At 72.0% G+C, this 56814-nt stretch carries 54 protein-coding genes (1 of these 54 cut by a window edge); 33 read left to right on the top strand and 21 right to left on the bottom strand.

The genetic code is table 11. From position 1 onward, the window contains the following. Positions 1–196 precede the first annotated feature (196 nt). Entirely contained in the window at positions 197–1387 is a 1191-nt protein-coding gene (locus OOJ98_RS33165; RefSeq protein ID WP_267058842.1) for a pyridoxal phosphate-dependent aminotransferase, read from the bottom strand. A gap of 110 nt (positions 1388–1497) precedes the next feature. Here OOJ98_RS33165 and OOJ98_RS33160 point away from each other — a divergent pair, with 110 nt between their 5' ends. The 13 genes from OOJ98_RS33160 to OOJ98_RS33100 all read left to right on the top strand — a co-directional run bounded on the left by OOJ98_RS33160 (position 1498) and on the right by OOJ98_RS33100 (position 14847). Beyond that, the gene (locus OOJ98_RS33160) at positions 1498–1788 is read left to right on the top strand and encodes a hypothetical protein (protein WP_267058841.1); all 291 of its coding nucleotides are present in this window, start codon (positions 1498–1500) and stop codon (positions 1786–1788) included. Positions 1789–2325: 537 nt separating this feature from the next. Continuing rightward, positions 2326–2850 carry a DUF2617 family protein gene (locus OOJ98_RS33155; RefSeq protein ID WP_267058840.1) on the top strand — a complete coding sequence of 175 codons (525 nt, stop codon included), beginning with the start codon at positions 2326–2328 and terminating at the stop codon, positions 2848–2850. Positions 2851–2935: 85 nt separating this feature from the next. Continuing rightward, positions 2936–4558 carry a polyamine aminopropyltransferase gene (locus OOJ98_RS33150; RefSeq protein ID WP_267058839.1) on the top strand — a complete coding sequence of 541 codons (1623 nt, stop codon included), beginning with the start codon at positions 2936–2938 and terminating at the stop codon, positions 4556–4558. Between the two features lie 131 nt (positions 4559–4689). Further along, positions 4690–5679 carry an SRPBCC domain-containing protein gene (locus OOJ98_RS33145; RefSeq protein ID WP_267058838.1) on the top strand — a complete coding sequence of 330 codons (990 nt, stop codon included), beginning with the start codon at positions 4690–4692 and terminating at the stop codon, positions 5677–5679. Between the two features lie 36 nt (positions 5680–5715). Then, complete coding sequence (locus OOJ98_RS33140) at positions 5716–6504, top strand: aldose 1-epimerase (RefSeq protein WP_267058837.1); 789 nt, start codon at positions 5716–5718, stop codon at positions 6502–6504. A gap of 23 nt (positions 6505–6527) precedes the next feature. Beyond that, positions 6528–7076 (top strand): orotate phosphoribosyltransferase, encoded by a 549-nt coding sequence (pyrE, locus tag OOJ98_RS33135; RefSeq protein ID WP_267058836.1) that lies wholly within the window; start codon positions 6528–6530, stop codon positions 7074–7076. Positions 7077–7333: 257 nt separating this feature from the next. Next, complete coding sequence (gene fbaA / locus OOJ98_RS33130; protein ID WP_267058835.1) at positions 7334–8356, top strand: class II fructose-bisphosphate aldolase; 1023 nt, start codon at positions 7334–7336, stop codon at positions 8354–8356. 192 nt (positions 8357–8548) lie between these two features. After that, a complete protein-coding gene (locus tag OOJ98_RS33125) occupies positions 8549–9997 on the top strand; it encodes a DHA2 family efflux MFS transporter permease subunit (protein WP_267059086.1) in 1449 nt (482 codons plus the stop codon). Between the two features lie 158 nt (positions 9998–10155). After that, the gene (locus OOJ98_RS33120) at positions 10156–10569 is read left to right on the top strand and encodes a DUF3151 domain-containing protein (protein WP_267058834.1); all 414 of its coding nucleotides are present in this window, start codon (positions 10156–10158) and stop codon (positions 10567–10569) included. Between the two features lie 178 nt (positions 10570–10747). Beyond that, positions 10748–11689 (top strand): DUF3152 domain-containing protein, encoded by a 942-nt coding sequence (locus OOJ98_RS33115; protein WP_267058833.1) that lies wholly within the window; start codon positions 10748–10750, stop codon positions 11687–11689. A gap of 114 nt (positions 11690–11803) precedes the next feature. Beyond that, positions 11804–12652: a tryptophan 2,3-dioxygenase family protein gene (locus OOJ98_RS33110; RefSeq protein ID WP_267059085.1), complete on the top strand. Its 849-nt coding sequence runs from the start codon at positions 11804–11806 to the stop codon at positions 12650–12652. Further along, positions 12645–13889, top strand: a complete 1245-nt coding sequence (gene kynU / locus OOJ98_RS33105) for a kynureninase (RefSeq protein WP_267058832.1) — start codon at positions 12645–12647, stop codon at positions 13887–13889. The genes OOJ98_RS33110 and kynU overlap by 8 nt, the downstream gene beginning before the upstream one ends. 88 nt (positions 13890–13977) lie before the next feature. Next, a complete protein-coding gene (locus OOJ98_RS33100; RefSeq protein ID WP_267058831.1) occupies positions 13978–14847 on the top strand; it encodes a S9 family peptidase in 870 nt (289 codons plus the stop codon). Here the strand turns inward: OOJ98_RS33100 and OOJ98_RS33095 are convergent. Together OOJ98_RS33095 and OOJ98_RS33090 are read right to left on the bottom strand one after the other, a co-directional pair. Continuing rightward, entirely contained in the window at positions 14844–16079 is a 1236-nt protein-coding gene (locus OOJ98_RS33095) for an SGNH/GDSL hydrolase family protein (protein WP_267058830.1), read from the bottom strand. The two genes, OOJ98_RS33100 and OOJ98_RS33095, sit on opposite strands and share 4 nt — an antisense overlap. Beyond that, the gene (locus tag OOJ98_RS33090) at positions 16076–16645 is read right to left on the bottom strand and encodes a TetR/AcrR family transcriptional regulator (RefSeq protein WP_267058829.1); all 570 of its coding nucleotides are present in this window, start codon (positions 16643–16645) and stop codon (positions 16076–16078) included. The genes OOJ98_RS33095 and OOJ98_RS33090 overlap by 4 nt, the downstream gene beginning before the upstream one ends. Positions 16646–16751: 106 nt before the next feature. On the opposite strand from OOJ98_RS33090, the gene OOJ98_RS33085 reads away from it, so the two are divergent. The 4 genes from OOJ98_RS33085 to OOJ98_RS33070 all read left to right on the top strand — a co-directional run bounded on the left by OOJ98_RS33085 (position 16752) and on the right by OOJ98_RS33070 (position 21437). After that, positions 16752–17249, top strand: a complete 498-nt coding sequence (locus OOJ98_RS33085) for an FBP domain-containing protein (protein ID WP_267058828.1) — start codon at positions 16752–16754, stop codon at positions 17247–17249. 183 nt (positions 17250–17432) lie between these two features. After that, positions 17433–18746: a sensor histidine kinase gene (locus tag OOJ98_RS33080; protein WP_267059084.1), complete on the top strand. Its 1314-nt coding sequence runs from the start codon at positions 17433–17435 to the stop codon at positions 18744–18746. Beyond that, complete coding sequence (locus OOJ98_RS33075; RefSeq protein WP_267058827.1) at positions 18743–19405, top strand: response regulator transcription factor; 663 nt, start codon at positions 18743–18745, stop codon at positions 19403–19405. The genes OOJ98_RS33080 and OOJ98_RS33075 overlap by 4 nt, the downstream gene beginning before the upstream one ends. A 712-nt stretch (positions 19406–20117) precedes the next feature. Further along, positions 20118–21437 carry a cytochrome P450 gene (locus OOJ98_RS33070; protein ID WP_267058826.1) on the top strand — a complete coding sequence of 440 codons (1320 nt, stop codon included), beginning with the start codon at positions 20118–20120 and terminating at the stop codon, positions 21435–21437. Positions 21438–21693: 256 nt separating this feature from the next. On the opposite strand, the gene OOJ98_RS33065 is transcribed toward OOJ98_RS33070, so the two are convergent. Beyond that, entirely contained in the window at positions 21694–22500 is an 807-nt protein-coding gene (locus tag OOJ98_RS33065) for a diacylglycerol kinase (protein WP_267058825.1), read from the bottom strand. Positions 22501–22677: 177 nt separating this feature from the next. Between OOJ98_RS33065 and OOJ98_RS33060 the strand changes: the two genes are divergently transcribed. Both OOJ98_RS33060 and OOJ98_RS33055 read left to right on the top strand, forming a co-directional pair. Then, positions 22678–23961 (top strand): adenylosuccinate synthase, encoded by a 1284-nt coding sequence (locus OOJ98_RS33060; RefSeq protein WP_267058824.1) that lies wholly within the window; start codon positions 22678–22680, stop codon positions 23959–23961. A gap of 288 nt (positions 23962–24249) precedes the next feature. After that, entirely contained in the window at positions 24250–25182 is a 933-nt protein-coding gene (locus OOJ98_RS33055; protein ID WP_267058823.1) for an NADP-dependent oxidoreductase, read from the top strand. 96 nt (positions 25183–25278) lie between these two features. Here the strand turns inward: OOJ98_RS33055 and OOJ98_RS33050 are convergent, their stop codons facing one another. The 11 genes from OOJ98_RS33050 to OOJ98_RS33000 form a co-directional block, all read right to left on the bottom strand. Further along, on the bottom strand, positions 25279–25983 hold the full coding sequence (locus OOJ98_RS33050) for a ScbR family autoregulator-binding transcription factor (protein WP_267058822.1): 705 nt from the start codon (positions 25981–25983) through the stop codon (positions 25279–25281). A 43-nt stretch (positions 25984–26026) separates the two neighbouring features. Further along, positions 26027–26398, bottom strand: a complete 372-nt coding sequence (locus OOJ98_RS33045; RefSeq protein ID WP_267058821.1) for a hypothetical protein — start codon at positions 26396–26398, stop codon at positions 26027–26029. A gap of 72 nt (positions 26399–26470) precedes the next feature. Beyond that, positions 26471–27334, bottom strand: a complete 864-nt coding sequence (locus OOJ98_RS33040; RefSeq protein ID WP_267058820.1) for an immunity 49 family protein — start codon at positions 27332–27334, stop codon at positions 26471–26473. A 125-nt stretch (positions 27335–27459) separates the two neighbouring features. Next, the gene (locus OOJ98_RS33035) at positions 27460–27831 is read right to left on the bottom strand and encodes a toxin-antitoxin system YwqK family antitoxin (RefSeq protein WP_267058819.1); all 372 of its coding nucleotides are present in this window, start codon (positions 27829–27831) and stop codon (positions 27460–27462) included. Between the two features lie 52 nt (positions 27832–27883). Further along, positions 27884–28528: a hypothetical protein gene (locus OOJ98_RS33030; protein ID WP_267058818.1), complete on the bottom strand. Its 645-nt coding sequence runs from the start codon at positions 28526–28528 to the stop codon at positions 27884–27886. Positions 28529–28543: 15 nt separating this feature from the next. Then, on the bottom strand, positions 28544–31006 hold the full coding sequence (locus tag OOJ98_RS33025; RefSeq protein WP_267058817.1) for a hypothetical protein: 2463 nt from the start codon (positions 31004–31006) through the stop codon (positions 28544–28546). Further along, positions 31003–31434 carry a DUF6507 family protein gene (locus tag OOJ98_RS33020; protein WP_267058816.1) on the bottom strand — a complete coding sequence of 144 codons (432 nt, stop codon included), beginning with the start codon at positions 31432–31434 and terminating at the stop codon, positions 31003–31005. Before OOJ98_RS33020 ends, OOJ98_RS33025 begins: the two co-directional genes overlap by 4 nt. A gap of 52 nt (positions 31435–31486) precedes the next feature. Then, positions 31487–31798, bottom strand: coding sequence for a pore-forming ESAT-6 family protein (locus OOJ98_RS33015; protein WP_267056390.1), 312 nt, complete (start codon positions 31796–31798; stop codon positions 31487–31489). Between the two features lie 18 nt (positions 31799–31816). Next, positions 31817–32152: a hypothetical protein gene (locus tag OOJ98_RS33010; protein ID WP_267056391.1), complete on the bottom strand. Its 336-nt coding sequence runs from the start codon at positions 32150–32152 to the stop codon at positions 31817–31819. A gap of 175 nt (positions 32153–32327) precedes the next feature. Continuing rightward, positions 32328–32576 carry a DUF397 domain-containing protein gene (locus OOJ98_RS33005; protein WP_267058815.1) on the bottom strand — a complete coding sequence of 83 codons (249 nt, stop codon included), beginning with the start codon at positions 32574–32576 and terminating at the stop codon, positions 32328–32330. A gap of 2 nt (positions 32577–32578) precedes the next feature. Next, the gene (locus OOJ98_RS33000; RefSeq protein ID WP_267058814.1) at positions 32579–33409 is read right to left on the bottom strand and encodes a helix-turn-helix transcriptional regulator; all 831 of its coding nucleotides are present in this window, start codon (positions 33407–33409) and stop codon (positions 32579–32581) included. Between the two features lie 156 nt (positions 33410–33565). On the opposite strand from OOJ98_RS33000, the gene OOJ98_RS32995 reads away from it, so the two are divergent. Continuing rightward, the gene (locus OOJ98_RS32995; RefSeq protein ID WP_267058813.1) at positions 33566–33991 is read left to right on the top strand and encodes a hypothetical protein; all 426 of its coding nucleotides are present in this window, start codon (positions 33566–33568) and stop codon (positions 33989–33991) included. A gap of 428 nt (positions 33992–34419) precedes the next feature. Further along, the gene (locus OOJ98_RS32990; RefSeq protein WP_267058812.1) at positions 34420–35811 is read left to right on the top strand and encodes a glycosyltransferase family 39 protein; all 1392 of its coding nucleotides are present in this window, start codon (positions 34420–34422) and stop codon (positions 35809–35811) included. Positions 35812–35829: 18 nt separating this feature from the next. On the opposite strand, the gene OOJ98_RS32985 is transcribed toward OOJ98_RS32990, so the two are convergent. Continuing rightward, positions 35830–37533, bottom strand: a complete 1704-nt coding sequence (locus OOJ98_RS32985) for a serine/threonine-protein kinase (RefSeq protein ID WP_267058811.1) — start codon at positions 37531–37533, stop codon at positions 35830–35832. A gap of 586 nt (positions 37534–38119) precedes the next feature. Here OOJ98_RS32985 and OOJ98_RS32980 point away from each other — a divergent pair. The 4 genes from OOJ98_RS32980 (at position 38120) to OOJ98_RS32965 (ending at position 43511) form a co-directional block, all read left to right on the top strand. After that, positions 38120–39481: an aspartate aminotransferase family protein gene (locus OOJ98_RS32980; protein ID WP_267058810.1), complete on the top strand. Its 1362-nt coding sequence runs from the start codon at positions 38120–38122 to the stop codon at positions 39479–39481. A 113-nt stretch (positions 39482–39594) separates the two neighbouring features. Beyond that, positions 39595–40266 (top strand): GntR family transcriptional regulator, encoded by a 672-nt coding sequence (locus OOJ98_RS32975; RefSeq protein WP_267058809.1) that lies wholly within the window; start codon positions 39595–39597, stop codon positions 40264–40266. Between the two features lie 2 nt (positions 40267–40268). Next, positions 40269–42689: a dolichyl-phosphate beta-glucosyltransferase gene (locus OOJ98_RS32970; protein ID WP_267059083.1), complete on the top strand. Its 2421-nt coding sequence runs from the start codon at positions 40269–40271 to the stop codon at positions 42687–42689. Positions 42690–42860: 171 nt separating this feature from the next. Further along, positions 42861–43511: a hypothetical protein gene (locus OOJ98_RS32965; RefSeq protein WP_267058808.1), complete on the top strand. Its 651-nt coding sequence runs from the start codon at positions 42861–42863 to the stop codon at positions 43509–43511. Between the two features lie 331 nt (positions 43512–43842). Here the strand turns inward: OOJ98_RS32965 and OOJ98_RS32960 are convergent, their stop codons facing one another. Then, positions 43843–44583, bottom strand: coding sequence for an SLATT domain-containing protein (locus tag OOJ98_RS32960; RefSeq protein WP_267058807.1), 741 nt, complete (start codon positions 44581–44583; stop codon positions 43843–43845). Between the two features lie 355 nt (positions 44584–44938). Here OOJ98_RS32960 and OOJ98_RS32955 point away from each other — a divergent pair, with 355 nt between their 5' ends. The 7 genes from OOJ98_RS32955 to OOJ98_RS32925 all read left to right on the top strand — a co-directional run bounded on the left by OOJ98_RS32955 (position 44939) and on the right by OOJ98_RS32925 (position 51447). Continuing rightward, on the top strand, positions 44939–45274 hold the full coding sequence (locus OOJ98_RS32955) for a YbaB/EbfC family nucleoid-associated protein (protein ID WP_267058806.1): 336 nt from the start codon (positions 44939–44941) through the stop codon (positions 45272–45274). A 114-nt stretch (positions 45275–45388) separates the two neighbouring features. Then, positions 45389–45988: a recombination mediator RecR gene (gene recR, locus OOJ98_RS32950; protein WP_267058805.1), complete on the top strand. Its 600-nt coding sequence runs from the start codon at positions 45389–45391 to the stop codon at positions 45986–45988. Positions 45989–46020: 32 nt separating this feature from the next. After that, the gene (locus OOJ98_RS32945; protein ID WP_267058804.1) at positions 46021–46680 is read left to right on the top strand and encodes a DUF5063 domain-containing protein; all 660 of its coding nucleotides are present in this window, start codon (positions 46021–46023) and stop codon (positions 46678–46680) included. 253 nt (positions 46681–46933) lie between these two features. Then, positions 46934–48214 carry an aspartate kinase gene (locus OOJ98_RS32940; protein WP_267058803.1) on the top strand — a complete coding sequence of 427 codons (1281 nt, stop codon included), beginning with the start codon at positions 46934–46936 and terminating at the stop codon, positions 48212–48214. Beyond that, on the top strand, positions 48211–49269 hold the full coding sequence (locus tag OOJ98_RS32935) for an aspartate-semialdehyde dehydrogenase (protein WP_267058802.1): 1059 nt from the start codon (positions 48211–48213) through the stop codon (positions 49267–49269). The genes OOJ98_RS32940 and OOJ98_RS32935 overlap by 4 nt, the downstream gene beginning before the upstream one ends. A gap of 268 nt (positions 49270–49537) precedes the next feature. Further along, on the top strand, positions 49538–50212 hold the full coding sequence (locus tag OOJ98_RS32930) for a SigE family RNA polymerase sigma factor (RefSeq protein ID WP_267058801.1): 675 nt from the start codon (positions 49538–49540) through the stop codon (positions 50210–50212). Then, entirely contained in the window at positions 50209–51447 is a 1239-nt protein-coding gene (locus OOJ98_RS32925; protein ID WP_267058800.1) for a hypothetical protein, read from the top strand. Before OOJ98_RS32930 ends, OOJ98_RS32925 begins: the two co-directional genes overlap by 4 nt. On the opposite strand, the gene OOJ98_RS32920 is transcribed toward OOJ98_RS32925, so the two are convergent. From OOJ98_RS32920 to tatA, 4 genes are all read right to left on the bottom strand, one after another. Further along, the gene (locus OOJ98_RS32920; protein ID WP_267058799.1) at positions 51444–52289 is read right to left on the bottom strand and encodes an SURF1 family protein; all 846 of its coding nucleotides are present in this window, start codon (positions 52287–52289) and stop codon (positions 51444–51446) included. The two genes, OOJ98_RS32925 and OOJ98_RS32920, sit on opposite strands and share 4 nt — an antisense overlap. Positions 52290–52987: 698 nt before the next feature. Then, positions 52988–54763 carry a prolyl oligopeptidase family serine peptidase gene (locus OOJ98_RS32915; RefSeq protein WP_267058798.1) on the bottom strand — a complete coding sequence of 592 codons (1776 nt, stop codon included), beginning with the start codon at positions 54761–54763 and terminating at the stop codon, positions 52988–52990. A gap of 57 nt (positions 54764–54820) precedes the next feature. Beyond that, positions 54821–55792, bottom strand: coding sequence for a threo-3-hydroxy-L-aspartate ammonia-lyase (locus tag OOJ98_RS32910; RefSeq protein ID WP_267058797.1), 972 nt, complete (start codon positions 55790–55792; stop codon positions 54821–54823). 43 nt (positions 55793–55835) lie between these two features. After that, positions 55836–56087, bottom strand: a complete 252-nt coding sequence (gene tatA, locus OOJ98_RS32905) for a Sec-independent protein translocase subunit TatA (protein ID WP_267058796.1) — start codon at positions 56085–56087, stop codon at positions 55836–55838. Positions 56088–56261: 174 nt separating this feature from the next. Between tatA and OOJ98_RS32900 the strand changes: the two genes are divergently transcribed. Further along, positions 56262–56814, top strand: the 5' portion of a protein-coding gene (locus OOJ98_RS32900; RefSeq protein ID WP_267058795.1) for an LCP family protein. The gene runs 965 nt beyond the window's last position; 553 of the gene's 1518 nt are visible here — the first part of the coding sequence; it begins with the start codon at positions 56262–56264; the stop codon falls past the right edge of the window.

The raw sequence follows: 56814 nt of genomic DNA, 5'->3' as shown, positions 1-56814 counted from the left end.
CGCCCGGCCGTCGGCCCGGCCGGCACGGGCGGTGGCGGTGATCTCGGCGGACAGGGGGCACCTCCGGGCGCGCGTGATCGGACAGACCGACCATCCGCGCGGATCCCGGTGCCCGCGACCGCTGCGCCCCCGACCGGGTGGAAGTCCGCCCACCCGGCGGTGCGCACACGGCCGCCGGCGCGCCGCGGGGCCCGCGCTAGCCGGCCAGTGCCTTGAGGCGGCCGACCGCCTCTTCGAGTACCGCCGTCTGCTTGCAGAAGGCGAAACGGACAAATGGGGCGCCTTCCGTACGGTGATCGTAGAAGACGGCGTTGGGGATTGCCACGACGCCACAGCGCTCGGGCAGCGCCCGGCAGAACGTGAGCCCGTCGCTCTCGCCCAGCGGACGCACATCGGTGGTCACGAAGTACGTGCCGGCCGGCCGGAACACCCCGAACCCGGCCGCCGCCAGCCCCTCGCTCAGCAGGTCCCGCTTGGCCAGGTGCTCCGCGCGGAACGCCTCGAAGTAGGCGTCGGGCAGCCGCAGCGCCTCGGCCACCGCGTACTGGAACGGTCCGGACGCCACGTACGTGAGGAACTGCTTGGCCGAGCGGACCGCGGCCACCAGCTCGGGCGCGCCCGTCACCCAGCCGACCTTCCACCCCGTGAACGAGAACGTCTTGCCGGCGGAGCCGATCGTGACGGTCCGCTCGCGCATGCCGGGGCAGGAGGCGAGCGGGATGTGCTCGGCGCCGTCGAAGACCAGGTGCTCGTACACCTCGTCGGTGATGACCAGGAGGTCGCGCTCGCAGGCCAGCTCCGCGACGGCGGCCAGCTCGGCGCGGGTCAGCACCGTGCCGGTCGGGTTGTGCGGGGTGTTGAGCAGGATCAGCCGGGTGCGCGGGGTGACGGCCGCGCGCAGCTCGTCGAGGTCGAGCACGAACCGGTCCCCGTCGGGGCGCAGGGTGACCGGCACCCGGGTGCCGCCCGCCATCGCGATGCACGCGGCGTACGAGTCGTAGTACGGCTCAAGCGCGATGACCTCGTCGCCCGGTTCGACCAGGGCGAGCAGGGACGCGGCGATCGCCTCGGTGGCGCCCGCGGTGACCAGGACCTCGCGGTCCGGGTCGTAGGACAGGCCGTAGAAGCGCCGCTGGTGCTCGGCGACGGCGGTGCGCAGTTCGGGGACGCCGGGGCCCGGCGGGTACTGGTTGCCGCGGCCCTCGCGCAGGGCGCGGACCGCGGCTTCCCGTACCGCCTCGGGGCCGTCGGCGTCGGGGAAGCCCTGGCCGAGGTTGATCGCCCCGGTCCGCTGGGCGAGGGCCGACATCTCGGCGAAGATCGTCGTCCCGAACTCGGCGAGGCGGCGGTTGAGCAGAGGGCGCGCGCTGGAGGTCATGACGGCCATCCTGCGGGCAACCTCTGGAGTTGCTCAAGTGTGCTTTGGCGCCGGACGGCGAAGGGCATCCCCTCTCCACGCGGGCCACGGGGGAACGCGTCACGGAAGGACGGTGGGGGATGGGCATCGTGATCGCAGTGGTCGTCATCGTGTTGGTGGTGGTCGCCCTGGCCCGTTCCGCGGCGCGCGGACGGCGCCGCGGGGGCAGGGGATCGCGCAGGGGCTCGGCGGCCTCGGCCGCGGGCGGCGGCAGCTGGTGGGCGGCGGGCGGCTCGGACGGCGGCAGCTCGTGCGGCGGCGGCGGTGGCCACCACGGGGGCGGCGGCCACAGCGGCCACTCCTGCGGCGGAGGCCACTCCTCGTGCGGCGGCGGCTCGTCCTGCGGGGGCGGCGGCTGCGGATCGAGCTGACCGACCCGTGCGAGCCCCGGGGCCTCCGGCCCCCGGGGTCTCCGCTCCCGGGCTTCCCGGTTCCGGGGTCTCCCGGCCCGCCGGGGCTCGCGTCCCGTGGGCCCGGCTCATTCGGGGGGCGGCCATTGGGGTGTTGCGTCCGGGGGCCGGTGGGGCGGCGGTCGGGTGGGGCGCGGTGGTCGCGGCTGACACGGGGCAGCCGATTCCGCCGCCCTCCCCGCCCGTTGTGCGCCCGTTGTGCGCCCGGTCGGTCCCGACCGGCCGGGCGCCTTCTTTCACGCCGGTAGTTGAACGTTTGAACCGAGTGGCCCCCGAGGGGATGGAAACCCCATCAAGTTGGGTAAAAAAGCTGTGAGCGCCGCGCACTTCATGATTCCCTCGCAGAGAACCCACGCAGCCTTCGGACCCCGGGCGATCAGAGAGCGGTCCCCCGGTCCTTCGTTGCGGCCCGCGTCGACATCCGGTCATCCACCGGCATCGGTCACCCACCGACATCGGTCACCCACCCGCCACATGTGTGTTTTGCGGAGCCCACCCATGCTCACGTCCCTCAAGACCGCCTATACCGACACGCGTGCCGCCGACCTCGCCTGGGCGCTGGGCCGCGAGCCGCTGCCCGCCCTCGCCGTGCTCGACCTCGAACTCTCCGGCGCCAAGCTCCAATTGAGGCTCCTCGGCGCCTCGCACCAAGTCCTCCTCGACGAGGAGCGCGGCACCTGCTCGGAGACCGTCGCCTGCATGCCGGGGAGCAGCACACCGCTGCCGCTCGGCGTGGCGAAACGGCTCGGCGAGTGGGACTACGAGTTCGCCGCACGCGTCGAGACGCTCTCGCAGGGCTCGTTCGCGGGCCGGGCCCAGGAGCTCCTCGCCCTCGTCGCCGACCACCCCAACGGACTGGCGGGAACGTTTCCCGGATCGCCGCACGCCTTCACCGCGATGCTCGCGCAGCGCGGCGAGGGCCAGGTGTGGTGGCGTACCTGGCACGCCTACCCGCAGGAAGGGCAGTTGGTGGTCACCCGCACCCGCGTCGGGGTACGGGTACCCACCCCCGCCGGGCTGTGAGGCGCGCGGATTCCCCACCGGTTGGCTTCAGTTGCACCCGTGTGGGTGACAGGATGCGAACGGAGCGTCACGTAGCGTTCGCATCATGATCGAACCGCTTCCCGCTCCCGTGAGTAGTCCGCGGTCGGGCCGGTTCCTCGTCCTGGCCGTCGTGTTCATCTGTGCCGCCTGCGGCCTCGTGTACGAGCTCGAACTGGTCGCCCTGGCCTCGTACTTGATCGGCGACTCGGTCACCCAGGCCTCGGTGGTCCTGTCGGTGATGGTCTTCGCGATGGGGGTCGGCTCGCTGCTCGCCAAGCGGCTGCGCTGCCGGGCCGCGGTCGGCTTCGGTCTCATCGAGGCCGCGCTCGCCCTGGTCGGCGGCTGCTCGGCGGTGGTCCTGTACGCGACGTTCGCCTGGTTCGGCGGCTCCCGGTACGCGCTCGTGGCCTTCTCGCTCGCCATCGGCATGCTGATCGGCGCCGAGATCCCGCTCCTGATGACCCTCATCCAGCGCGTCTCGCGGCGCGCCGCGGGCGACGCGAGCGGCACCGTGGCCGACCTGTTCGCCGCCGACTACGTGGGCGCCCTCGTCGGCGGCCTCGCCTTCCCGTTCCTGCTCCTTCCCCAACTCGGCCAGCTGACCAGCGCGTTGCTCACCGGTTGCGTCAACGCCGTGGCGGGCGGCTCGCTGGTGCTGCTGCTCTTCGGCCGCGAGCTGTCGCCGCGCGCCCGCTGGCTGCTGCTCGGCGCCAACGCCCTCGCCCTCGCCGTGCTCGCCCTGACCACCGCCATGGTCGGCGACTTCGAACAGGCCGCGCGCCGCGCCGTCTACGGCAGCCAGGTGCGCGTCGCCGTCCAGAGCCACGTGCAGGAGATCGTCCTCACCGGCAGGGCGGGCGGCCCCCTCGACCTCTTCCTCGACGGGCGGCTGCGCGTCGACGGCCGCGACGAGGCCCGCTACCACGCGGCCCTGGTCGGCCCCGCGCTCGACGGCGGCCCGCACGGCCGGGTCCTCGTCCTGGGCGGCGGCGACGGCCTCGCCGCCCGCGAGGTGCTGCGCCACCCCGGCGTGCGCTCGGTGACCCTCGTCGACGTCGACCCCGAGCTGATACGGCTGGCCCGCAGCGACCCCGGGCTCGCCGCCCTGAACGGCCACGCCTACCGCGACCCCCGGCTGCGCCCGGTGGCCGGCGACCCCTTCGCCTGGCTGCGCGGCGAGGGCCGCACCTCGGACCCGTACGACGTCGTCGTCTGCGATCTGCCCGACCCCGGCATGACCGCGAGCACCAAGCTGTACTCGCAGGAGTTCTACGGCCTGGCCTCCCGCGTCCTGGCACCCGGCGGGCGGCTCGTGGTGCACGCGGGGCCGGTGACGGGCAGCCCCCGCACGTTCTGGACGGTCGCCTCGACGGTCCGCGCGGCCGGGCTCACGACGTTCGCCTACCGCGCGGCCGGCCGTACCGCCGCGCTCACCGAGGGCCCCGGCCGCGCCCTCGGCCCGGCCCCCTCGCCCGGGGACTGGGGGTTCGTCCTGGCGGCGCGGCCCGACCAGGGCGTGCCGATGGCGACGCGGGCGGCGCGTCCCCGTGTGCTCGCCGGGGCTCGGGCGCCCGTCGCCGCCCGCTCCGGGGTCCGGCTGCCGATCGGAGCCCAGGCCCTCGCCCCGCCGCCCGGCGCGGCCGGGTACGCGCCGTCGACGCTGGTGCATCCGCGGTACGGGGAGTGAGAGCGGCGGGGCGGCACGGGGTGGCGGCCGCGCCGGGGCCGGGGATGCGGCGGGGGCGTGCGTGGCCGGGTGAGGCATCGGCGTCGCGTTGACGCAGACGGAACGGCCGGTGCTGAGTAGGCTCGGTGACTATGGAGCATGAGGTGTTCGTTCCGGTGGAGGCCCAGGCACTCCGGCAGACGCTGCGCGATTCCGCCCTGGTCGCGCGCTGTCTGCCGGGGCTCCAGCAGGATGCGGGCGAGCCGCCCATCGCGGGCCGGCTGAAGGTCCGCCTCGGCGGGAGCACCATCACCTACCGCGGGGCCCTGCGCATCACCGAGCAGGACGACGGAACGTTCGCCGTGGAGGGCGAGGGCGTGGAGGTCCGCGGCGCGGGCGCGGCCCAGCTCACCCTGGCCGTACGGCTGGCCGACGCCCCGGGCGGCACCACGCTCGCGTTCACGGGCGGCGCGCTCGTGGAGGGCCGGGCGGCGGACGTGCCGCGGGACACCGCGAGGGCGTCGGCGCTGCGGCTGCTCGACCGGTTCGCCGCGGCGCTCGCCCATCCCGCTCGGCCGGAGGGTGCGGGGCAGGCCAGGCCCACCGCGGAGGACCTGGCGGAGGCCACCGGCTCCGAGCCGTCGCCGCAGCCGGCCGACCTGGCCGACACGGACCTCAACACTGACCTCGGCGAGGACCTGGACTCCGCCGGCCCCGACACGCGGGGACGCGACGCGACCGGCCCGGACGGGCCGGCCGTGGACGGCGCCGACCTGGACGCCGCCGGACCGGACGCGACCGATCTGGACGCGACCGATCTGGGCGCGACCGACCTGGACGCGGAGAGCTTCGCCTCGGTCTTCGACGCCGAGGTGCCGCCGCCCTCCCTCGACCCGCTCGCCGACGACGAGTTCGCCATCGAGGTGGGCCCGATGCCCGCCGAGGCCGCGCACGCCCGCCGCACGATGATCGGCCGCAGCGCCGAGGAGGTCGACCACGCGCCGCCGCGCGGCCGCTATGCCCCGGTGCCCGCGCCCTCGGGCAGCAACGCGGGAGCCACCCTGCGCTGGGTCGCCCCGGCCGCGGCCCTCGCGCTGGCCTCCGCGGTCGTGGTCGGCCGGGCGCTGAGGCGCCGCCGTTGAGCCCACATCCGCGGCCCACCCGTTAGGGTCGACGGCGTGAGCAGTGACGAGATCAAATTGGGCGTCGGCGCCGTGGAATTGACCGTCGACGCGGGCAACGGCTGCCGGATCAGCAGCCTGCGGATCGACGGCACCGAGGTGCTGCGCCAGGGCGAGAAGTACGGCTGCTTCCCGATGGTGCCGTGGTGCGGCCGGGTCGAGAACGGGCAGTTCCGCGACGGCGGGGTGAAGTACCAACTGCCGCTCAACGCGGCGCCGCACGCCATTCACGGCACCGCCCGCGACCACGCGTGGAAGACGGCGCGGGTCTCGGCCACCGAGGCCGTGTTCACCCAGGAACTCACCGACCCCTGGCCGTTCAGCGGCAAGGTCACCCAGATCTTCGAGCTGACCCCGGACGCGCTGACGATCCGGATGGGCGTCGAGACGTACGACAACTCCTTCCCGGCGCAGGTGGGCTGGCACCCCTGGTTCGTGCGGGAGATCGACGGCAGCAGCGTCGAGCTGGCCTTCGACGCCGCGTGGCAGGAGGAGCGCGGCGACGACCATCTGCCCACCGGGCGGCGGATCGACCCGCTGCCGGGCCCCTGGGACGACTGCTTCGGGATGCCCGACGGAGTCGACGTCACCCTCACCTGGCCTCAGCGGCTCGAACTGAAGGTGACCAGCCCCACCGAGTGGGTCGTCATCTACGACGAGCAGGAGGCGGCCGTCTGTGTGGAGCCGCAGTCGGGCCCGCCCAACGGGCTCAACACGCTGCCCCGCCAGGTCACCCCGATCGACCCGCTGGAGCTGACGACGACCTGGGCCTGGCGCCGGCTCTGAGGACGGCCCTTAAGCTCTTGGGTATGACTGACGTACGCGCTGACCTGCTCCAGCAGATCAAGGACAAGGCCGTGGTGCACGGCAAGGTGACCCTCTCCTCGGGGATCGAGGCCGACTACTACGTCGACCTGCGCCGGGTCACCCTTGACGGCGTCGCCGCGCCGCTGGTGGGCCAGGTGATGCTCGACGTGGCCGCGGAGTTCGACTTCGACGCGGTGGGCGGCCTGACCATGGGCGCCGACCCGGTGGCCGGCGCGATGCTGCACGCCGCCGCCGCCCGCGGCCGCTCCCTGGACGCCTTCGTCGTCCGCAAGGCGGCCAAGGCGCACGGGATGCAGCGTCAGGTCGAGGGCCCGGACATCAAGGGCCGCCGGGTCCTGGTGGTCGAGGACACCTCGACCACCGGCGGCTCGCCCCTGACCGCCGTCGAAGCGGTCCGCGCGGCGGGTGCCGAGGTGGTGGCCGTGGCGACGATCGTGGACCGCGCGACGGGCGCCGCGGAGAAGATCACCGAGGGTGCGGGCGTGCCGTACGTCTTCGCGTTCTCCTCGACGGAACTCGGCCTGGAGTAGGGCGCGGCCCCGGCCCGCCCAACGGGCGGCTCGATGGGCGCAAAAGTCGTGACGTAGGTCCCGGGGCCCGGACAGGGCGAGCCTGACCTGCGTGTTCTCCGAGGGGCGGACCGTTTCACGTGAAACGGTCCGCCCCTCGGACGTCCACGGGGTGGAGCCGCTGCCAGAGTCTGGAAAGATGGTCCGCGACGATGACGTCGCCCCCAGGTCAGGGCCAGCACATATCGCACACCCCGCACATCACAAGGAGCGGACAGATGCCCATCGCAACCCCCGAGGTCTACAACGAGATGCTCGACCGGGCGAAGGCAGGCAAGTTCGCCTACCCGGCCATCAATGTGACCTCGACCCAGACCCTGCACGCTGCGCTGCGCGGCTTCGCGGAGGCCGAGAGCGACGGCATCATCCAGGTCTCCACCGGTGGTGCGGAGTTCCTGGGTGGCCAGTACAACAAGGACATGGTGACCGGCGCGGTCGCCCTGGCCGAGTTCGCGCACGTCGTCGCCGCCAAGTACGACGTCACGATCGCGCTGCACACGGACCACTGCCCCAAGGACAAGCTGGACGGCTACGTCCGCCCGCTGATCGAGGTCTCCGCCGCGCGCGTGGCCAAGGGTCTGAACCCGCTGTTCCAGTCGCACATGTGGGACGGCTCCGCCGAGACCCTCGCCGACAACCTGGCCATCGGCCAGGAGCTGCTCGCGAAGGCCGCCGCCGCGAAGATCATCCTTGAGGTCGAGATCACCCCGACCGGCGGCGAGGAGGACGGCGTCAGCCACGAGATCAACGACGAGCTGTACACGACCGTCGACGACGCGCTGCGCACCGCCGAGGCGCTCGGTCTGGGCGAGAAGGGCCGCTACCTGCTGGCCGCTTCCTTCGGCAACGTCCACGGCGTCTACAAGCCGGGCAACGTCGTGCTCCGCCCCGAGCTCCTCAAGGACCTCCAGGCGGGCGTCGGCGAGAAGTACGGCAAGCCCTCGCCGTTCGACTTCGTCTTCCACGGCGGTTCGGGCTCCTCGGCCGAGGAGATCGCGACGGCCCTGGAGAACGGCGTCGTGAAGATGAACCTCGACACCGACACGCAGTACGCCTTCACCCGGCCGGTCGCGGACCACATGTTCCGCAACTACGACGGTGTCCTGAAGGTCGACGGCGAGGTCGGCAAGAAGTCCACCTACGACCCCCGCACGTGGGGCAAGCTCGCCGAGGCCGGCATGGCCAAGCGGGTCACCGAGGCGTGCGGGAACCTTCGGTCGACGGGTACGAAGCTGAAGTAGCGCGGCACGCAGCCGCTCACGGGCCCGGTGTCCCCCCTCGGCGGGGGTACGCCGGGCCCTGCCGTTTCCGCACCGGGCACGAGGTGTCGCGCGCTTGCCCGCGCCCCCCAGCGGTACGGGCGCCGGGCGGAGCCCCGGGTTTCGGGGTGGGCTCGGACGGGGGACAGTCGTGCTGTGGCGGACAACGTACGCATGCGCACCGGTCCCGGCCGCTGGGTGCTGCTCACCACGGTCCTCGGCTCCGGCATGGCCCTGCTCGACTCCACCGTCGTCAACGTCGCCCTGCCCCACATCGGCACCGACCTCGACACGGACATGGCCGTCCTGCAGTGGACCGTCAACGCCTACATGCTGACGCTGGCCGGCCTGATCCTGCTGGGCGGCGCGCTCGGCGACCGGTACGGCCGGCGGAAGGTGTTCGTGACCGGGGTGGTCTGGTTCGCCGCCGGCTCGCTCCTGTGCGGCCTCGCCCCCGACGCCGGCGTGCTCATCGCGGCCCGCGCCCTCCAGGGCATCGGCGGCGCGCTGCTCACCCCCGGCTCCCTCGCGATCATCCAGGCGGGCTTCCACCCGGACGACCGGGCCCGCGCGGTCGGCGTCTGGTCCGGGCTCGGCGGGGTCGGGGCCGCCGTCGGCCCGTTCCTCGGCGGCTGGCTGGTGGACGGCCCCGGCTGGCGCTGGGTGTTCCTGATCAACGTGCCGCTCGCCGCGCTGTGTGTGACGGTCGCCCTGCGCCACGTGCCGGAGTCGAAGGACCCGCGCACCCACACCGCGCCGTTCGACGTGATGGGTGCGGCGCTCGGCGCGCTGACCCTCGCGCTGGTGACGTACGCGCTGATCGAGGCGCCGGGCCAGGGCTCCTCGGGGCTGGTGGTCGGGGCCGGGGTCGCGGGCCTCGGGACGGGCGCGGCGTTCGTACGGCGGGAGCGGCGGCTGCCCGACCCCATGCTGCCGCCCGACGTCTTCCACTCGCGGATCTTCACCGCGGTCAACGTGGTGACGGTGTGCGTGTACGCGGCGTTCGGCGGGTTCTTCTTCCTCGCCGCGCTCCAGCTCCAGGTCGTCGCCGGGTACTCGGCGCTCGGCGCGGGCGCCGCCCTGCTTCCGACGACGGTCCTGATGCTGCTGCTCTCGGCCCGCTCGGGCGAGCTCGGCCAGCGCATCGGGCCGCGCATCCCGCTCACCGTGGGGCCGCTGCTGTGCGCGGCCGGGATGCTGCTGATGCTGCGGGTCGGTGAGCACGCGGCGTACGTACGCGATGTCCTGCCCGCGCTGGTCGTGCTCGGCCTCGGCATGGTGACCCTCGTGGCGCCGCTCACCGCGACGGTGCTGGCCTCCGTCGACGAGGGGCGGGCGGGGCTGGCCAGCGGCATCAACAACGCCGCCGCGCGGGCGGCCGGGCTGATCGCGGTGGCGGCGCTGCCGCTCGCGGCGGGGATGGGACCGGAGGCGTACCGCTCCGCGGCGGAGTTCGGAGCCACGTTCCGGCGGGCCATGCCGATGTGTGCGGGGGCACTGGTGCTGGCCTCGGCGGTGGCGTTCCTGACCGTGCGGCGGCCGGGGGCGGGGGTGGCCCCGGAGTGCCGCATGCAGGCCGGCGTCACGGGCCCCGCCATCGAACCCAACCACCCCGACGCGTGAGCGGTGCGCCCGTGACGGCCGAGGCCGTCCAGGGCGCCCGGCACCGAGCGGCCGGGGGCGCGGGGAGCCGCGCGAGAAGCGGGGCCGGCCGCGGGCGGCCCCGCGTGGGGGAGAGCACTCCGACAGCCCCGCAGGGACCCGGTGGCAGACTGGGCCGCATGTCCATTCACGAGAACCTCCTCGGCGGCCCCGCCCCCACCCTCCTCCCCGACGACCCGGAGCCGCGCGAGCTGCTCGCCGGCGGTACCGCGCCCGCCGACGTCGCCGCGAAGTACCCCACCTCCTCCCTCGCCTGGGCGCAGCTCGCCGACGACGCGTTCGACGCCGGACGCACCGTCGAGTCGTACGCCTACGCCCGTACCGGCTACCACCGCGGCCTCGACTCGCTGCGCCGCGCCGGGTGGAAGGGCCACGGCCCGGTCCCGTTCGAGCACGAGCCCAACCGCGGCTTCCTGCGCGCCCTGCACGCGCTGGCCCGCGCCGCGCAGGCGATCGGTGAGGACGCCGAGTACGAGCGCTGCACGACCTTCCTGCGGGACTCCTCGCCGCTCGCCGCCGACACCCTGGGCTGATCCACTCGCGGCCGAAAGGGAACGTCCGGGCCGTCCGTGGCATCTGTATGTCTGACACGGACGGTCCCGGCACCCGCGAGCACGACGATCGCGGGCGCCCGGCCGCATCGACAGGCTGGCGCAGAGGCCCCACTCCTCTCCCCCCAACTCCAGCCGGGGATCAGGGGAGAGCTCTGTCTTGGGCAAGCGAGGCGCCCGCGGCAACGCGAACGCGAGTGGAGCAGGCGCGACCGGCCGAAGCGGCCCGCAGGGCCGGGCCGCACCGCAGGGCCGGGCACCGCAGGGCCGGGCCGCGCGACAGCGGCGGCGCGGGCCGCAGAGACGCACCGGACGCTCGCGCCTGCTGCTCCTCGCCGGCTCCCTGATCGCCGTCACCCTGCTCGGCGGAGTCGCCCTCGCCCAGTGGCCCGGCGGCGACTCGTCCGCCACGGAGCCGGGCAACATCGCGGCGAGCCCCATGGAGGAGCAGCCCCCGCTGCCCGTGGACACCGCACCGGTCAAGCCCTCGGCGTCGCCGAAGCCGAGCCCCTCGGACAGCCCGAAGGCCGGTGACGTACCGCGCTCCGGGCCCGGCACCTTCACCACCGCCCAGGCGTCCGGCAAGGTCGTCGGCACCGGCGGCCCACTGCGCCGCTACCAGGTGCAGGTCGAGGACGGGTCGGGCGTCTCCGCCAAGCAGGCCGCCGTCGACATCCAGGCCATCCTGTCCGACCCGCGCAGCTGGGCCGCGCACGGCAAGGGCCGCTTCCAGCTGGTCGCGAGCGGCGCCGACGTCGTCATCAAGATCGCCACTCCCAGGACCACCGACAAGCTGTGCGCCTCCGTCGGCGACACCGGGGGCGAGCTGAACTGCGAGGTCGCCGGCGGTGTCGTCGTGAACCTGAAGCGCTGGGTGACCGGATCGCCGCAGTACGACGGGCCGCCCGCCGAGTACCGCCACCTCATCATCAACCACGAGATCGGCCATTTGATCGGCTACCACCAGCACATGGCGTGCCCGGGTGCGGGCAAACCGGCCCCGGTGATGATGCAGCAGATCAAGGGCCTCAACGGCTGCACGTCCAACGCCTGGCCCTACACCGCCGCCGGTACCTTCATCACGGGCCCCTCGGTGCCCTGACGGGACGGCCGAAACCGTGCTTATGATGCCGGTGGGGACCGGGGCTCCGATGCCGACCAAGGAAGGGGCGGACCGCTACCCGGACACATCGAGGAGACAGCGATGTCATCAAAGATGTCCGAACCGGTGACGCCGCCCGAACCGGGCGACCAGCCGGAGACCCCGAATCTGGACTTCGCGGGCACGACACCGTACGAGGACTACGTCCAGGCGGACGTCCTCACCCACCTCCAGCACCTGCGCTCGGACGACCCGGGCGAGATGGTCTTCCTGGTCACCACCCAGGTCATGGAGTTGTGGTTCACGGTCATCGTGCACGAGTGGGAGACCGCGTCGCGGGCGCTGCGCGCGGACCGGGTGCCGGTCGCCGTCGACGCCCTGAAGCGTTCGGTACGGGAGCTGGAGGCGCTCAACGCCTCGTGGACGCCGCTGGCGCAGCTGACCCCGGCCCAGTTCAACTCCTACCGGTCGGCGCTCGGCGAGGGCTCCGGGTTCCAGTCGGCGATGTACCGCCGGATGGAGTTCCTGCTCGGCGACAAGTCCGCCTCCATGCTGGTGCCGCACCGCGGCGCGCCGCGCGTCCACGCCGAGCTGGAGAAGGCGCTCGGCGAGCCCAGCCTGTACGACGAGGTCCTCGCGCTGCTCTCGCGCCGCGGGTACGCGATCCCCGCCGCGGTCCTCCAGCGCGACCTGACCGTCAAGTACGAGCCGTCCGCCGAGGTCGAAGCGGTGTGGACCGAGCTGTACACCGGCGACCAGAACGGTGAACTGGTGCGCCTGGGCGAGGCGTTGACCGACGTCGGCGAACTGGTGTGGCGCTGGCGCAACGACCATCTCGTCGCGACCCGCCGCGCCATGGGCGCCAAGACGGGCACGGGCGGCTCGGCCGGCGTCGCATGGCTGGAGAAGCGCGCCACGAAGAGCGTCTTCCCCGAGCTGTGGACGGCGCGCAGCCATGTCTGACGCCCTCGCCGACACGGTCGCGGCGCCCGGCGCCGCAGACGCACTGACCCACAAGGCCGCCGCGCTCGACGCGGCGGACCGACTCGCCCGCCACCGCGAGCTGTTCGCCCTCGACGACGGCGTGGTCTACCTCGACGGCAACTCGCTGGGGGCGCTGCCCCGGCACGTTCCGGCCCGGATGCAGGACGTCATCACCCGCGAGTGGGGGAAGCTGCGCATCCGCTCGTGGGAGGAGAGCGGCTGGTGGAGCGCGCCGGAGCGCATCGGTGACCGCATCGCGCCGCTCATCGGCGCGGAGCCCGGCACCGTCGTGGTCGGCGACTCGACGAGCGTCAACGTCTTCAAGGCGCTGGTCGGCGCGGTACGCCTGGCCGCCCAGGACCGCGAGGGCGGCGACCGGGACGAGATCCTCGTCGACGCCTCGACGTTCCCCACGGACGGCTACGTCGCCGAGTCCGCGGCGCGCATGACGGGCCACCGCGTCCGCGCCCTCGCCCCCGCCGAGATCCCGGCCGCCCTCGGCCCCCGCACGGCCGCGGTCCTGGTCAACCACGTGGACTACCGCACCGGCCGCCTCAACGACCTGCCCGGCACGACCGCGGCGATCCACGCGGCCGGCGCCCTCGCGGTGTGGGACCTGTGCCACAGCGCGGGCGCGCTGCCGGTCGGCCTCGGCACGCACGGCGTCGACCTCGCGGTGGGCTGCACCTACAAGTACCTGAACGGCGGGCCCGGTTCACCGGCGTACCTGTACGTACGCGGCGACCACCAGGCCCGCTTCGACACCCCGCTGCCCGGCTGGAACTCGCACGAGGACCCGTTCGGGATGCGGGCGGCGTACGCGCCGGGCGAGGGCGCGGTCCGCGGCCGGGTCGGCACCCCGGACATCCTGTCCATGCTGGCCCTGGAGTCCGCGCTCGACGTGTGGGACGGCGTCTCCATCGAGGCGGTCAGGGCCAAGTCCCTCGCCCTGACGGACTTCTTCCTGGAGTGCGTCGAGGCGTACGTCCCGGCCGGGCGGGTCACCTCGGTGACCCCGGCGGACGCCGCCGAGCGCGGCAGCCAGGTGTCGCTCAGCTGCGAGAAGGCGGGCGAGGTGATGCGCGCCCTCACCGAGCGCGGCGTGGTGGGCGACTTCCGCCGCCCCGACGTCCTGCGCTTCGGCTTCACCCCGCTGTACGTGGGCTTCGCCGACGCTCGGCGGGCCGCGGCGGAACTCGCGGCGCTGCTGAGCTGACCGGCCGGCGAAGATGCCCCCGGACGCCCTGGTAGCGTCCGGGGGCATCCGGGTGATCAACCGGCTTGGCCTGGTGAAAGGTTGGGGAATGACGGATCCCGCAGAGCGCGACGCGGCCGAGGAGGCCTCCGCCTTCTCCCATCCGGCCGTCGCCCCCGACGCCACCGCCGCCTACGGCGACCACCCCGACCAGGTGGTCGACTTCTACGCCCCGAGGGGCGCCCGCGCCGGCGCCCCGCTGGTCGTCCTGCTGCACGGCGGTGCCTGGCGCGCCCCGTACGACCGCGCGCACTTCACACCGCTCGCGGACTTCCTGGCCCGGCGCGGGTTCGCCGTCGCCAACGTGGAGTACCGGCGCGGGAGCCTGCTGCCGCAACAGGGCGGCGAGCGCCCGGTCGCCGGGCGCTGGCCCGACACCTTCGACGACGTGGCGGCCGCCCTGGACGCGATTCCGCTGCTCGTACGGGACGCCGTGCCGCAGGCCGACCCGCGCCGCACCGTCCTCGCCGGACACTCGGCGGGCGGTCAGCTCGCGCTGTGGGCCGCGGCCCGGCACGTCCTGCCGGCCGGCTCGCCGTGGCGCACCCGCGGCCCGGCCGCCCTGCGCGGCGTCGTGGCTCTCGCGCCGATCGCCCACCTCACGACGGCGATCGACCTTGCGGTGTGCTCCGGGGCGGTCGCCCAACTCCTCGGCGGGAACGATGAGGTGGCGGCCCGGCTGCCGCATGTCGACCCGTCCGCTCTGCTGCCGTCGGGGATCGCCACCACCGTCGTGCAGGGCCGCGAGGACATCGTCGTCCCGCCGGCCGTCGCGGAGGCGTACGTGGACGCGGCGGCGAAGGCCGGCGAGATGGTGGGGATCACCCTGCTGGACGACGTCGGCCACTTCCCGCTGATCGACCCCGCCGCCGACGCGTGCGCGGTGGTGGCCGAGGAGATCGAGCAGCTGGCGTACTAGTCGCCCCGGCGGCCAAACGCCCCATCTCTGAAGGCGAGTTGGGCGAACCGCTCGCCCATGCGGCGATGGGTCGCGGCGTCCGGGTGGAGGGCGTCGGGCAGCGGCAGCTCCTCGGCGTCCCGCTCGCCGTAGAGCGAACGGCCGTCCAGATAGTGGATGTTGGGGTCGTCCACCGAACGGGCCGCCACGATCGCGGCCAGCTCGGCACGGATGACCGACAGGGTGAGCTTGCCGGCCGCCCGTTCCGCCGGGTCGCCAGCGGCCCGGAACCGCAGCCGCCCGGCGGCGAGTTCCGCGAGGTCGGGGGCGCTGGGGCCGGGGGTGTCCTCGTGGATGGGGCACAGGATGGGCGAGATCACCAGGAGCGGGGCGGCCGGATTCCCGTCCCGGATGGTGTCGAGGAAGCCGTGCACCGCCGGGGCGAAGGCGCGCAGCCGCATGAGATCCGCGTTGACCACGTTGAGCCCGATCTTGACGCTGATCAGGTCCGCGGCCGTGTCCCGCATGGTCCGCGCGATGAACGGGTCGAGCAGCGCGCCGCCGCCGAAACCCAGGTTGACCAGGTCGGCGCCGCCGAGGGAGGCCGCGAGGGCGGGCCAGATGGTGGCGGGGCTCGCGGCGTCGGTGCCGTGGCTGAGCGAACTGCCGTGGTGCAGCCACACCGTGCGGCCCCGGTCGGGGACCGGCTCGACGGGGGCGTCGGTGCGCAGTGCGACGAGTTCGGCGCCCTCGTTGTAGGGCAGCCAGATCTCCACGTCCTTGGCGTCGGGGGAGAGCCCGTCGAAGCGCAGGGTGCCGGGCTCGCCCGGACGGTACTCGGTGGTGCCGGTGGCCATGTCGATGGTGAGCGTATGTCCGCCGGCCACACTGCCCCGGCCGGCCGGGCGGCCGTCGACGAGCAGGTCGTACGCCCCGTCCGGGCGGGCCGGAACGCCGGTGTACACCCGCTTGGTGGGGAGCACGTCCAGCTCGACCGAGGTGGCCCGGGTGCGGAAGGCGATCCGTACGCCGGACGGCTGGGCCTCCGCCATGAGGAGCTGACCGTCGGCGCGGGCGCGCGCCCACGCGGGCAGCCGGTGCGGCACCACGCCGCGCTCCGTGTGCTCCAACTCGATGGCGCCGCGCAGGAGTTGACCGGAGATCGGGGTGGATATCGGGTCGGTGACCGAGCCCGGGGCCGGGACCGGGGAGCCGGCCGGGGTGGCCACCCTCGGGTCGCGGGGGCCGCTCATGACGCGGGCCAGTTGCGCAGCAGGGCGTCGAGCGCGTCCAGGGTGCGTTCCCAGGTCGCCTGGGTGTCCGGGGCGCTGTGGCTGAACCCACCACCCATCTCCAGGCTGATGTAGCCGTGGAAGACACTGCCGAGCAGGCGCACCGCGTGGGTCTCGTCGGGCTCGGTGAGGTCGTAGCCGCGCAGGATCGCGCGGGTCATCCGCGCGTGCCGGCCGCCCGCGCTCGCCGCCGCCGCCTCCGGATCGAGCCGCAGCTGCCCGGCGGCGTAGCGGCCGGGGTGCTCGCGGGCGTAGTCGCGGTAGGTGTTGCCGAGCGCGGCGAGCGCGTCCTTGCCGGACCGGCCGGCCACGGCGTCGGCGGCCAGGACCGCGAGCTCCTCCAGGGCGAGCAGGGCGAGCCGGGTCCTGAGGTCCTGGGAGTTCTTGACGTGCGAGTACAGGCTCGCGACCTTCACGTCGAACCGTCTCGCGAGCGCCGAGACGGTCACCTGCTCGAAGCCGACCTCGTCGGCCAGCTCGGCGCCCGCCTGGACCAGGCGTTCGGTGGTGAGCCCCACGCGTGCCATGCCCGACCTCCCTCTCGTGTCTCCCGCGCCACTGCCGCACGGCGTCCCTTTGCCTGAAACAATTATGCATTTGCCTAAAGCTTTTAGGCAAATTACTGTGGTGTGCATGAAGCCGCTGACCGAAAAAGACATCCGCGCCGCCTTCGTGAACTGCTCGAAGGGCGAGGCCAAGCGCCTGGCCGTGCCGCACGACCTGGCCGAGCGGCCTTGGGACGACCTGGACTACCTGGGCTGGCGCGACCCGCAGGCACCCGACCGCGGCTACCTCGTCGTCGAGCTCGACGGCCGCCCGCAGGGCCTCGCGCTGCGCTGCTCCAGCGCGGTCTCCGGCCGGCAGCGGCGCAGCATGTGCTCGATGTGCCTGACCACCCACTCCGGCGGAGTCTCCCTGATGGTCGCGCCGAAGGCGGGCAAGCCCGGCAAGCAGGGGAACTCGGTGGGCGCCTACATCTGCGCCGACCTCGACTGCTCGCTGTACGTACGCGGCACGAAGGTCCCGGGCCCCGGGTCGCGGCTGCACGAGACGCTCACGGTGGAGGAGAAGATCGAGCGGACGGTGCAGAACGTGGCGGCGTTCGTCGCCAAGGTGACGGCGAGCGCGTGAGGGGGCCGGGGGCCCGGCGTAGTCCCTGAGGCGGATCCCGCAGGATCCCCATCGCGCCGGACGACCCGGCCCGGCCCGCCGCCTACCGTTGTGGGTGTGAACGAGACGACCAGGCCCCGGCAGGGGAGCGGCAGCACAGCAGCGGGCGGCGCCGCCGAGCGCACCCCGGAATTCCGGTTGGCGATGGACGCGTACGGAGGGCTGCGCAGGGACCTGTTCCACGACGCGTTCGCCTACCGGCCGCTCCGGCCCCGGTGGACGCGGGGCGGCAGCGGCCGCAGGGGCGGGATGCGCGAGGCGACGGCCTGGCTGCCCCACGTGGCGGTCGGCTTCCTCGCCTTCGTCACGCTGCTGCTCGGCTACTCGCGCGGCCTGAGCGGGATCGAGGGGAGCCGCGCGTTCCTGCTGAGCGGGCTGCTTCTGGCGGTGCCGGTGGTCATGACGCTCGTCCGCCCCATCGGCGCGTTCTGGCTCTCGTGCGCGGTGATCGTCATCACCGGGGTGCTCGGGGACCACGGCAGCATGAGCCCGTGGACGCCCGGCACCGCGTTCATGCACCTGAGCGTCCTCGTCGTGGTGGCGCTGCGCACCCGGCCCCGGGTCGCGGCCTGGATGTGGGCGGTCACTCTCGCCGTCAGCGTGGTCATGAGCACTTTGCGCGGTCGCACCGACTCGCTGGGCAGCGTGCAGATGGCGATCTTCTACGGCACCGTCCTCCTCGTCATCTCCGTCGTGCACATCCGCAAGGACGCCGAACGGCAGGTCAGCGCGGAGAAGTCGGTCACCGCGGTGGAGCGGGACAGGCGGACCGTTCTGGAGGAGCGCACCAACATCGCCCGCGAGCTGCACGATGTGGTGGCGCACCACATGTCGGTCGTCGCCATCCAGGCGGAGGCCGCGCCCTACCGGGTCGAGAACCCGCCGCCCGAGCTGGCCCAGGCCTTCGCCACGATCCGCGAGAACGCGGTGGCCGCGCTCACCGAACTGCGCCGGGTGCTCGGTGTCGTACGTGCCGAGGACTACGAGGCTCCGGACGCCCCGCAGCCCACCCTCGCCGACCTCGACGGCCTGCTCGGCAACGTCCGCGAGGCCGGGCTGCCCGTGGAGAAGGTCGTCACCGGCGCGGTACGCGAACTCCCGCAGGGCGTCGAGCTGTCGGCGTACCGGATCATCCAGGAGGCGCTCAGCAACACCCTGCGGCACGCGCCGGGCTCGGGGGCGCGGGTGGAGATCGGGTACGTCCTGGGCGGGCTCGGCCTGCGGATCGTCAACGGACGCGCGACCGCCGAGCCGGGCCCCTCGCAGGGTTCCGGACACGGGCTCACGGGCATGGCGGAGCGGGTGGCGATGCTCGGCGGGGTGATGACGGCGGAGCGGACGGCCGAGGGCGGTTACGAGGTGACGGTCTTCCTGCCGGTGGCCGCGGCCGAACCGGACCAGCCGGGCGTGGACCTGGCCAAGGGCGCGGCGGCGGACCGAGCGGGGGAGCGGGCATGACGATCAAGGTCCTCATCGTGGACGACCAGATGATGGTGCGCGAGGGGTTCTCGGTCCTGCTCGGCGCGCAGCCGGACATCGAGGTCGTCGGCGAGGCGGTCGACGGCCGCGAGGCGGTGGCCCAGGTGCGGGCGCTCCGCCCCGACGTGGTCCTGATGGACATCCGCATGCCGCACATGAACGGCATCGAGGCGACGCGGGAGATCGTGGCGGCGGACGAAGCGTCGAAGGTGCTGGTCCTGACCACCTTCGACCTCGACGAGTACGTGTACCAGGCGCTGCGGGCGGGCGCGTCCGGCTTCCTCCTGAAGGACGCCTCGGCGCGTCAACTCGCCGACGGGGTACGGGTGGTGGCGTCCGGCGAGGCGCTGCTCGCGCCCTCGGTGACGCGGCGCCTGATCAACGAGTTCGCCCGGGTCCTGCCGGTGCAGCGGACGTCGTCGCCGATGGGGGAGGTCGAGGAGCTGACCGACCGCGAGACGGAGGTGCTCGTCCTGATCGCCCAGGGCCTGTCGAACCAGGAGATCGCGGGGCGGCTGGTGGTGGCGGAGTCGACGATCAAGACGCATGTGAGCCGGGTGCTGGTGAAACTGGGCCTCCGTGACCGCACGCAGGCGGCGGTCTACGCCTACGAAACCCGCCTGGTAACCCCCTCCTGACCCCCTGGGGCTCCGCCCCAGACCCCGTATCGCGCCGGGAGGGCCCTCGTCCTCAATCGCCGGACGGGCTGGGGATGTGCATGCTGCCCGGCCTGGAGTAGCTAGGGGCGCGGGGCTGTGACTCGTGCGCGGCTCCGCCGCGGTGGGCGCGAGTTGCGGCTCGGTGCCGGGTGCCCTACAGGGGCGCGGGGAACTGCGCGACCAGCCACGCACGGTCCGCACCCTGGAAGCCGGGCACCCTGGGGCTCCGCCCCAGACCCCGTATCGCGCCATGAGGGCGCTCGTCCTCAATCGCCGGACGGGCTGAGGTGGCCCGAATGGGCCGGGGTCGAGCAGTCGGACGGGCTGAGGTGGCCTGCACTGGGCATGCCGCGAAGTTCAGCCCACCTGGGGGCGCGGGGAACTGCGCGAGACGCGGGCACGGTCCGCAGCCGAAGGCGGGGTTCCTGGGGCTCCGCCCCAGACCCCGTTCGCGCCTGAAGGGCGCTCGTCCTCAATCGCCGGACGGGCTGAGGTGGCCCGCGTGGGCCGGGGTCGAGCAGCCGGACGGGCTGGGGTGGCCCGCATGGCCGGGGTCGAGCAACCCGACGGGCCGGGGTGGCCCGAATGGGCCGGGGTCGGGCGGGGTGGGGGTGTCGATGCTGGGCTCCCTGCCAAGGTTCGCCCAGCCAAGGGCACCGCGTACGCACGGGCGCCCTGCCAAGCTCACCCCATGACCAACACCGCCACCCTCTTCCGCCCCCGCGCCGCGGACTTCGTCGCGAACCCCTACCCCGCGTACGCGGAGCTGAGAGCCGCAGGCCGGGTGCTGCACTACCCGCCCACCGGGCAGTGGCTGGTCCCCCACCACGCCGACGTGTCCGCGCTGCTCCGCGACCGCCGGCTCGGGCGGAGTTATCAACACCGGTTCACCCACGAGGAGTTCGGCCGGACCGCCCCGCCCGCCGCGCACGAGCCCTTCCACACGCTCAACGACCACGGCATGCTCGACCTGGAGCCCCCGGACCACACCCGCATCCGCCGGCTCGTCTCGCAGGCGTTCACCCCGCGCACCGTGGAGCGGCTCGCTCCGACCGTGCGGCGGCTCGCCGCCCGGCTCGTGGACGACTTCGTCGCGGCGGGCGGCGGCGATCTCGTCGCGGAGGTGGCCGAACCCCTCCCCGTCGCCGTCATCGCCGAAATGCTCGGCATCCCCCAAGCCGACCGCCCCCTCCTGCGCCCGTGGTCCGCCGCGATCTGCGGCATGTACGAGCTCAACCCCGACGAGGAGACCGCCACCCGCGCCGTACGCGCCTCCGTCGAATTCAGCGACTACCTGCGGGAGTTGATCGCCGCGCGGCGCGCACGCCCCGGCGACGACCTGATCTCCGCGCTCATCGCGGCGTACGACGACGCCGGCGAGGACAGCAGGGACAGCGAGGACAGCCGGGACAGTGGTGGCGGTGGGGGCGGCACGCGCGGTCCCGGCCTCGGCGCAGACGCCGGCTCTCGCCCCCGTACCCGCCTCACCGAGCAGGAGATGATCTCTACCTGCGTCCTGCTCCTCAACGCCGGCCACGAGGCGACCGTCAACACCACCGCGAACGGCTGGTGGGCGCTGCTGCGCAACCCCGGGCAGCTTGCCCGTCTGCGCGCCGCGCCCGAGGCCCTCCTGCCCACCGCCGTGGAGGAGTTGATGCGGTACGACACCCCGCTCCAGCTCTTCGAGCGCTGGGTGCTCGAAGACATCGAGTTCGCGGGGCAGGTGCTCCCGCGCGGCAGCGAGGTCGCGCTCCTCTTCGGGTCCGCCAACCACGACCCCGCCCGGTTCGCCGACCCCGCCGCGCTCGACCTCTCTCGCGCCGACAACCCCCACATCTCCTTCGGTGCCGGTATCCACTACTGCCTGGGCGCACCCTTGGCCCGCCTCGAACTCCATTGCTCCTTCGGGGAGTTGCTCGCCAAAGCGCCCCGGATGCGGTTGGCCGCCGAGCCCGAGCGGGGGTCCGGCTTCGTCATCCGGGGACTCAAGGAGCTTCGCGTGGAGTGTTGAGGCACGAGCCGGCACGCACGCCTCCAGCCGGTCCGGCGTTGGAGGACGAGCGCCCTCAAGGCGCGAACGGGGTCTGGGGCGGAGCCCCAGCAACCCCGGTCTTCGTCTGCGGACCGTGCCCGCGTCTCGCGCAGTTCCCCGCGCCCCTAAAGACGTAGGCCACCCGGCACCCCGGGGCAGGGCACCCCGCGCCCCCAGAGACGTAGGGCGCCCGGCACCCCGGGACAGGGCCCCCGGCCCGAAGAGGGCCCCGGGATCACGCCGGGAGGATCAGTCGCCACGCGGCCGGCCGCGCGGTCCACGTGCGCGTACGGACCGGCCCGGCCACCACCGCGTCCGCCCCGTACCGATATCCCCCCACCGGCCCGGAAATGGTCACCGCACGGGCCGACGCCCGCGCCCGCTCACCCGTCCGCCCATGCACCACCACCTGCGCGAGCCCGTCCGCTGACGCCACCGACACCCCCGCCACCGGCTGGTCCAGGTCGCTCAGGAGCACCCCGTCCGCCTCCACCCGCAGCCGGTGCGCGACGGCCGCCGCCACCGGGGCCGGCGCCCCCACCAGGGTGCGGACCAGGGAGCGTGCCGTGCCCCACACCGTCGGCGCCGCGGGCCGCGCGCGGACGGGGCCCAGGGCGGGCACGCGCAGCGCCCCGAGCACGACCTGGTCGCAGTCGTCGACCAGGAGGTCGAGGCGGCGCCCCACGCCGTCCAGGACGCCCCGCGCCGCCGCCACCGCACCCATCGGCACCCCGAGCGAACGGGCCAGCCGCAGCGAGTCCGCCGCGCCGACCGGAATCAGCCCCAGCTCGCCCCGGTCGAGGTCACGCTCGCGGTGCAGCAGTGTCACGGTGCGTAGCAGAGCCTGGTCGTCGCCGACCACCACGGTGCGCCGGCCGCCCCGGCGGGCCAGTGCCTTCGCGAACTCTTCCGGCCCCTGTGGCCAGCAGATTTTCGCCTGTGCTCCCGCACACAGCACATCTTTCGCGATCCGTACGGACTCGCCGTCAATACGGCGGGCGACCGGGTCGATGAGCACGACGAGCTGGTGCGCAGCCGACACCTCGGTCCTTCCTCGGGTAGCATCTTTGTGCAAGAGCCCCTTGCGCTATTGCGCCAGGGGCTTCGTCTATTCCGGGGCAACCGGTTCAACGGATCAGGCCCATGGTGTACGCACCCATGTAGGGAACGCGTATGCCCCTGACCTTGGACATGCCCCGCCCGGAAGGGGTGTACGCCTGTGCCCGCACTTGTGCTGCTCGGTGCTCAGTGGGGTGACGAGGGCAAGGGAAAGGCCACCGACCTCCTCGGTGGTTCCGTTGACTATGTGGTGCGTTACCAGGGCGGCAACAATGCCGGCCACACCGTCGTCGTAGGCGACCAGAAGTACGCGCTGCATCTTCTCCCTTCCGGGATCCTCTCACCGGGGTGCACCCCGGTGATCGGTAACGGAGTCGTCGTCGACCCGGCGGTCCTGCTCTCCGAGCTGAGCGGACTGAACGAGCGAGGCGTCGACACGTCCAAGCTCCTGATCAGCGGCAACGCTCACCTGATCACGCCGTACAACGTCACGCTCGACAAGGTCTCCGAGCGCTTCCTCGGCAAGCGGAAGATCGGCACCACCGGCCGCGGCATCGGCCCGACCTACGCCGACAAGATCAACCGCGTCGGCATCCGCGTCCAGGACCTCTACGACGAGTCGATCCTGGAGCAGAAGGTCGAGGCGGCCCTGGAGGGCAAGAACCAGCTGCTCGCCAAGGTCTACAACCGCCGCGCGATCGAGGTCGGCAAGATCGTCGAGGAGATGCTCCAGTACGCGGAGCAGCTCAAGCCGTTCGTCGCCGACACCACGCTGATCCTCAACAAGGCGCTCGACGAGGACAAGGTCGTGCTCTTCGAGGGCGGCCAGGGCACCCTGCTCGACGTCGACCACGGCACGTACCCCTTCGTCACCTCCTCGAACCCGACCGCGGGCGGCGCCTGCACGGGTGCGGGCGTGGGCCCGACGAAGATCAGCCGTGTCATCGGCATCCTCAAGGCGTACACGACCCGCGTCGGCGCCGGCCCGTTCCCGACCGAGCTGTTCGACGAGGACGGCGAGGCGCTGCGCCGCATCGGCGGCGAGCGCGGTGTCACCACCGGCCGTGACCGTCGCTGCGGCTGGTTCGACGCGCCGATCGCCCGCTACGCGACCCGCGTGAACGGCCTGACCGACTTCTTCCTCACCAAGCTGGACGTGCTGACCGGCTGGGAGGAGATCCCGGTGTGTGTCGCGTACGAGATCGACGGCAAGCGCGTCGAGGAACTCCCGTACTCGCAGACCGACTTCCACCACGCGAAGCCGATCTACGAGAAGCTGCCGGGATGGTCCGAGGACATCACCAAGGCCAAGACCTTCGACGAGCTGCCGAAGAACGCGAAGGCCTACGTGAAGGCCCTTGAGGAGATGTCGGGCGCCCCGATCTCCGCGATCGGCGTCGGCCCCGGCCGCACCGAGACGATCGAGATCAACTCCTTCATCTAGCGGGACCCGCACGCGGGACCCGCACGCGGGACAGCGGGGTCCCCGGCACCGAAACGGCTGCCGGGGGCCCCGCTCCGTCGTGTCCGGGGCAGCGGCGTCCCGTCGGGGCAGGGGAGTCCCGTTCGAGCGGCGGAGTTCCACCGGGGCAGGGGAGTCCCGTCCGGGCAGCGGAGTCCCCTCTTCCCAATTGATTCCTTCGCGAAGGTATTTTATGGTCTCAGTCGTCGGGGGAGTTCGACGAGGGACCCGTTCGGGTGCCCAACTGCCCTGCCCGTGAGGAGTTTCCCCATGCGTGCCATCGTCCAGCAGTCCTTCGGCGGCCCGGAAGTCCTGAAGGTGACGGAGGTCGAGCGGCCCGAGCCGCTGCCCACCGAGATCCTGGTGCGGGTCGAGGCGATCGGGGTCAACCCGGTCGAGGCGATGATCCGCAGCGGCGCGTTCCCGCTGCACGGAGAGCCCCCGTTCACCCTCGGCTGGGACGTGTCGGGGGTGGTCGAGCACGTGGTGCCGGGCACCTCGCGCTTCCGGGAGGGCGACGAGGTCTTCGGCATGCCGATGTTCCCGCGCGCGGCCGGCGCCTACGCCGAGTTCGTCGCGGCGCCCTCGCGCCACTTCGCCCGCAAGCCCGCCGGGCTGAGCCACGCGGAGGCCGCCGCGATCCCGCTGGCCGGGCTCACGGCGTGGCAGAGCCTGGTGGAGATCGCCGACGTGGGGCCTGGGCAGCGGGTGCTGATCCACGCGGGCGGCGGTGGGGTCGGCCATCTCGCCGTCCAGATCGCCAAGGCGCGGGGCGCGTACGTCATCACCACCGCGAGCGCGGCCAAGCACACCTTCCTGAAGGAGCTCGGCGCGGACGAGGTGGTCGACTACCGGGTGGCCGACTTCGCTGCGGAGATCTCCGGCGTCGACACCGTGCTGGAACTGATCGGCGGCGACTACGCGGACCGCTCCCTGCGCACCCTGCGCCCCGGCGGCCTCCTGGTCACGGCGGTCGCCCGCGCCGACGACGCGCTCGCCGCGCGCACCCGCGAGGCGGGCCACCGGTTCGCCGGGGTGTCGGTGGAACCCGATTACGTGGGCCTGGAGGCGCTGGCGGCCCTGGTCGACCAGAGCCTGCTCCGCCCGCACGTGGACCGCGTCCTTCCCCTCGAAGAGGCGTACGCGGCCCACGAGTTGATCGAGGGCGGCCATGTGACGGGCAAGATCGTGCTGGAGCCGTAGGGCCGAGGGGCTTCACGCGGGGCCCGGGGGCGGGCCGGCGCGACACCCCTGCCGGGCCGCGCCCGGGAATGCCCACCAACTGGCGCCAGGGCAGCCCTACTTCGCCCCCGGCCCCCGCGCGCCCCCGGCATCCGCCACGCCTGCCGCTTCCGCCAGGTCAGCCGCATCCGCCCCAGCTTCCGCATCGGCCGCGCCGGGAAGCACGACCGACAGGATCTCCCGTACGCGCTCGGCGATGTCGGCTCGGTCGTTCATCACCCAGGACATGTGCTGCGCGCCGAAGAACGCGGAGACGAGCACGCGCCCGACCGCCTCGGGATCGTGGCCGCCCGGCAGGGCGCCCTCCGCGTGGGCGGCCCGCAGCAGGCCGGTGACCGTCTCCGTGTAGCCGACGAACGGGGCCGGCAGGTCCGTCTCGATGAGGGACTGCTCGATCTGGAGCCTGGCGCCGGCCCGGATGACCTCGTCGTCACGGAACAACACACCGGTACGGACGAGGAGTTCGGCGAGCGTGGCCAGCGGGGGCAGCGCCTGGTCCGTCACCTGCTGCGCGGAGGCCCGCAGGCGTACGTAGAACTCCTCGGTCACGGCGGCGGCGAGGGCGCCCTTGTTGGCGAAGTGGAAGTAGACCGCGCCCTTGGTCGCACCCATCAGCTCGGCCACGTCGAGGATGGTGGTCGCCGGATACCCCTTGTCCGCGAAGGCCCGCGCCGCCGCGTCCAGGATGAGTCCCCGGGTCCGGACGGCGCGCTCCTGCTTGAGATCGGCGACGGCGGGCTTCGGGCGGGGTCGTATGGTCATAGTTTCACCATACCTTCCTGAAGGTATGTTCCCGGGCGGGCCCTCAGGCAGGGACGAAGGCGTCCTCGTGGGCCCCGTCCAGGATGAACCCGTTGTCGAAACGGACCCGCACGCTCACGCGGGGCCCCCGCTCCTGGAAGGCGGTCCAGGCGGGCTCCAGGGCGCGGACCTTCTCTTCGAGCTGCTTCCTGCTCTCCGGGGGCATCCCGTCCCCGAAGGAGTCGAGCAGCGACTTGAGCCGCTCGTACTCGCGTACGTCGTCGTCCTCGTCCTGCTCACCGACGACCTGCTCGACGGTCCCGCCGGTGCCCGCCGCCAGGGCCAGGAACCCGATGACGACCCCCGACACCTCGGCCGAATCCGTCAGCCGGGTGTCCGCCGCCAGCACCACCCGCTGGCCCGCCTTCAGAGTCATCTGCTCCCCATCTCCGCTGTCCGCCTGCTTCGGCGACGTACGAGGTCCCGCCGTCGCCGCCAGGAGATCACATCAGGTGGGGAACTCGCCGAGCCAGCTGCGGTCGAGGAGGTTTTCGGGGAGGTATTCGGATTGCACTTCGATGGGTTGTCCGGCGTCGTGGGCGAGGCAGGCGAGGGCGAGGGGGGCGAGGGCGACGGCTCCGTCGAGGTCTTCGCGGCGTTCTTCGTCTTCGGTCCAGTATTCGTGGTGGAGCTGGACGGCCTGGATCAGGGCTTCGTTGAACTTCTCCTGGTCCTGGGTGATGAAGCGGTAGAAGAGGTTGAGTGGGGGATAGAGGATTTTGAGCATGAGCTCGCGGTCGACGAAGCGGAGGTTCTGGGGGTCGGTGCCGTCGAAGGCGGCGACCAGTTTTTCGCCGAGGTCGGGGCGTTGGAGCCAGTAGGCCTGGAGGGCTTGGACCCAGGCGTAGATGTACTCCTCGAAATCCGCTCCTGACGCCCACAGTTGTTCGACGGACACCTTGCAGAGCTGCGTCATGCGCTCCTGCTCACGGCAGATGACCGCGAGCCAGAACGCCTGCAGCCATGTGCCGGCGTCCGTGAAGTGTTTGGGTTCCCCGAGCGCGGGGATGGTCCGGGGCTTGTGCGCGATCATGCACTCGACGGTGGAGCCCTCGGGCGCGGCGGCCGAGGCGAACAGTGCTGCCCCGGTCTGCATGGCGGCCACCCACGCCTCCCACGTCTCGCTCGTGCGCGCGGTCGGGTCGTGCAGGCAGTGGATGTACGCGGTGCTGAGCGTCTTGCTGAACGTGAGACCGAACATATTAGGGGACCGCTCGATGCGCTCGATCTCCCTCAGCGTCCGGGCGTCGAGCCCACGGAGCAACTCCGCCGAGTCGTCACACGGCTTGTACGGGGTCCTGGAAATCTTCATCGGCATGCGCTCCATCATCCGTCCCTTCGCGACCGGGCGCGTCCCAGGACTGGCCGTCCCTCGCCGTGGTCCCCGCCTATGGAGTTCCGAGCCGGCCGCACCGCTATTCCCCCTCGGGCTGGGGTTCACCGGTCCTGGGGCCACCATGCGCGTGTGGGATGGCCGTTCTCATCCCACCGGAGCTCTTCGAGGAGGGACAGACCGTCCTGACCGAAGACTTTCCGCGAAGCGAGCACTCCATTGGCGTGCCATGCCTTAAATTCCCCGGCGGGCAGGCCTTCCCGCACCTGCCCCTCCGAACGCAGGGTGCCGTCCGGGTACCACTCCCGCGACCAGCCGTCCAGAACACCCTCCGAGTACTCGTCCAGGCTCACCAGTTTTCCGGCCGAATACTCGGCGACTTCCCCGCTGAACAACTCGCCTCGGGAGAGCAGGCGTTGGGAGTCATCCATGTCCACGTCGGGGCCGTCGATGTCGATCCTGCGTGTCGTACCCATCAGGGAATCCAGTTTGCGTCAGCTGGCGACCCGCGGGCCGGGACCTCCCGCGTTAGCCGATGTCCGCGTCGGTGACATCCAGCCCCCGTCCGTCGATGATGTCAGTGGCGGCTAGCCCGTAGCCCTCCGCATGCCCGTAGTACGTCGGCTCGCCGGGTTGGGCCTCGACGCCGAGTAGCTGAACGAGCTCCTCAAGAGCTGACGCGAGTCGCGGCGCGTTGGCGGCATGAATGGCCGGGTGCGGCTCACCCCGGAAATCGCACGCAGCCCATACATCGTGATGCACGGAAAGTTCGGCCCAAGGCCCGATCTCGTCCGGTGACACCATCAACTCGACAAGACGATTCTCTCTGTGCCGCGCGCCGCTCGCATCGAGCCATACGCCGAAGCCCCGTACGAAGATCCCGCCGATTTCCGCGTGCGGATAACCGGACGGCCGGCAGGCATGGATTCGATCCGGCAAGTCCGGATCGTCAAGTGAGCGTCCCACAAGGGAAATGCGGCTATGAATCCCAAGTCCGCCCCTTCCGGTCTCAAACCAGCTCCACTCAAGCCCGTGCGGCTCCAGTAGCGCATGCTTCTGCAGCACCGCAGACATGCGCCCCGCAGTCCGGAGCGCGGGTTCTAGTCCGGGCTCATCGATATCGTCCAGATCCCAGAACCAAGAGCCGGACTCCTTTGGTGCGCGCATCAGCATGTTTGTCGATCTTCCTTACCGCTTCATGGCATTCGTCGGGTAGACGGTGACAGAACCATCGTCAAACCTTAGCTCAAAATAAGCGTTAGTGCGGTCGGCGGCCCGTTGCACAGCTTCGATATCACGCTCCGTCAGCTCGCTTCGGGGGCCTTTGATGTCCAAAATTCCAGCCTTTATATCGACCCCTTCCCCACTCAATTGATGACCCGCGATCTTCTTCACGGCTGATCTGATGCCTGCCACACTGTCCACGTCTTTGAGCTGGGCGCCGTATTCTATTCGCCCATCGCCGCGAATCAGGACATCGAGATCAAGGTTTTCGTCCGGGATCTTGAGCTCGAATTCAACATTATGCTCCCCCCTGCTCTGGAGCTCTGCGGCGTGCTCCATTGCTTGGTGCACGGCAGGGAGCATGCCGCGCCGCTTCACCTGGTAAAGGAGGCCTTCGCGGTGACTGAAATTCGGAACGTCCGCGAATCGGCCGCTCGAAATGTAATCGGCAACTGCGGCTCCGTATTCCGACTTTCGCAGCTGCGTCAGCATGCGCTCCTGGTCCACCACAGATATTTTCATGTCCTTGAGCGCCTCCGCGATGGCCGGCTCCTGCTCAGGGCGCATAGGCCCACTGGGCTGCTGACCTATCCGGTCACCTTCCAGGACTACCCCGGGCTGCCGCTCAGGACGACCGGAGTCGCCTCCCGGGCCGTCATCGCCCCCGCCCCCGTCGTGGCCCGCGCCGCCGGTCCCGCCGTGCTCGCCGGGGACGTGCCCCGCGTCGTCGCCGACTCCGCCGCCGTGGCCCGGCTCGTGCCCGCCGGAGCCTCCGTCGTGCCCGCCCGTCCCGTGCCCACCGGAGTGCGCGCCGGTGTCCGCCGTGTGGCCCGCCGCGTGCCCCGCCGTGTCGCCCGCGGACGGGGTTCCGCCGCGGTTGCCGCCGGTCGCGCCCCGGTCGAGGTCGTTCGCCGCGCCGTGGCCCAGGTCATGGGCCGTGCCCCCCGGCGTGTGGCCCGCCGTGCCGCCCGGGGTGCGGGGGCCCGGGGTCGTCGGGTGGTCGCCGACGTGGCCCGCGCGGTCGCCCGCGCCGACGAGCACCGGCTCCTTCACCCCGCCCGGCACCGTCGCGTCCACGTGCGGCAGCGAGCTCTTCAGGCGGGCGATGTCGTCCGCGCTGAGTTCGACCTTCGCGGGCGCCACCGTGCCGTCCGGCTTGTAGACCTTGCCGTCGTCGAGGTTGAGCCGGCTGCCGCCGGGCCACTCGATGTAATTGCCCTTCACCACCGGGACGTCCGCGGTCTTCGGGTACGCGGCGTCGAAGTCGTACTTGCCGCCGTTCGCCATGAGGTCCGCGTACCGGCCGTTGGTGATGTTCTTGAGGTTCCCGAACAGGTCGCCGACCTTGATGACGCCGAACTTCCCGGCCTTCGCCACGTACGTCATCGGGTCGACGACCTTCGCGACCTTGCCCGTCACCGATAGGACCTTCGCCACGGCGCCGCCCTTGGCCGCGCTGCCCGCGCCGCCGGTGAAGACGGTGGTCAGGACGTTGAAGGTGACGCCGCCCGCGGCCCGCGCGGGGTTCTTGCCCCACTCGTCCCAGGCGACCAGCGCCTTGCCGGTCTCCTTCATCGCCGTACGCGAATCCCGCAGCCAGCTCGGCAGGTCCTTGTCCGGGACGGCCCAGTACGCGGCTCCGAGCGGGGTCGCCGTGATCACCAGGCCTGTGGCCAGCTTCGCCAGCCCCGTCCAGGCCTGGCCCGCCTTGTCCCAGCCGTCGGTGCCGACCAGCGTGCCGAGGCCCTTGATGGTGCCCCAGACGCCGTCGACGATGAACCCGTCCCACACGAACGACTTCGTCTGCTCCCACAACCAGCGCGCACCCGTGTACTCCCGCTGGGCGTAGCCGCCCCACGGGGTCTCCTCGGCGTGCTTCAGCGCATCGGCGGAGTACCCGTACATGCCGGGCTTGTGGCTGCCGTCGTCCACCGTCAGCTTGCTGCCGCCGACCAGAGCGGTGATCTTGTCGTGGCAGGCGCGCTCGGCGTCCGTGAACGCGGCGATCGTCGCGGCGACATCGTCCATCAACTGCTTGTTGTGGTCGATCTTCTTCTGGTCGCGGCGCCAGTGGTCGTCCCCGGCGATGCTGTCGGTGAACGCGAACGCGTCCGTCCGCAGATTCTGCAACTTCGTTACCAGCGGCCGGACTTGGGTCTCATACTCCGTCAGCGCGGCGGCGGCCTTCTCCAGGCCGTCGGCGAAGTCGTCCGCCTTCGTCTTGACGGGGAGTGTGGTCGCGAAGAGCTGGTCGGCCTCGGGTGCCTGGTAGCAGGCGGACAGCCCCTGGAACTCCTTGTGTACGTTCGCGCCGCCGTCGCGGAAGTCGCCGGCCTGTTTGGTGAGGGCGGCGGCGTCCTTGGTGAGCTGTTCCAGATTGCCGGTGAACATGGGGATGCCGCCGGGCTCGATGACATCCTTGCTCACTTGTGGGCCTCCGGCTTGGACGCGTCAGGGTTGGGCTCGACCGGTTTGCCGTCGGGCCCGAGCTCCTGGCCCTTGTCGTTGACGACGGGCTCCTTGACGGCCTGGCTCTGCTTGTTCGCGGCCATGTCGAGGTCGCCCTTCACGTACTCCGTCGTCGCGTCATAGGCGCCCTGGAGCGAGTGCTGGGTGCGCACCGCGATGTAGCCGAGCTCCTGCGCCTTGTGCTGCATGAACTCGCCGAGGGCGCCGCCCACCGGGCCCATCGGGGCCTCACCGCAGGTCGGCCCCGAGATCGTGCCCGCCGACGTCGCCGCCGACTTCAAGCTCTCCTGCATCGCCGTTCCGGCCTTCGACATGGCCTCGGCCGCGGTGGCCGTCTTCTGCAGCACGCCGGACACCCCGGCCGGTTTGATGTCCCACCCCGTCACCGAACCCCACCCCCGTCAGTCATTCACACCACCGCGGACCGCACCGGCCGACTCAGCCGATGGCGTCGACGGCCGCCTTCGCCTTCGACAGGGTCGAGTGGGCGGTGCCGTCGTTGAGTTCGAGCGTGCTGCGGACGAGGCGGATGATCTCGCGCACCTCGCCGGCTGCCTTGTTCCAGCGCAGTTCCTTGCCGTGGTACTCGTCCGACACACCGTCGGCGGTGAACTCGGCCATGGCCGCCTTCACGGCACGGTCACGGTCGTTCAGGACGCGCTCCAGGTGCCCGACGATCGCGGCGAGACCGCCCTGCACCTCGGTCGAGGCGCCGGTGTCATAGCTGCGCCGGTCCAGATTCTGACCCATGATCTGTCTCCCCCGGGATTAGTGACGGGCGCCGAAGCGCGCCGCGTCGAAGTTCGCCGACGCCATGTTCTGGTGGGCGTTCGACTCCTGCTCGTGGTCACCGGCACCGAACGCGCCGTCCATCCCGGACTGACCGCCCAGAATGTCCTGGAGCGACCCGTTCAGGTCGTTGGTGATCTCGTCGGCATGATTCTTGAACGAGTCGAACGCGACCTTCCCGGCCCCGTTGAACTTCCCCTCCAACGGATCCGCAGCAGCGATCAACTGCCGGATCAACGAACCGAGATCACCACTCGAACCCTCGGTGCTCTTCCCCAGATCGGACAGAGTCGTGGACCCCATGTCGAACTTCACGCGCACACCCCCGTAAACGATGTAACCGGCCTGCCTGGACATCACGAACCGTCACACGTGCCTCGCGCGACGACTTACATGTCTATCGAACGCGTGTCGCAGGTGCAATGTGGTGTCGTCGCAGATTCGTCACGGCGTGGCTGCGCGGTGTGGCTGCGCCGCGCGGCAGGTGGGTTCAGCCGGCCGGGACGCCTTCCCAGCTGAGGAAGGACGTCCATGTGCCCGGGGCGACGGTGAGTGAGGGGCCGTCGGTCACCTTCGAGTCCCGCACGTGGACGGCTTCGCAGCAGGTCGCCACCTCTACGCACTGGCCGCCGCTGTCGCTGCTGTACGAGGACTTGCGCCAGTTGGCAGCCACCTCGATGCACTGGCCCCCACTGTCGTCGCTGTAGCTGGACTTGAACCACCGCAGGGTGCTGCTCATCTCTACTCTCCTGCCAACTCCTTGATGCGACCCAGTGATTCGCGAGGACCCAGGGCCTGTGCTCGGATCTTCGCATAGCGTCGTGCGTATGTGCTCACCTTTGCTGGGTCGGTGATGAGGAGGCTCTCGTCCTGCACTTCCAGGTATCCGAGACGGTCATGCCCTGGAGTCTCCAACAAGGTGATCCCGCCTCGGGCACCGGCGTGTTCACCGCTCGTCCCGCAATCGCTCGGGAGCACGTGGAGGTTGACATTGCGTCGGTGCGAACACTCGATGAGGTGCTGCATCTGGTTCTTCATGACGTCAGCGCTGCCGATCGTCCTCCGTAACACCGCCTCCTCCAGGATCAGCTCAATCGAGATGATCGGCTGTCGATCGAAGAGAGCCTGTCGTTCCATGCGGGCCTGGACCAGCTCTTCTACTCTCTGCTCGGACAGAGGCGGGTAGCCGCCGCCGATCAACGCCCGCGCGTACTCCTCCGTCTGGAAGAGTCCGTTGATGACCAGGGTTTCGTACATCTGGAGCACGACGGCGCTCTGCTCCAACGGCGCGAAGTCCTTGAACTGGTCCGGGTACTTCTCCAGCCGTACGGCAGCACGGGCGTCCTCGAAGATGCCCATGCCGTCGCCGAGGACGCGTTCCAACTCGACCAGCATCTGATCGCTCGCGGGCTGGGCCAAGGTTTCCATGGCGCTCACCGCGGCCCCCGAGAAGCCCAGCTCGGCTCCCAATCGGTCCTGGGACCAGCCCTTCCTCACTCGCAATTTGCGGGCGAGTTTGGCGACCATCTGCGCCATGGGCCCGGCCGTTTCCTTGTTTTCCGCTCGTGCCATACGTGATCACGCTCCGACTCAACCGGACTCAACCGGTCACGACTCAGCCCCGCCGAATTCGACCTGGCCCTCGGGGAGTTGAGGCTGGTCAACGGCTCCCCAACGGTCCCCGTACGGTCATGGAAAACGCTAGCGGGGTGGCCCCACACTGTCCCCGTGGATGCACACATCGATGAGGTGAATCTCGACTGGATTCCGCTCTCCGGGTTCCAGCTCAGAAAAGCGGGCGTTCAATTCGACGCCGTACGGATCAACGGGGACGCCGGGCGCTGTGTGGCGGATGTGATGGAGGAGCTGACCGGGGGCGACCCGGGGCCGATCGTCGCGGACGCGCTCGGGTGGCGGGCGGTGTACTTCCTGGTGCCGCCGCGCAGTACGTCGCACCGGGCGTGGCCGGTGGTGGCCACGCCGTTCAACGCGGGGCGGGGGAAGGTGAGTTTCGTGCCGGTGCCGGCGCTGAGGGGCCACACCTGGCCCCTGTCGTGGCGATGCCCGCCCTCGGGGCCGGACCGGTTCGTGCACACGCCGCTGCTCAACTCGGTGGTGAGTCAGGTCGGGCGGTTCACGGACGGTTCCGCCTGAGACCCGGACGCCGACGACGGGCGGGGCGCCCGGCCCGTGGCCGAACTCCCCGCTCCGCGCGGAGGGTGTCACCGCTGTCGGCCTTTTTTCGGAACGGAATCGGCAAAGCGGAATCCACGCAACTCATCCCGGGATCCGCACCGGCACGGAGTTCCCCGCTCAAGTGGAATGCCGGGCGGGGTGTAACGGGTTCCGGCCAGTCCGGGCTGGAATTTCGTGGTGTTGTCGGGGGCCCGCATACTCCTGTGGTCAATGAATGCAGATCACGTACATCCGTGAATTGGGGGCCATCACCCGTCGACAGAGCTGCTCCCCTGCATGACCGCACTCTGCGCACGGGAGTACCTCGTATGGCATCAACTCCGTTCAGGGCACGCTTCTTTCGCGGGCGCTGTGCATTGTGGATTCCTCTTCTTCCGGCGGTCCTCATGCTCGGTGTCGGGCTGTGGGGGATAACCCGCCAGGAGACCATGTGGCGGGACGAGGCCGCGACGTGGCAGGCGTCGCAGCGTTCCGTCCCGGAGTTGTGGCACCTCGTGCAGCACGTCGATGTCGTGCACGGTCTCTACTACCTGCTGATGCACGGCGTGTTCGCCGTCTTCGGCGACAGCCTGCCCGTTCTGCGCCTGCCGTCCGTCCTGGCGATGGCGGGCGCGGCGGCGTTCGTCGCCCGGATCGGGGCCCAACGGGGCGGTGCGGCAACGGGGTTGTGCGCGGGCTTCGCGCTCGCCCTCGTACCGGCGGTCCAGAACTACGCGCAGGAAGGGCGCTCGTACGCCCTGGTGACCCTCGGGGCCGCGTGCGGCACGTGGCTCCTCGTCGGCCTGCTGGAGCGCCCGGGGCGCGCGGTGCGGTGGGCGGCGTACGCGGGGGTCGTCCTGGTCGCCGCCTGGCTCAACTGGTTCGCCCTGCTCCTGCTGCCCGCGCACGCCGTCGCCGTGCTGTGCGCGCGGCCGGGGCGGGCCGTCGTCGTGCGCTGGACGCTGGCCTCGGCGGTGGCCGTGGCCGGAACGCTCCCGCTGATCCTGCGCAGCCGCGACCAGTCGGTCCAGGTCTCCTGGATCAAGCCGCTCACCCCGGGGTCCCTGACCGTGCCCGCGCTCATGGTCGTCGGCGGGGTGGTCTGTGCCTGGGTGAGCCGGACACGGGCCGGAGGGGACCAGGACCGGAAGCGGGACAGAGGGCAGGGGCGGGTGTCGCTCGCGGCGGTCGCGCTTCCCCTGCTCGCGCTCCCGCAGGCCGCGCTGCTCACGGTCTCCCTCGCCAAGCCGCTCTACGTCGACCGTTACATCCTCTTCTCGCACCTGGGTCTCGCCCTGCTGATCGGCGCGGCGGCCGCCCGTGGGTGCCGGGCCCTGGCGCGCCCCGGGGTCGCGGTGGCCGTGTGCGTGGGCGCCCTGGGCTTCGTCCTGCTCCCCGTCGAGCTGGGGCAACGGGGGCCGGCGAGCCGCGTCGACGACGTGATCGCGCCCGCGAACCTCGTGGCGGACGCGGCGCGCGCCGGGGACGGGGTGCTGTTCATACCGGCCGCACGGCGTGACACCGCTCTTGTGGCGCCGGCCAAGTTCGCCGGTCTCCACGATGTCGCGCTGCTCCAAAGCCCGGTGGAATCGGGCACGTTGAAGGGGGTCGAGAAGGATCCGGCCGACATAGCGGCGGGGGTGGCGGCGCATCGGCGCGTCCTTCTCGTCACCGATGCGGAGGGGGGCTCGACCAGGGAGGCCGACCGGGCCAAGCGGCGGGCGCTCGACGCGTACTTCGTCTGCGTGGCGGACACGCGTGTCCACGGGCGGCGGGTCGCGGTGTATGAGCGGCGGTGAGCCGGCTCGCGGGGGCGCTCAGTCCTTCTCGTAGTCGAGGAACTCGCCGGTCTCCGCCGTCAGGCGGTGCAGGCGGCCGTCCGGCAGGAGGCTGATGGTGCTCGGCTTTCCGGGGTTGCAGGCGCCGGTGGAGCCGGGGGCCACAGTGGACGGGCCGATTTGGAGCTGGGAGTTGCGGGTGGTGGGGGACGACGTCAGGCGGGCCTGGAAGACGCAGTGGTAGCCGCTGCCCTGCGCGGTGAGCGTCAGGATCGTGTCGCCCGTGCTGCCCGCGCGGATGACGAGGTCGCGGGGGTCCTCGCCGGTGGCCGTGGGGACCGTGGCCGTCCACGCGCCGATGTACTGGTGCGGTACGGAGCCCGGGGTGAAGGGGGAGGTGTCCTTGCTCGGACTCCCGGACGGCGAGGGGGAGTTGGGGGTGCCGGTGGAGGAGGCCGTGGGCCGCTTGTCGTCCGAGCCCCCGTTCAGGGAGTCGCCGCTCATGAACGCGTACACGGAGCCGCCGGCGCCGACCGCCACCACCAGGGCTACCGCGATCAGCGCCACCGTGGACTTGGTGCTGCGGCTGGGCGGGGGCTCCGGGGCGTAGGGGGTGGAGAGGGAGGGCGGATAGTCGTACGCGGCCTGGTCCGTGGGGAGGGGGGCCGGGGGAGCGGACCGCGGTACGAAGGTGGATGTGTGCGGGGGCGCGGGTATGTCGGCGTGGGCGGCCGGGGGGTGGGGGGTCTCCGCGGGCTGCGGCGCCCCGGGGGGTGCGACCCGGGTGCTCGTGGTGCCGGTGCGGGCGGTGGTGGTCGTCGCGCCCGGGTCCTCCATGTCGAGCAACTGGGCGGCGTGACTGCCCAGTTGGGCGACGAGCGGGGCGGGCAGCCACGGGTCGGTGGCGTGGCCGGGGAGGCGGGAGAGGATCTGGTCGAGGCCGGGTCGGGCGGCCGGATCCTTGTGGAGACAGTCGCGTATGAGGTCCTGGAGCGAGTCGGGTACGCCGTCGAGGGAGGGCGGCTCCTGCGCGATGCGGAACATCTGCGCGTGCGGCCCGCTCGACGCCTCGCCGAACGGCAGCCGGCCGCTCGCCGCGTACGCGAGGACCGAGCCGAGGCAGAACACGTCGCAGGCCGGGGTGATCCGGTCGCCCCGCACCTGCTCGGGGGCCATGAAGCCCGGCGAGCCGACGAGCGCGCCGGCGCGGGTGAGGGTGCCGTCCGCACCGCTCTCCAGGGCGCGGGCGATGCCGAAGTCGATGACGCGGGGCCCGTCGATGGTGATGAGGACGTTGGACGGCTTGAGGTCGCGGTGGACGATGCCGGCGCCGTGGATGTCCTTGAGCGCGAGGGTCAGGCCGCGGGCCAGGACGCGTACGGAGTGGTCGGGGAGGGGGCCGTGCGGGCCCTTCACGACGGCCTGGAGGGACGGGCCCGCGATGTAGCCGGTGGCGATCCAGGGGGCGGGGGCCTCGGTGTCGGCGTCCAGGACGGGGGCGGTCCAGGCGCCGCCGACGCGGAGTGCGGCGCGGACTTCCTGGCGGAAGCGGGCGCGGAACTCGTCCTGGTCGGCGAGGTCGGGGCGGACCAGCTTGACGGCGACCGTGCGGTTGCGGTCGGAGCGGGCGAGGTAGACCTGGCCCATGCCGCCTGCGCCCAGGCGGGCGAGGAGGCGGTACGTGCCTATTCGCTCGGGGTCGCCGGGTTCGAGCCGCTGCGTGCTGCCCGGGGCCGTGCTCATGCGGGGCTCACCTTTCGGGGGCGCTTCGTCGTGCCGACGTCGTGAGGATAGTCCGGCTCCCTCGGCAGGGTGCTCGGCCGCGGCCTCTTCAGCCCGCTCGGCTGCTCAACCTGGCTTATGCAGGCCACCTCAGCCCGTCCGGCGTTTGAGGACGAGCGCGCTTTAGCCTGTCCGGCGTTTGAGGACGAGCGCCTTTCGGGCGCGAACGGGGTCTGGGGCGGAGCCCCAGGCTCCTGAACCTCAGCCGTCCACAACCTCCGGAGGGTTTCGGGAAGGGGTGGGGTGGGGCCATCCCGGGGTCTGGGGCGGAGCCCCAGGAACCCCGCTTTCGTCTGCGGACCGTGCCCGCGTCTCGCGCAGTTCCCCGCGCCCCTGTAGGGCACCCGGCGTCGACAGGCCGCGCGCCCTGTAGGGCACCCGGCACCGAGCCACGCGGCGGCGCCCGCCGCGGCGGAGCCGCGTGCGGGGCACAGTCCCGCACCCCGGCGGGGCACGCGGTGCCAACCGACAGAGTGCCGAAGGTGGGGCATCTCGGTGGACAGGATGGCCATGGCCGGGTCTACCTGGGCGTACTTACCCTGGACCCATGACCCCTCAAGGCACCCCCGACCCGACGGCCGGCGCGGCAGTGAAGGCCGCCGACCGCGCGCACGTGTTCCACTCCTGGTCCGCCCAGGGCCTGATCGACCCGCTCGCCGTGGCCGGCGCGGAGGGGTCGTACTTCTGGGATTACGAGGGCAACCGCTACCTCGACTTCACCAGCGGCCTCGTCTTCACCAACATCGGGTACCAGCACCCGAAGGTCGTCGCCGCGATCCAGGAGCAGGCCGCGACGATGACGACCTTCGCGCCCGCGTTCGCGGTCGAGGCCCGCTCGGAGGCGGCCCGGCTGATCGCCTCGCACACCCCGGGGGACCTCGACAAGATCTTCTTCACCAACGGTGGTGCCGAGGCCGTCGAGAACGCCATCCGCATGGCCCGGCTGCACACCGGGCGCCACAAGGTGCTGAGCGCGTACCGCTCGTACCACGGGGGGACGCACACCGCGATCAACCTCACCGGCGACCCGCGCCGGTGGGCCTCCGACAGCGGGTCGGCCGGTGTCGTGCGGTTCTGGGCGCCGTTCCTCTACCGCTCGCCCTTCCACGCCACCACCGAGGCGGAGGAGTGCGAGCGCGCGCTGCGGCACCTGGAGGACACCCTCGTCTTCGAGGGCGCCGCGACCGTCGCCGCGATCATCCTGGAGTCCGTGCCGGGCACCGCCGGCATCATGACGCCGCCGCCCGGCTACCTGCCCGGCGTGCGCGCGCTGTGCGACAAGTACGGGATCGTGCTCGTCCTCGACGAGGTCATGGCCGGGTTCGGCAGGACCGGCAAGTGGTTCGCCCTTGAGCACTACGACGTCGTGCCCGACCTGCTGACCTTCGCCAAGGGCGTCAACTCCGGGTACGTGCCGCTCGGCGGTGTCGCCATCAGCGCGAAGATCGCCGAGACCTTCGAGCACCGGCCCTTCCCCGGCGGCCTCACCTACTCCGGGCACCCCCTCGCCTGCGCCGCCGCCGTCGCCACCATCCAGGTGATGGAGGAGGAGGGCATCGTGGAGCAGGCCGCCCACATCGGCCGGGCCGTCCTGGAGCCGGGGCTCCGCGAGATCGCCGAGCGGCACCCGTCCGTCGGCGAGGTGCGCGGCTCCGGGGTGTTCTGGGCGCTCGAACTCGTCCGCTCCAAGGAGACGCGCGAGCCGCTCGTGCCGTACAACGCGACCGGCGCGGACAACGCGCCGATGGCCGCGTTCGGCGCCGCCTGCAAGAAGAACGGCCTGTGGCCCTTCATCAACATGAACCGCACCCACGTCGTGCCGCCCTGCAACGTCACCGAGGCCGAGGCCAAGGAAGGGCTCGCCGTCCTCGACGAGGCCCTCACCGTGGCCGACCGGCACACCGTCTGACGCGCCGCACGAGGCTCGGCCAAGGCCGGCCCGGGGCGTAAAACCCCCGCTCTCCTTTGTTCGGTTTCCGGGCACCCCATAGGGTGGCCGGAGCCGGAGAAGGGGAGCGAGCCATGCCCGCGAGCGGAGCGGTCACCCGCAACACCCTTCGACAACAGATCGCGGACGCGCTGCGTGACGAGGTGCTCGCGGGGCGTATGCGGCCCGGCGAGGAGTTCACGGTCAAACAGATCGCCGAGCAGTACGGCGTCTCGGCCACGCCGGTCCGCGAGGCGCTCGTCGACCTCTGCGCGCAGGGCCTGCTCGACTCCGACCAGCACCGCGGCTTCCGCGTGCGGGTGTTCACCGTCGAGGACTACAAGGGCATCGTCGAGGCGCGGGCCCTGGTCGTGGACGGGATATTCCGGCGGGCCGCGGTCCCGGGCCGGCTCGACGCGTACGGGCCGGCCCTCGTGTCGGTGCGGCGCCGCGGCGAAGAGGCGGCCCGCGCCGCCCGGTGCGGCGACCTGAACATCCTGGTCGGCTACGACCTCCGGTTCTGGCGCGAACTGTGCGCGCTGGCCGGGAACTCCTACATCTCCGACTTCCTGCACCGTCTGCGCATGCAGAGCTGGGTGTTCGCGGTGCCCCACCTGCGGAGCCACGGTGACGTCACCGAGTGGCTGTGGACCGGGCACGGCGAGGTGGTCGACGCGCTCGGCCGGGGCGACTTCGAGGCGGCGCGGGTGCTGATCGCCGCGTACAACGACGCGTCCCTGACCTGGGCGGAGCGGCTGCCCCGGTGACGATGAACACCCCGGCCGGACCGGTCGAACTGAGCGTCGTCGTCCCCGCGTACAACGAGGAGCAGCGTCTCGCGCCGACCCTCGACGCGATCCGCGCCCACCTTGGCGACAGCTGCGCCTGGGAGCTGATCGTCGTCGACGACGGGTCGGGCGACGAGACCGTACGGGTGGCGAGGGAAGCCGCCGCCCGCGACTCCCGCATCCATGTCGTCGTCAGCGAGAGCAACCGGGGCAAGGGCCACGCGCTGCGGCTCGGGGTGCTCGCCTCCTACGGGCGGCGCGTCCTGGTCACGGACGCCGATCTGGCCACGCCCATCGAGGAGCTCGACCGGCTCGACAAGGCGATGGCCGAGGGCGACACCGCCGCGGCGATCGGCTCGCGCGCCCATCCCGAGGCGCGCATAGAGGTTCACCAGAGCCGGCTGCGCGAACACCTCGGGCGGATGGGCAACCGGCTCATACGGGCCGTCGCGGTGCCCGGCATCCGCGACACCCAGTGCGGCTTCAAGCTGTTCGACGGCGAGAAGGCGCGCGCCGCGTTCGCCGACGCCCGCCTCGACGGCTGGGGCATCGACGTGGAGATCCTCCAGTTCTTCCGCCGCCGCGGCTGGGCGGTCGCCGAGGTGCCGGTCCGCTGGTCGCACCAGGAGGGCTCGAAGGTGGGCGCGGCCGACTACGGCAAGGTGCTGTGGGAGCTGGCCCGGCTCAAGGCGCGCGCGGTGCGCCGCGCCGACCTGGTGCTCGCCACCCTGTTCCTGCTGTCGTCGGTGCTGCTCTACAAGAACCTGTGGGACGGCCTCGGGAGCAGTTACCTCACGGACTCGATGCAGGACCAGAACCAGTGGGAGTGGTTCTTCGCGGTCACCGCGGACAACGTGGCCCATCTGCGCGACCCCCTGTTCACGACCGTCCAGAACTTCCCCGACGGCGTGAACCTCATGGGCAACACCCCGATGCTGGGCCTGTCCGTGCCGCTGGCGCCGGTCACGCTCGCGTTCGGGCCGAGCCTGACGTGGGCGCTCGTCCTCACCCTGGGGACGGCGGCGACCGCGTACGCCTGGTACTGGCTCTTCGCGCGCCGGGTCACCGAGAGCCGGTGGGCGGCGGGGCTCGGCGGGGCGCTCGCCGCGTACGCGCCGCCGATGGTCTCGCACGGTACCGCGCACCCGAACTTCTGCGTCCTGTTCATGCTGCCGCTGATCATCGACCGTGCGCTGCGGCTGTGCGAGGGCCGTGACGTGCGCCGCGACGGGATCGTGCTCGGCCTGTTCACCGTCTACCAGATCTTCCTCGGCGAGGAGGTGCTGCTGCTCGCCACGGTCGGCATGGCCCTGTTCGCCCTGTCGTACGCGCTGGCCCGCCGCGATGTCGCGCGGGCCGTGGTCCGGCCGCTGGCCACGGGCGCGGCGTACGCGCTCGGGGTCTGCCTGGTGCTGCTCGCCTACCCGCTGTACCGGCAGTTCGCCGGCGCGCAGAGCTACCACAGCGTGCTGCACGGCGACAGCGCGGGCAATTCGCCGCTCGCGCTCGTCGAGTTCGCGGGGCGCTCGCTCTTCGGCGACGAGGCGACCGCCGACAAGCTGGCGCTCAACCGCACCGAGCAGAACGCGTTCTACGGCTGGCCGCTGGTGGCGCTCGCCTTCGCGCTCGTCGTACGGCTGTGGCGGCGCCCCCTGGTGAAGGCGCTGGCCTTCACGGGGGTGGCGGCCGCGGTGCTGTCGCTGGGGCAGAAGATCCGCGTCCCGTACACGGACGTGGTGTTCGCCGGGCCGTGGAAGCTCCTCGCGCACTGGCCGCTCTTCGAGTCGGTGATCGAGGGCCGGGTCGCGATGATCTGCGCGCCGGTGCTCGGCGCGCTGGTGGCGCTCGGCGCGGGGCGCCTCGCCCACAGCGGGGTGCGGCTGAACAAGGCGGTCGGGTTCACGGCGATCGCGCTCGCGCTGCTGCCGATCGTGCCGACGCCGTACCCGACCAACGCCCGTCCCGACGTGCCCGAGTTCATCGCGTCGGGCATGTGGAAGAAGTACGTCGGGCCCGGGGAATCCCTGGTTCCGGTGCCGCTGCCCGATCCCGGTTCGGCGGAGGCGCTGCACTGGCAGGCGGAGACGGGCCTCGGCTTCTCGGTGCCCGGCGGCTACTTCAACGGGCCCTGGGGTCCGGACCGGATCGGCATCTACGGGGCCTCACCGCGCTGGACGTCGAACCTGTTCGGAGACGTGCGCTCCGGCAAGCCGATCCCCGACATCGGCACCGACTGGCAGAACCAGGCCAGGGCGGACCTGGCGTACTGGCGGGCCGGGGTGCTCGTCCTGGAGCCGCAGCCGCGGGCGCCCGAGCTGTACGAGACGGTGTCCCGGCTGCTCGGCCGGCCCGGCACGAAGGTCGGCGGCGTGTGGATCTGGGACGTGTCGCCGGGGCGCTGACGCCCGCGGGTCCGAGTAACGGACGGGCTGGTGGGTAAACCTCTGCGACCGGGGCGCGCGGGGGGAACCGGTCACCCGCCGCCGGGAGTTGACGGGCGCTCTTCGCGCGGCGTGCCCGGCGCACTACGCTGTCCCGACCATCGCGCGAAACGAGTTGAGAGCGAGCCCGTCTTGGCCTGTGACCTGTGGCTGGTCCCCCTCGTCGACGTGCTGTGCCACAGCCCCGACAATCCGTTCGCGGAGGAGATCGCCTCGTACGACAAGGCGCTCGGCGAGGCCGGGCTCCCGGCGGTGCCGGTCTTCGCCTACATGCCGGGGCTCTCCGGCGACGTGGCTCCGGTGGCCGGCTTCGACTACGACGCGCTGCACTTCCTGCGCCGGGCGTATCTGCTCCAGCTGTGCGGGCTCGCGGTGACGCCGGTCGACGAGCTGGGCGGCGACTACGAGCAGCTCCTGGAGATGTTCGAGGCGACGGCCCAGCAGTCGCACCTGGTGTGGCACTACGACCACGCGGGGGCGTACGTGCCGGTCGACTTCGCGGTGCCGCTGTCCAACGAGGAGCTGCTGGCGGGCGGGGGACCGCTCGGGTCGGCGCAGGGGTTGTTGCGGGAGCTCCAGTTCGTGGGGCCGGCGATCGGGATAGATCCGGCCAACCCGCCGTCTCCGCCGGCGCCGCCGGCCCGCCCCACCTCGCTCGAAGAGCCGGCGGGGCCCATCCCGTACGACGAGAGTCCGTTCGCGCGTGAGCGGCACGTCTGGCTCGGGCTCCACGCGGCAGCCACCCGCAGCCTGGCCCAAGGCTCCATGATCATCTTCAGCTGACCCTGCGGCAGCGCATGCCGCGCGGTCCGCAGGCGGGGCCGCCTGGGGCTCCGCCCCAGACCCCGTCCCGGGCCTGGACGGCCCTCGTCCTCAAACGCCGGACGGGCTGAGGATGCCGATGCTGGGCATGCCGCCAGGTTCAGCCCACCTGGGGGCGCGGGGAACTGCGCGAGACGCGGGCACGGTCCGCACCCGACGGCGGGGTGTCCTGGGGCTCCGCCCCAGACCCCGTTCGCGCCCGAAAGGCGCTCGTCCTCAATCGCCGGACGGGCCGGCTATGCGCATGCCGCCCGGCATGGAGTACTTCAGGGGGCGCGGGGAACCGCGCGGGTCAGCGGGGGCCCTCCGGGGGGCGTTGGCGGGGCATGTTGGGGCGGGTCACCGGGGGGAGGGGGAAGCGGCCGGGACCGGGGGCGCCATCGGCGCGCGGCGCCGCGGCGCTCAGCGTCTGCATGACCAGCGGCGCCGGCCCCGAGCGGAACTCCACCATCCAGTCCGCCGTCTCGGAGCGGACCAGCTCCGTCACGTCCTCGGTGAACCGGCGCAGCACGGACAGACAGCGCTCGGCCGCCTCGCTCGCCGTGCCGTCGGTGGGCCCGAGCACCTCGCGCACGCTCTCCGACGCCCAGTCGAACTGGAGGGTCTGGAGCCTGCGCTGCACCGCCTGCGCCGTGGCGACGTCCCGCATCCAGCCCGATGTGAGGCCGAAGAACCGGTCGCAGGCCAGACAGGCCGCGCCGAGCAGCAGACACAGGTAGCCCCAGCCCGCCGCCCCCGTGAGGGCCCGCGTGAGGTCGAGCAGCGGAAGCACCGCCCCCGCGGTCGCGCCCGCGGCCGTGCCGCAGCGCAGGACGCGCGCGCCGCGGCGCTTCCAGAGCCGGTCGGCGAGGTACCAGTCCGCGGTGCGCAGGGCGCCCGTCTCGACCCACTGGTACAGCTCGTAGAGGCGCTCCGCGGGCTCGCCCCAGTCGCCGAGCGGGAACGGCCGCCCGGTCAGATCGCCCGTCGTCGCGCCCTCGTCCCGCCGGGCCTGGCCCGGGGCCCCCTCGGGCTGCATGTCAGGCTGGCTCACCCGGCCGCTCCCTCCGCACTGCTAGCTGGCATCCAGACCACGTGGACGTACGTAGTGGCGTAGTACAGGACGTAGTGACGTCGTCACGTAGTGATGTAGTAAAGACGTCGCGCCCCTGCGCCGCCGACGGTGCGTGTGCGTCGCTTGACGCCCAGTGATGCGCCCGACCGCCATTCCTACCGCCGAATGGAGGGCCCGGGGGGCGGTAACCAGGTATTTCCGCCCGGAAGTGCCGCTTGATCAGGTATAGGAACCCGCACCGCATCACTCGAAAGAGTTGCGGAGCAGGGCGCCTGTCGACCACGTAGGCTCGGAGTGCCCGACGATTCCGTCCAAGTGAAACCCGGAGTGAACCGTGATCCCTGGTGGTGGCCAGCCCAACATGCAGCAGCTTCTCCAGCAGGCGCAGAAGATGCAGCAGGACCTCGCCGTGGCCCAGGAGGAGCTCGCGGCGACCGAGGTCGACGGCCAGGCCGGCGGTGGCCTCGTCAGGGCGACCGTGACCGGCTCGGGTGAGCTGCGTTCCCTCGCCATCGACCCGAAGGCGGTCGACCCGGAGGACACCGAGACCCTCGCCGACCTGATCGTCGCGGCCGTGCAGGCCGCCAACGAGAACGCGCAGCAGCTCCAGCAGCAGAAGCTGGGCCCGCTGACGCAGGGCCTCGGCGGCATGCCCGGCCTGCCCTTCTAGGACCGGGCACCCCGCGCGCGCCCGGTCGCGCGGAGCCAACCGTGCGCCTGCCCTACTGAGGCGGACGGACAGCAACTACCGTAGGCATCAGAGCAACCCACGAGAGGCGTTCCGTTGTACGAAGGCGTGGTTCAGGACCTCATCGACGAGCTGGGCAGGCTGCCCGGCGTCGGTCCCAAGAGCGCGCAGCGGATCGCCTTCCACATCCTCCAGGCGGAGCCGACCGACGTACGCCGCCTCGCGCACGCCCTCCTTGAGGTCAAGGACAAGGTCCGCTTCTGCGCGGTGTGCGGCAACGTGGCGCAGGAGGAGCGGTGCAACATCTGCCGCGACCAGCGACGCGACCTGAGCGTCATCTGTGTCGTGGAGGAGCCCAAGGACGTGGTGGCGATCGAGCGGACGCGTGAGTTCCGCGGCCGCTACCACGTGCTCGGCGGTGCCATCAGCCCCATCGAGGGCGTCGGCCCGGACGACCTGCGCATCCGCGAGCTGCTCGCCCGCCTCGCGGACGGCACGGTCACCGAGCTGATCCTGGCCACCGACCCGAACCTGGAGGGCGAGGCGACGGCGACGTACCTCGCCCGCATGATCAAGCCCATGGGGCTCAAGGTCACCCGGCTCGCCAGCGGCCTGCCGGTGGGCGGCGACCTCGAATACGCCGACGAGGTCACCCTGGGCCGGGCCTTCGAAGGAAGGCGGCTGCTCGATGTATGACGCCCACGCGGGCCACGAGGAAGGTCAACTCGATGTCTGACGCAACGCTGCACGCGACCACGCAGGACCCGGACTCGTTCGCGGTCCAGATCGCCGACCAGGTCGAGTCCTTCATCGTCGCGGTCACCGAGGTGGCCAAGGGCGACGAACCCGACAGCGCCGTGCCGTTCCTGCTCCTGGAGGTCTCCCAGCTCCTGCTGGCCGGCGGCCGGCTCGGGGCGCACGAGGACATCGTCCCCGACGAGCGCTACGAGCCCGACCTGGGCCCGGAGGCCGACGCCGACGAGCTGCGCGAGCGCTTCGCCCGGCTGCTCGAACCCATCGACGTGTACTCCGAGGTCTTCGACCCGTACGAGCCGCGCAAGGCGCCGGTGCCGTGCCGGATCTCCGACGACCTCGCCGACGTCGTTACCGACCTGCGCCACGGCCTGGCCCACTACCGCGCGGGCCGCACCTCCGAGGCGCTGTGGTGGTGGCAGTTCTCGTACTTCTCCAACTGGGGCTCGACGGCCTCCGCCGCGCTGCGCGCCCTCCAGTCGCTCGTCGCCCACGTCCGCCTCAATCAGCCGCTCGAAGAGCTGGACGGCCTGGACACGGACGAGGAGCTGACGGAGGACGCCCTGGAGGAGGCGGCGGGCCGCGTCATGGCGCAGGAGCTGGCCGGGCCCCTCGGTCTCGGCGACGTCAAGTAGCGCCGCCCGTACGGGAGTCGGGCGCGGAGCCACCCGGATGCGGGGGCCCGCGCACCCGTCCGGGCCCCTGTGAGCCCGGACACATGCCGCGTATCCGGCGGGCACCCGGGCAGGCAGTCCGTGCGAGCGGTGCCGGTGGCCGTCCGGTGTCAGGGAGTGAGCGGGACATCTCACGAGCTGATACGGGGCGGGCGATTCCGGCCCGCTCGTTAAACTGAGCCGACCGCAGTAATGAAATGAGCGAGGAGCGCACGTGGGCCTTGTCGTGCAGAAGTACGGAGGCTCCTCCGTTGCCGATGCCGAGGGCATCAAGCGCGTCGCCAAGCGGATCGTGGAAGCCAAGAAGAACGGCCACCAGGTGGTCGTCGTGGTTTCCGCGATGGGCGACACGACGGATGAGTTGATCGAGCTCGCGGAGCAGGTGTCACCCATGCCTGCCGGGCGGGAATTCGACATGCTGCTGACCGCCGGAGAGCGGATCTCCATGGCACTGCTTGCCATGGCGATCAAAAGCATGGGCCACAAGGCCCAGTCCTTCACGGGCAGCCAGGCCGGTGTCATCACCGACTCGGTCCACAACAAGGCGCGGATCATCGACGTCACCCCGGGCCGCATCAGGACCTCGATCGACGAGGGCAACATCGCCATCGTCGCCGGGTTCCAGGGTGTCAGCCAGGAGGGCAAGAACATCACCACGCTCGGCCGTGGTGGTTCGGACACGACGGCCGTCGCGCTGGCCGCGGCCCTCGACGCCGAGGTCTGCGAGATCTACACGGATGTCGACGGCGTCTTCACCGCGGACCCCCGCGTCGTGAAGAAGGCGAAGAAGATCGACTGGATCTCCTTCGAGGACATGCTGGAGCTGGCCGCGTCCGGCTCCAAGGTGCTCCTGCACCGGTGCGTCGAGTACGCCCGCCGGTACAACATCCCGATCCACGTGCGGTCGTCCTTCAGCGGACTTCAGGGCACCTGGGTCAGCAATGAACCACGTTCCAAGTCGGAGGGTCAGCAGGTGGAGCACGCCATCATCTCCGGAGTCGCCCACGACGTCTCCGAGGCGAAGGTCACGGTCGTCGGGGTGCCCGACAAGCCGGGCGAGGCGGCGGCGATCTTCCGCACCATCGCCAACGCGGAGATCAACATCGACATGGTGGTGCAGAACGTCTCCGCCGCGTCGACGGGGCTCACCGACATCTCGTTCACGCTGCCCAAGGCCGAGGGCCGCAAGGCCATCGACGCCCTGGAGCGGTCCAAGCCGGCCATCGGCTTCGAGTCGCTGCGCTACGACGACCAGATCGCCAAGATCTCCCTCGTCGGCGCCGGCATGAAGACCAACCCGGGCGTCACGGCGGGCTTCTTCGAGGCCCTTTCCGACGCGGGCGTGAACATCGAGCTCATCTCGACCTCCGAGATCCGCATCTCGGTCGTCACCCGGGCCGACGACGTCAACAACGCGGTGCGCGCCGTACACTCGGCCTTCGGCCTGGACTCCGACAGCGACGAGGCCGTCGTCTACGGGGGCACCGGGCGATGACCCACAGGCCGGCGCTCACGGTCGTCGGAGCGACCGGGGGCGCCGGTGCGGTGATGCTCCAGATCCTGTCCCAGCATGCCGATGTCTGGGGCGAGGTCCGGCTCGTCGCGTCCGCGCGCTCGGCCGGCCGCACCCTGCTCGTCCGCGGGCAGGAGTGCGAGGTCCGCGCGCTGAGCGAGGAGGCCCTCGAAGGGGCCGACATCGTCCTGTTCCTGGTGCCCGCCGACGTCGCCGCCCAGTGGGCGCCGGTAGCGGCCGCCAAGGGCGCGGTGGTGGTGGACAGTTCGGCCGCCTTCCGGATGGACCCGGACGTGCCGCTGGTGGTGCCCGAGCTCAATCCGCACGCCGTACGGATGCGTCCGCGCGGCATCGTCGCGAGCCCGCACGCCACCACCCTCGCGATGAGCGTGGCGGTCGGCGCGCTGCACGCCGAGTTCTGCCTGAGCGAGCTGGTCGTCTCCACCTACCAGGCGGTCAGCGGTGAGGGGCAGGCCGGCGTCGACGCGCTGCGCCGGCAGATCTCGCTGGTCGCCGGCACCGGGCTCGGCACGAGCCCCGGCGATGTGCGCCGCGCCGTCGGCGACGACCTCGGCCCGTTCCCCGCGCCCCTCGCCCTCAACGTGGTGCCCTGGACCGGCGAACTCGCCGACGACGGCTGGTCGTCGCAGGAGCTGGGCATCCGCGCCGAACTGCGCAAACTGCTCGACCTGCCGCGCCTTCCGGTCGCCGCGACCTGTGTGCGGGTCCCGGTGGTGACCACGCACTCCGCGTCGGTGCACGCCCGCTTCGAGAACGAGGTGGACGTGGCGCGCGCCCACGAGATCCTGGCGACCGCGCCCGGCGTGGTGCTCTTCGACAACCCCGCCGTCGGCGAATACCCCACCCCCGCCGACGTGGTGGGCACCGACCCCACCTGGGTCGGCCGGGTCCGCAGCTCGCCGGACGATCCGCACGTACTGGAACTTTTCGTCTGCGGTGACAACCTCCGCAAGGGCACGTCCCTGAACGTGGCCCACATCGCCGAGCTGGCGGCCCGCGAATTCACCGGGCGTTGATCCCCACGGGTTTGTAGGATCTGTGAACGCTCTGTGAGCAAGTCGCTGGTCTGTACCACTTGAAGTGCGCCAATGCCTTGTTACACGATTCATTTCCGTGTCCCTGCAACCGGCAGTCCGGCATGGAGCGTCTATGCGGTCGCCCCTCAAGGTGCCGTATAAATCGGGGCATTGGGGAAGAGCGGGTACGGATGAGGGCATGTGTCGCACCGCCAAAAACAGTGTCGTACGCGTACAACCCTGACGGGGAGGAACGTGTCCAACAGGCGTGGCAGAGGTACTCGACTTCAGAGCGGTACCGGCGCGCGGTGGGATGGTCGTCCGCCCTCGTCGGAGGTCCGGCGTGCCCGGCGGCATGCCGGTGATCGCGCCCATGCCGGCCACCCGCCCCGCCGCCCTCGTGCCGTCCCCCGCGCCCTCCCGCGGGAGCGCTGACGAGACCATGGCGGCCGGCACCACCGTTGACCACCTCACCGAGACCTACCGGGCGCACTACCGCTCCCTGCTCGGCCTCGCGGCACTGCTCCTGGACGACACCGCTTCCTGCGAGGACGTCGTGCAGGAGGCGTTCATCCGCGTCCACTCGGCGCGCAGCCGGGTGCGCGAGCCGGAGAAGACCCTGGCCTACCTGCGCCAGACCGTGGTGAACCTGTCGCGCTCCGCGCTGCGCCGCCGCATCCTCGGGCTCAAGCTGCTCTCCAAGCCGATGCCCGACATGGCGAGCGCGGAAGAGGGCGCGTACGACCAGCTGGAGCGCGACGCCCTGATCAAGGCGATGCGCGGGCTCCAGCGCCGCCAGCGCGAGGTCCTCGTGCTGCGGTACTTCGCGGACATGACCGAGGCCCAGGTCGCCGAGACGCTCGGCATATCCCTGGGCTCGGTGAAGGCGTACGGATCACGAGGCATAGCCGCCCTGCGCGTCGCCATGGAGGCGACGGCATGAAGGGGCGGGACGGAAACGACGACGAGCGGCCGGGGGAGCACGGGAAGTACCGGAAGTACGGGGAGCACGGCGGGTACGGGTCGGACCAGCGGCCCAGCATTGACCTGAACGACCTGACTGGATACGGATTCGTGGACACAACGCCGGAAAAGAACAGCCCCGGCACCCCTCACCTCGGTTTTCCGCCCGCTCCTGGCGGCACCGACACGGCCGGGGAACAGGCGCTGCGCAGACTGCTGCACGGCGCGGTCGACGAGCTGACACCCTCCGAGGGGGCGCTCGAACACCTGCGGGAGGCGGTGCCCGCGCGGCGCGCCCGCAAGCGACAGGCCGTCGTCGGCTCGGTCGCGGCCGCCCTCCTGGTGGCCACCGCCGTGCCGGCCTTCCTGCACGTCGCCAACACCGCGAGCAGCACCGACGAGCAGCCGGCCGCCGCCGGACACGGCGAGCAGACGTACGGCGGGTCGGGAGGCGTCACCGGCACGCCCGACGGGGTGCCGCGGGGCGGCCCGTCCACCGGCTCCGGCACCCGGCCCGGCGGCACACCCGACGGCAAGGGCGCGTCGAAGACGCCCAGCGTCGGCACGACCGGAGACACCGCGGGCGCCGTCGACGGGCCGCGCAGCGGCACCGTGCAGGCGAACTCGCCGGTGTGCGAGGCGGGCGAGCTGAGCGTGAAGTCGGCGAAGGTCGGCAAGCCCGACGCGACCGGCAAGGTGTACGGGGCGTTCCGCGTCGTCAACGCGTCGGACAAGCAGTGCGCGATCGGCGGCGTCGGCACGTTCGGCGTCCACGCGCAGGGCGCGGCCGACCCCGCGAAGATCACCGTGGTCGAGCACGCGGCGGGCGACCCCGCGCCCGGCCTGCCCGATCCCTCCCAGGACGCCGACCACTTGGTGCTCAAGCCGGCCGCGGCCTACGAGGTGCGGTTCGCCTGGGTGCCGTCCGACACCTGTCCCAAGGCGACGGCGTCGCCCGACCCCAGCCCCTCCGCCAACCCGGGGAGCAACAGCGGCATCACCGCGCCCACGACCACCGGGGGTGGCGCCCAGAGTCCCCAGCTCGCGCCGAACGGCGGCCCCCCGGCCACGACCGAGGACGGCACCGTGGCGGTCACGCACGTGGCCGAGCCGGGCGCGCCGGCGGCCGAGGCGAAGATCCCGAACGCGTGCGCCGGCACGATCTACAAGACGGGCGTGCTCGACGCGGGGTCCGGCTCGGCGCCGGCCCCCTAGGCCCCGGCGGCCGCGCCCTCGGGCTTCGCGGCCGCCCCGGCTTCGGCGCCGGGCCCGTCGGCCTGGTCGGACCCGTCCGCCGGCTGTTCCGCTCCTTCGGGGGCGAGGCCGAGTTCGGCGTCCTCCAGGGCCTCGGCCTCGCGCCGCACCAGGCGGAACCACATGAAGACCACGAACCCGGCGAAGACGAACCACTCGCCGGTGTACCCGAGGTTCTGGAACGCCTTCAGGTCGAGCCCGCTGTTCTGCGGCGCGCTCGCCGGGACCGGGGTCAGGCCGGCGCCGGCGGCGGGCAGCGTCACCCACGCGTCGTACACCGGATACGGCACCAGGTTGACGAGGGACGCCGCGCTGATCATGCCGACCTGGCCCTGCGGCAGGCCGCCCTGCGCGTTCACACCGTCCGAGCCCGCGGTCTCCGACGCCTGCAGTACGCCGGTGACGGCCACGTCGCCCGCGGGGACGGCCGGGGCCTTCGCGCCGCGGGGGATCCAGCCGCGCACGACGGGCAGCGCCTTGCCGCCGTCGGTGCGCAGCAGGGTCAGTACGTAGCTGCCCTGCTTGCCGTCGACCTCGCGGTCGGGCACCAGGAACTGCTCGGCGTAGTGGCCGCGGGCCTGCGCCGGCCGACCGGAGGTGCGCTGGTCCACCGGGAGCAGCGAGGCGAGCGGCTCGGCCTTGCGGGAGGCGGGGTCGGGGGCCTTCTCGGCGGCGTCGTGGGACTGCACGCGGTCCTCGAAGCGGCCGAGCTGCCAGGAGCCCATGAAGACGCAGACGGGGATGGCGAGCAGGACGAAGGCGTGGATTCCCCACCAGCGGGGTGTGAGCAGGAACCGGTACACACCCCCACGGTACGGAATCCCACCGGGTCCCCCTCACCGGGGTGCCCCCAACCCCCCGGGACCGTTGCCCCCGGGCTGCGCCCCCGCGTTCGTCTGCGGACCGTGCTCGCGTCCCGCGCAGTTCCCCGCGCCCCTGACTACTCGGTGCCGGGCGGCACGGGCATCTTCAGCCCGTCATGGGGGTCCCCCCTGGCCCATAAGGCCTTGGGGGAGTTTGAGGACGAGCGCCCCCTCAGCCTGTCCGGCGTTTGAGGACGAGCGCCTTTCGGGCGCGAACGGGGTCTGGGGCGGAGCCCCAGGGGTTTGGACCTCAGCCCGTTTCATAACCCCCGGAGGGTTTCGGGAAGGGGTGGGGTGGGGCCTCCCGGGGTCTGGGGCGGAGCCCCAGCAACCCCGGCTTTCGTCTGCGGGCCGTGCTGGGGCACCCGCGCAGTTCCCCGCGCCCCTGTAGGGCACCCGGCACCGAGCCCACCGCCGCGCCCACCGCGGCGGAGCCGCGCAAACGGCACAGCCCCGCGCCCCTAGTAGGGCACCCGGAGCCGAGCCACGCGGCCGCGCCCACCGCGGCGGAGCCGCGCAAACGGCACAGCCCCGCGCCCTAGTAGGTGACCCGGAGCCGCAGGCTCCCACCCGCGCCCACCGCGGCGGAGCCGCGTGAAGGGCACAGCCCCGCGCCCCTGGTAGGGCACCCGGCGCTGTCAGACGGGGAGGTGGCGGAGGGCGAAGTCGAGTTCCAGGCGGACCTGTTTGATGCGTTCCTCCACCACCAGCGACCCATGCCCCGCGTCATACCGGTACACCTCGTGCACCGCCCCCCGCGCGACCAGCCGGTCCACATAGTTCTCGACCTGCCGGATCGGGCAGCGCGGATCGTTGACCCCCGCCGAGATGTAGACCGGCGCCGTCACCGCGTCGACGTACGTCAGCGGCGACGACGCGCGGAACCGGTCCGGAACCTCCTCCGGGGTGCCGCCCAGCAACGTGCGGTCCATCGCCTTCAGCGCCTCCATCTCGTCGTGGTACGCCGTGACGTAGTCCGCGACCGGCACCGCCGCGAGCCCCAGCGCCCACACGTCGGGCTGGGTGCCGAGCCCGAGCAGCGTGAGGTAGCCGCCCCAGGAGCCGCCCGCGAGGACGAGCCGCGCGGGGTCGGCGAGCCCCGAGGAGACCGCCCAGGCGCGGACCGCCTCGATGTCCTCCAGCTCGATGAGCCCGACGCGGTGCTTGAGCGCGTCGGTCCACTCCCGCCCGTACCCGGTGGAGCCGCGGTAGTTGACCCGTACCACCGCGAACCCGTGGTCGACCCAGGCCGCCGGGCCCGCGGCGAACGCGTCGCTGTCGTGCCACGTGGGCCCGCCGTGGATCTCGAACAGGGTGGGGAAGGGGCCGTCGCCGGCCGGGCGCTGCACCAGGGCGTGGACGCGGCCGCCGGGACCCTCCACCCACACGTCCTCGACCGGCACCGAGCCGGGCGCCTTGAAGCCGGGCGGGTCGAGCACGACCCCGCCCGCCGTGGAGCGCACCTCGGAGGGGGCCGCCGCGGACGACCACAGGTACTCCACCGTGCCGTCGGGCCGCGCCGTCGCCGCCGACACCGAACCCGCCGGGGTGTCGATCTCGATCAGGGAGCGCGTCGCGAGGTCGAAGCGGAACAGGCCGCTGCGCGCCTCGAAGCTGTGCACCACGAGCAGGCCCGATCCGTCCGGATACCACTCGGCCGACACGTCGCCCGGCAGGTCGAGCGCGAGGTCGCTCTGCTCGCCCGAGGCCACGTCCCAGATCATCGGCTCCCAGCGGCCGCGCCGCTGGTGCGAGACGAGCAGCCGGCTGTCGCCCGCGAGCGGCGCGAACCCGAGCACTTCGAGCCCGAGTTCCTCCGTGCCGCCCTTGGTGTCGTCGAGCTCGGCGACCACCGAGCCGTCCGGGCGCACCACCCGCAGCGCCGAGTGCATCGCGTCGCCGTGCTCGGTGTGCTCGACCGCGATCAGCGTGCCGTCGTGCGAGAGGTCGCCCACGCCCGCCGACTCGCGGTGCCGGTAGATCTCCACGGGCGCGGAGCCGGGGCGTACGACGTGGATCGTCGAGCCGTCGTCGTCGGTGGAGCGGCCGATCACCGCCGTGCCGTCCCGGCCGAGCGCGAGGCCCGCCGGGTAGGACGGGGCGAGCCCGGCCACGGCCGGCTCGTCGGCGCCGCCGCCGAACGGCTGGCGCTGCCACACCCCGAACTCGTCGCCGTCGGTGTCGCAGAACCACCAGATCCACTCGCCGTCCGGCGTCAGCACCCCCTCCGTGGTGCCGTTGGGGCGGTCGGTGGCCCGGCGCTGCGCGCCACTGGCGCGGTCCCACGCGTACAGCTCGTACGTCCCCGTCGCGTTCGACACGAACAGCGAGCGGTCCGGGGCGTCCTCCGCCCAGTCGGGGAGCCCCACCCTCGGCGCCCTGAACCGCTTCTCCCACTCCGGCATCTCGTTCATGCCCCCATCATGCGCCGAACCGCCGGCGAACCGTTCCCGGTCCGGGCGCCCGCGGTCCTAGCGGCCCTCGCCGGAGATCAGCCGCGCGTACCGGGAGAGGTCCATGTTGCCGCCGCTGATGATGACGCCGACCCGCTTGCCGCGGAGGCGCTCCGCCGCCGCGCGGGCGGCGGCGAACCCCAGGCAGCCCGTGGGCTCGACGACCGTCTTCATTCGGGACGCGAACAGCCGCATGCAGTCGACGAGTTGGGCGTCGGACGCGGTGACGATGTCGGTCACGCGGTCGCGGATCACCGGGAAGGTGTGGCTGCCCAGGTGCTGCGTCTGGGCGCCGTCCGCGAGGGTGTCGGGGGTGTCGATGTGCACGATCTCGCCGGCGCGCAGCGACCGGAGCCCGTCGTCGCCGGCCTCGGGCTCGACCCCGTACACCTCGCACCCCGGCGCGAGGGCGCCCGCGGAGAGCAGGGTGCCCGACAGGAGCCCGCCGCCGCCGAGCGGCACGAACAGGGCGTCCAGGGGGCCGGTCTCCTCGAAGAGCTCCTTGGCGGCGGTGCCCTGGCCGGCCATCACGTCGGGGTGGTCGTAGGGCGGGATCAGGGTGAGGCCGCGCTCCTTCGCGAGCGCCGTGCCGATCGCCTCGCGGTCCTCGCTCCAGCGGTCGTAGGTGACCACCTCGGCCCCGTACCCCCGGGTCGCGGCGAGCTTGGCGGCGGGCGCGTCGTGCGGCATGACGATGGTCGCCGGGATGCCGAGCAGGGCGGCGGAGAGCGCGACGGCCTGCGCGTGGTTGCCGGACGAGTAGGCGACGACGCCCGCGCGCCGCTGCCCGGCGTCGAACCGCGAGAGCGCGTTGAACGCGCCGCGGAACTTGAAGGCCCCCATGCGCTGGAGGTTCTCGCACTTGAAGTACAGGCTCAGACCCAGCTCGGCGTCGGTGAGCCGCGAGGTCATGACCGGGGTGCGGTGGGCGTGCGGGGCGATCCGCTCGTGCGCGCGGACCACGTCGTCGTACGTCGGCAGCTGTTCCATGGCTGCCGAGCGTACGGGGGCCCCGGGCCGCGGGCCCACGGGTTTACGGGGCGGGCTGGGCCGGGGCCTCCGAGGGTGCGGGAGCGGCGGGAGCCGGGGTGACGTGAGCGGCCGGGGCGGCGGGCGCCGCGGCCGAGCCGTCCTCACGCATCGCCTTGGTCTCGCTCTTGAGGATGCGCAGCGACTTGCCGAGCGCGCGCGCCGTGTCGGGCAGCTTCTTCGAGCCGAAGAGCAGGATCAGTACTACGGCGACGATCAGCAGGTGCCAGGGTTCGAGTCCGTTGCGCAGGAACATCCCGCGGTCCTCCCTCGTTCGCGTCCTACAGCCGGTTTCGTGCGGCCCGCGTCTGTGCACGGCCGGGGCTGATGGCTCTTAATGAGACTTGCTACATTGCGCAACTGTACAACCAGACCGTACGACTCACCGTCTCCTCTACAGAAGAGGCGCGAATGAGGGATGAGGGGTCCGATGGCCGGGAGCCACAAAGCGGGAGTGACGAGCAGGCGTGAGAGCGATGGCCCGGCCGCGCCGCGCCGCGGGAAGAAGCGCAGCCGCGCGCGTCTCATCGGCATCACGAGTCTCTCCGTCGTCGTCCTCGCGGTCGCCGGCGGCGGCTGGATCTACTTCCAGCTGAACGGCAACATCAAGACGTTCGACGACGGCGGAGTCTCCGCCGACCGCCCCGCCGCCTCCACCAAGGGCTCGAACGTCCTGATCATCGGCTCCGACACGCGCTCGGGCGACAACGTCAAGTACGGCCACGGCAAGGGCGACATCGGCCGCTCGGACACCGCGCTGCTGCTGCACGTGTACTCCGACCAGAAGCACGCCGTCGCCGTCTCCATACCCCGCGACTCGCTGGTCGACATACCCTCGTGCAAGCTCCCGAACGGCAGCTGGACCAAGGAGAAGCACCTCCAGATGTTCAACTCGGCGTTCGAGGTGGGTGAGACGGTCGAGGGCAACCCGGCCTGCACCCAGAACACCGTGGAGAAGCTCACCGGGCTGCGCGTGGACCACA

Origin of the sequence: Streptomyces sp. NBC_00083, assembly GCF_026343295.1 — a bacterium.
In the GTDB taxonomy this organism is placed as follows: Bacteria; Actinomycetota; Actinomycetes; order Streptomycetales; family Streptomycetaceae; genus Streptomyces.
This window is presented reverse-complemented; position numbering and strand designations above follow the sequence as displayed.

Coding starts and splice junctions, on each gene's coding strand:
- OOJ98_RS33165 (WP_267058842.1), bottom strand. CDS start 1,387: ATGGCCGTCATGACCTCCAGCGCGCGCCCTCTGCTCAACCGCCGCCTC.
- OOJ98_RS33160 (WP_267058841.1), top strand. CDS start 1,498: ATGGGCATCGTGATCGCAGTGGTCGTCATCGTGTTGGTGGTGGTCGCC.
- OOJ98_RS33155 (WP_267058840.1), top strand. CDS start 2,326: ATGCTCACGTCCCTCAAGACCGCCTATACCGACACGCGTGCCGCCGAC.
- OOJ98_RS33150 (WP_267058839.1), top strand. CDS start 2,936: ATGATCGAACCGCTTCCCGCTCCCGTGAGTAGTCCGCGGTCGGGCCGG.
- OOJ98_RS33145 (WP_267058838.1), top strand. CDS start 4,690: ATGGAGCATGAGGTGTTCGTTCCGGTGGAGGCCCAGGCACTCCGGCAG.
- pyrE (WP_267058836.1), top strand. CDS start 6,528: ATGACTGACGTACGCGCTGACCTGCTCCAGCAGATCAAGGACAAGGCC.
- fbaA (WP_267058835.1), top strand. CDS start 7,334: ATGCCCATCGCAACCCCCGAGGTCTACAACGAGATGCTCGACCGGGCG.
- OOJ98_RS33125 (WP_267059086.1), top strand. CDS start 8,549: ATGCGCACCGGTCCCGGCCGCTGGGTGCTGCTCACCACGGTCCTCGGC.
- OOJ98_RS33120 (WP_267058834.1), top strand. CDS start 10,156: ATGTCCATTCACGAGAACCTCCTCGGCGGCCCCGCCCCCACCCTCCTC.
- OOJ98_RS33110 (WP_267059085.1), top strand. CDS start 11,804: ATGTCCGAACCGGTGACGCCGCCCGAACCGGGCGACCAGCCGGAGACC.
- kynU (WP_267058832.1), top strand. CDS start 12,645: ATGTCTGACGCCCTCGCCGACACGGTCGCGGCGCCCGGCGCCGCAGAC.
- OOJ98_RS33100 (WP_267058831.1), top strand. CDS start 13,978: ATGACGGATCCCGCAGAGCGCGACGCGGCCGAGGAGGCCTCCGCCTTC.
- OOJ98_RS33095 (WP_267058830.1), bottom strand. CDS start 16,079: ATGAGCGGCCCCCGCGACCCGAGGGTGGCCACCCCGGCCGGCTCCCCG.
- OOJ98_RS33090 (WP_267058829.1), bottom strand. CDS start 16,645: ATGGCACGCGTGGGGCTCACCACCGAACGCCTGGTCCAGGCGGGCGCC.
- OOJ98_RS33085 (WP_267058828.1), top strand. CDS start 16,752: ATGAAGCCGCTGACCGAAAAAGACATCCGCGCCGCCTTCGTGAACTGC.
- OOJ98_RS33080 (WP_267059084.1), top strand. CDS start 17,433: ATGGACGCGTACGGAGGGCTGCGCAGGGACCTGTTCCACGACGCGTTC.
- OOJ98_RS33075 (WP_267058827.1), top strand. CDS start 18,743: ATGACGATCAAGGTCCTCATCGTGGACGACCAGATGATGGTGCGCGAG.
- OOJ98_RS33070 (WP_267058826.1), top strand. CDS start 20,118: ATGACCAACACCGCCACCCTCTTCCGCCCCCGCGCCGCGGACTTCGTC.
- OOJ98_RS33055 (WP_267058823.1), top strand. CDS start 24,250: ATGCGTGCCATCGTCCAGCAGTCCTTCGGCGGCCCGGAAGTCCTGAAG.
- OOJ98_RS33050 (WP_267058822.1), bottom strand. CDS start 25,983: ATGACCATACGACCCCGCCCGAAGCCCGCCGTCGCCGATCTCAAGCAG.
- OOJ98_RS33045 (WP_267058821.1), bottom strand. CDS start 26,398: ATGACTCTGAAGGCGGGCCAGCGGGTGGTGCTGGCGGCGGACACCCGG.
- OOJ98_RS33040 (WP_267058820.1), bottom strand. CDS start 27,334: ATGAAGATTTCCAGGACCCCGTACAAGCCGTGTGACGACTCGGCGGAG.
- OOJ98_RS33035 (WP_267058819.1), bottom strand. CDS start 27,831: ATGGGTACGACACGCAGGATCGACATCGACGGCCCCGACGTGGACATG.
- OOJ98_RS33030 (WP_267058818.1), bottom strand. CDS start 28,528: ATGCTGATGCGCGCACCAAAGGAGTCCGGCTCTTGGTTCTGGGATCTG.
- OOJ98_RS33015 (WP_267056390.1), bottom strand. CDS start 31,798: ATGGGTCAGAATCTGGACCGGCGCAGCTATGACACCGGCGCCTCGACC.
- OOJ98_RS33005 (WP_267058815.1), bottom strand. CDS start 32,576: ATGAGCAGCACCCTGCGGTGGTTCAAGTCCAGCTACAGCGACGACAGT.
- OOJ98_RS33000 (WP_267058814.1), bottom strand. CDS start 33,409: ATGGCACGAGCGGAAAACAAGGAAACGGCCGGGCCCATGGCGCAGATG.
- OOJ98_RS32990 (WP_267058812.1), top strand. CDS start 34,420: ATGCTCGGTGTCGGGCTGTGGGGGATAACCCGCCAGGAGACCATGTGG.
- OOJ98_RS32985 (WP_267058811.1), bottom strand. CDS start 37,533: ATGAGCACGGCCCCGGGCAGCACGCAGCGGCTCGAACCCGGCGACCCC.
- OOJ98_RS32980 (WP_267058810.1), top strand. CDS start 38,120: ATGACCCCTCAAGGCACCCCCGACCCGACGGCCGGCGCGGCAGTGAAG.
- OOJ98_RS32975 (WP_267058809.1), top strand. CDS start 39,595: ATGCCCGCGAGCGGAGCGGTCACCCGCAACACCCTTCGACAACAGATC.
- OOJ98_RS32970 (WP_267059083.1), top strand. CDS start 40,269: ATGAACACCCCGGCCGGACCGGTCGAACTGAGCGTCGTCGTCCCCGCG.
- OOJ98_RS32945 (WP_267058804.1), top strand. CDS start 46,021: ATGTCTGACGCAACGCTGCACGCGACCACGCAGGACCCGGACTCGTTC.
- OOJ98_RS32935 (WP_267058802.1), top strand. CDS start 48,211: ATGACCCACAGGCCGGCGCTCACGGTCGTCGGAGCGACCGGGGGCGCC.
- OOJ98_RS32925 (WP_267058800.1), top strand. CDS start 50,209: ATGAAGGGGCGGGACGGAAACGACGACGAGCGGCCGGGGGAGCACGGG.
- OOJ98_RS32915 (WP_267058798.1), bottom strand. CDS start 54,763: ATGAACGAGATGCCGGAGTGGGAGAAGCGGTTCAGGGCGCCGAGGGTG.
- OOJ98_RS32910 (WP_267058797.1), bottom strand. CDS start 55,792: ATGGAACAGCTGCCGACGTACGACGACGTGGTCCGCGCGCACGAGCGG.
- tatA (WP_267058796.1), bottom strand. CDS start 56,087: ATGTTCCTGCGCAACGGACTCGAACCCTGGCACCTGCTGATCGTCGCC.